The organism is Streptomyces sp. SID13666, assembly GCF_010548325.1.
In the GTDB taxonomy this organism is placed as follows: domain Bacteria; phylum Actinomycetota; class Actinomycetes; order Streptomycetales; family Streptomycetaceae; genus Actinacidiphila; species Actinacidiphila fildesensis.
Genome location: NZ_JAAGLX010000007.1, coordinates 172,521 through 228,206, shown reverse-complemented (window position 1 = coordinate 228,206; position 55,686 = coordinate 172,521). Strand labels below are relative to the sequence as shown.

Annotated in this window: 53 protein-coding genes and 1 riboswitch (2 of these 54 running past the window's edge); of the genes, 19 read left to right on the top strand and 34 right to left on the bottom strand. The window is 71.5% G+C overall.

The window, feature by feature from the left end; all coding sequences use genetic code 11:
* From G3I60_RS13765 to G3I60_RS13750, 4 genes are all read right to left on the bottom strand, one after another.
* Positions 1-923: the 5' portion of an LLM class F420-dependent oxidoreductase gene (locus tag G3I60_RS13765; protein WP_138356523.1), read on the bottom strand. Its footprint begins 1 nt before the window's first position; only the first 923 of its 924 coding nucleotides appear in the window; its start codon is at positions 921-923; its stop codon straddles the left edge of the window (only 2 of its three bases are visible, at positions 1-2).
* A gap of 153 nt (positions 924-1,076) precedes the next feature.
* The gene (locus G3I60_RS13760) at positions 1,077-1,526 is read right to left on the bottom strand and encodes a DUF6099 family protein (RefSeq protein ID WP_164293682.1); all 450 of its coding nucleotides are present in this window, start codon (positions 1,524-1,526) and stop codon (positions 1,077-1,079) included.
* 119 nt (positions 1,527-1,645) lie between these two features.
* Positions 1,646-2,005 carry a nucleotide pyrophosphohydrolase gene (locus tag G3I60_RS13755; RefSeq protein ID WP_138356521.1) on the bottom strand — a complete coding sequence of 120 codons (360 nt, stop codon included), beginning with the start codon at positions 2,003-2,005 and terminating at the stop codon, positions 1,646-1,648.
* A gap of 10 nt (positions 2,006-2,015) precedes the next feature.
* The gene (locus tag G3I60_RS13750; protein ID WP_239069790.1) at positions 2,016-3,374 is read right to left on the bottom strand and encodes an AAA family ATPase; all 1,359 of its coding nucleotides are present in this window, start codon (positions 3,372-3,374) and stop codon (positions 2,016-2,018) included.
* 89 nt (positions 3,375-3,463) lie between these two features.
* Between G3I60_RS13750 and G3I60_RS13745 the strand changes: the two genes are divergently transcribed.
* Positions 3,464-3,865, top strand: coding sequence for a hypothetical protein (locus G3I60_RS13745; RefSeq protein WP_164293681.1), 402 nt, complete (start codon positions 3,464-3,466; stop codon positions 3,863-3,865).
* 97 nt (positions 3,866-3,962) lie between these two features.
* On the top strand, positions 3,963-4,514 hold the full coding sequence (locus G3I60_RS13740; RefSeq protein WP_164293680.1) for a DUF1697 domain-containing protein: 552 nt from the start codon (positions 3,963-3,965) through the stop codon (positions 4,512-4,514).
* A gap of 40 nt (positions 4,515-4,554) precedes the next feature.
* Here the strand turns inward: G3I60_RS13740 and G3I60_RS13735 are convergent, their stop codons facing one another.
* Together G3I60_RS13735 and G3I60_RS13730 are read right to left on the bottom strand one after the other, a co-directional pair.
* Positions 4,555-5,886, bottom strand: a complete 1,332-nt coding sequence (locus tag G3I60_RS13735) for a class I SAM-dependent RNA methyltransferase (protein ID WP_138356518.1) — start codon at positions 5,884-5,886, stop codon at positions 4,555-4,557.
* Between the two features lie 104 nt (positions 5,887-5,990).
* The gene (locus G3I60_RS13730) at positions 5,991-8,042 is read right to left on the bottom strand and encodes an APC family permease (protein ID WP_138356517.1); all 2,052 of its coding nucleotides are present in this window, start codon (positions 8,040-8,042) and stop codon (positions 5,991-5,993) included.
* A 180-nt stretch (positions 8,043-8,222) separates the two neighbouring features.
* Between G3I60_RS13730 and G3I60_RS13725 the strand changes: the two genes are divergently transcribed.
* Together G3I60_RS13725 and G3I60_RS13720 are read left to right on the top strand one after the other, a co-directional pair.
* Positions 8,223-8,888: a TrkA family potassium uptake protein gene (locus tag G3I60_RS13725; RefSeq protein ID WP_164293679.1), complete on the top strand. Its 666-nt coding sequence runs from the start codon at positions 8,223-8,225 to the stop codon at positions 8,886-8,888.
* Positions 8,888-9,556 carry a TrkA family potassium uptake protein gene (locus tag G3I60_RS13720; protein ID WP_138356515.1) on the top strand — a complete coding sequence of 223 codons (669 nt, stop codon included), beginning with the start codon at positions 8,888-8,890 and terminating at the stop codon, positions 9,554-9,556. The genes G3I60_RS13725 and G3I60_RS13720 overlap by 1 nt, the downstream gene beginning before the upstream one ends.
* A 101-nt stretch (positions 9,557-9,657) precedes the next feature.
* On the opposite strand, the gene G3I60_RS13715 is transcribed toward G3I60_RS13720, so the two are convergent.
* From G3I60_RS13715 to G3I60_RS13700, 4 genes are all read right to left on the bottom strand, one after another.
* Positions 9,658-10,380, bottom strand: coding sequence for a DUF3159 domain-containing protein (locus tag G3I60_RS13715; RefSeq protein WP_138356514.1), 723 nt, complete (start codon positions 10,378-10,380; stop codon positions 9,658-9,660).
* A gap of 3 nt (positions 10,381-10,383) precedes the next feature.
* Positions 10,384-10,782 carry an OB-fold nucleic acid binding domain-containing protein gene (locus G3I60_RS13710; protein ID WP_138356513.1) on the bottom strand — a complete coding sequence of 133 codons (399 nt, stop codon included), beginning with the start codon at positions 10,780-10,782 and terminating at the stop codon, positions 10,384-10,386.
* Between the two features lie 96 nt (positions 10,783-10,878).
* Entirely contained in the window at positions 10,879-11,562 is a 684-nt protein-coding gene (locus G3I60_RS13705) for a response regulator (RefSeq protein ID WP_138356561.1), read from the bottom strand.
* Positions 11,563-11,660: 98 nt separating this feature from the next.
* Positions 11,661-14,201, bottom strand: a complete 2,541-nt coding sequence (locus G3I60_RS13700) for a sensor histidine kinase KdpD (RefSeq protein WP_164607171.1) — start codon at positions 14,199-14,201, stop codon at positions 11,661-11,663.
* A gap of 295 nt (positions 14,202-14,496) precedes the next feature.
* Here G3I60_RS13700 and G3I60_RS13695 point away from each other — a divergent pair, with 295 nt between their 5' ends.
* The 4 genes from G3I60_RS13695 (at position 14,497) to G3I60_RS13680 (ending at position 17,307) form a co-directional block, all read left to right on the top strand.
* Positions 14,497-15,729, top strand: coding sequence for an ROK family transcriptional regulator (locus tag G3I60_RS13695; RefSeq protein ID WP_164607170.1), 1,233 nt, complete (start codon positions 14,497-14,499; stop codon positions 15,727-15,729).
* 76 nt (positions 15,730-15,805) lie between these two features.
* On the top strand, positions 15,806-15,967 hold the full coding sequence (locus G3I60_RS13690; RefSeq protein WP_164293676.1) for a hypothetical protein: 162 nt from the start codon (positions 15,806-15,808) through the stop codon (positions 15,965-15,967).
* A gap of 207 nt (positions 15,968-16,174) precedes the next feature.
* Positions 16,175-17,113: a TauD/TfdA family dioxygenase gene (locus G3I60_RS13685; RefSeq protein ID WP_164293675.1), complete on the top strand. Its 939-nt coding sequence runs from the start codon at positions 16,175-16,177 to the stop codon at positions 17,111-17,113.
* Positions 17,113-17,307: a hypothetical protein gene (locus G3I60_RS13680; protein ID WP_164293674.1), complete on the top strand. Its 195-nt coding sequence runs from the start codon at positions 17,113-17,115 to the stop codon at positions 17,305-17,307. Before G3I60_RS13685 ends, G3I60_RS13680 begins: the two co-directional genes overlap by 1 nt.
* 23 nt (positions 17,308-17,330) lie before the next feature.
* On the opposite strand, the gene G3I60_RS13675 is transcribed toward G3I60_RS13680, so the two are convergent.
* From G3I60_RS13675 to G3I60_RS13660, 4 genes are all read right to left on the bottom strand, one after another.
* Positions 17,331-18,065, bottom strand: a complete 735-nt coding sequence (locus G3I60_RS13675) for an ABC transporter ATP-binding protein (RefSeq protein ID WP_138356510.1) — start codon at positions 18,063-18,065, stop codon at positions 17,331-17,333.
* A gap of 310 nt (positions 18,066-18,375) precedes the next feature.
* Positions 18,376-19,155 carry a DUF3710 domain-containing protein gene (locus G3I60_RS13670; RefSeq protein WP_138356508.1) on the bottom strand — a complete coding sequence of 260 codons (780 nt, stop codon included), beginning with the start codon at positions 19,153-19,155 and terminating at the stop codon, positions 18,376-18,378.
* A 2-nt stretch (positions 19,156-19,157) separates the two neighbouring features.
* A complete protein-coding gene (dut, locus tag G3I60_RS13665) occupies positions 19,158-19,691 on the bottom strand; it encodes a dUTP diphosphatase (RefSeq protein ID WP_138356507.1) in 534 nt (177 codons plus the stop codon).
* Complete coding sequence (locus G3I60_RS13660) at positions 19,688-20,293, bottom strand: PaaI family thioesterase (protein WP_138356506.1); 606 nt, start codon at positions 20,291-20,293, stop codon at positions 19,688-19,690. The genes dut and G3I60_RS13660 overlap by 4 nt, the downstream gene beginning before the upstream one ends.
* An 89-nt stretch (positions 20,294-20,382) precedes the next feature.
* Here G3I60_RS13660 and G3I60_RS13655 point away from each other — a divergent pair, with 89 nt between their 5' ends.
* Both G3I60_RS13655 and G3I60_RS13650 read left to right on the top strand, forming a co-directional pair.
* Positions 20,383-21,267: an SDR family oxidoreductase gene (locus tag G3I60_RS13655; RefSeq protein ID WP_164293673.1), complete on the top strand. Its 885-nt coding sequence runs from the start codon at positions 20,383-20,385 to the stop codon at positions 21,265-21,267.
* Between the two features lie 47 nt (positions 21,268-21,314).
* Positions 21,315-21,761, top strand: a complete 447-nt coding sequence (locus G3I60_RS13650) for a DUF3093 domain-containing protein (RefSeq protein ID WP_138356504.1) — start codon at positions 21,315-21,317, stop codon at positions 21,759-21,761.
* Here G3I60_RS13650 and G3I60_RS13645 read toward each other — a convergent pair.
* The 4 genes from G3I60_RS13645 to G3I60_RS13630 form a co-directional block, all read right to left on the bottom strand.
* Complete coding sequence (locus tag G3I60_RS13645; RefSeq protein WP_343240968.1) at positions 21,748-22,494, bottom strand: hypothetical protein; 747 nt, start codon at positions 22,492-22,494, stop codon at positions 21,748-21,750. The genes G3I60_RS13650 and G3I60_RS13645 overlap by 14 nt on opposite strands.
* Positions 22,495-22,508: 14 nt before the next feature.
* On the bottom strand, positions 22,509-22,811 hold the full coding sequence (locus G3I60_RS13640) for a DUF4193 domain-containing protein (RefSeq protein WP_138356502.1): 303 nt from the start codon (positions 22,809-22,811) through the stop codon (positions 22,509-22,511).
* A 473-nt stretch (positions 22,812-23,284) separates the two neighbouring features.
* Positions 23,285-24,478 (bottom strand): HAMP domain-containing sensor histidine kinase, encoded by a 1,194-nt coding sequence (locus G3I60_RS13635; RefSeq protein WP_164293704.1) that lies wholly within the window; start codon positions 24,476-24,478, stop codon positions 23,285-23,287.
* 86 nt (positions 24,479-24,564) lie between these two features.
* The gene (locus G3I60_RS13630) at positions 24,565-25,218 is read right to left on the bottom strand and encodes a response regulator transcription factor (RefSeq protein WP_138357505.1); all 654 of its coding nucleotides are present in this window, start codon (positions 25,216-25,218) and stop codon (positions 24,565-24,567) included.
* A 240-nt stretch (positions 25,219-25,458) separates the two neighbouring features.
* Between G3I60_RS13630 and G3I60_RS44565 the strand changes: the two genes are divergently transcribed.
* A complete protein-coding gene (locus G3I60_RS44565) occupies positions 25,459-25,632 on the top strand; it encodes a hypothetical protein (protein ID WP_187145045.1) in 174 nt (57 codons plus the stop codon).
* 174 nt (positions 25,633-25,806) lie between these two features.
* Here the strand turns inward: G3I60_RS44565 and G3I60_RS45395 are convergent, their stop codons facing one another.
* From G3I60_RS45395 to G3I60_RS13615, 3 genes are all read right to left on the bottom strand, one after another.
* Entirely contained in the window at positions 25,807-28,032 is a 2,226-nt protein-coding gene (locus G3I60_RS45395) for a right-handed parallel beta-helix repeat-containing protein (protein ID WP_275405902.1), read from the bottom strand.
* A gap of 242 nt (positions 28,033-28,274) precedes the next feature.
* Positions 28,275-29,063, bottom strand: coding sequence for an inositol monophosphatase family protein (locus G3I60_RS13620; RefSeq protein WP_343240966.1), 789 nt, complete (start codon positions 29,061-29,063; stop codon positions 28,275-28,277).
* An 8-nt stretch (positions 29,064-29,071) separates the two neighbouring features.
* Positions 29,072-30,199, bottom strand: coding sequence for a ferrochelatase (locus tag G3I60_RS13615; protein WP_164293672.1), 1,128 nt, complete (start codon positions 30,197-30,199; stop codon positions 29,072-29,074).
* Positions 30,200-30,314: 115 nt separating this feature from the next.
* Here G3I60_RS13615 and G3I60_RS13610 point away from each other — a divergent pair, with 115 nt between their 5' ends.
* Positions 30,315-31,565, top strand: a complete 1,251-nt coding sequence (locus G3I60_RS13610; protein ID WP_164293671.1) for an MFS transporter — start codon at positions 30,315-30,317, stop codon at positions 31,563-31,565.
* Positions 31,516-32,844: a D-arabinono-1,4-lactone oxidase gene (locus tag G3I60_RS13605; RefSeq protein ID WP_164293670.1), complete on the top strand. Its 1,329-nt coding sequence runs from the start codon at positions 31,516-31,518 to the stop codon at positions 32,842-32,844. Before G3I60_RS13610 ends, G3I60_RS13605 begins: the two co-directional genes overlap by 50 nt.
* Before the next feature lie 22 nt (positions 32,845-32,866).
* On the opposite strand, the gene G3I60_RS13600 is transcribed toward G3I60_RS13605, so the two are convergent.
* Positions 32,867-33,697 carry a hypothetical protein gene (locus tag G3I60_RS13600; RefSeq protein ID WP_239069789.1) on the bottom strand — a complete coding sequence of 277 codons (831 nt, stop codon included), beginning with the start codon at positions 33,695-33,697 and terminating at the stop codon, positions 32,867-32,869.
* A 431-nt stretch (positions 33,698-34,128) separates the two neighbouring features.
* Between G3I60_RS13600 and sepH the strand changes: the two genes are divergently transcribed.
* On the top strand, positions 34,129-35,193 hold the full coding sequence (sepH, locus tag G3I60_RS13595) for a septation protein SepH (protein WP_164293668.1): 1,065 nt from the start codon (positions 34,129-34,131) through the stop codon (positions 35,191-35,193).
* Between the two features lie 88 nt (positions 35,194-35,281).
* On the opposite strand, the gene G3I60_RS13590 is transcribed toward sepH, so the two are convergent.
* Entirely contained in the window at positions 35,282-36,109 is an 828-nt protein-coding gene (locus G3I60_RS13590) for a sulfurtransferase (protein ID WP_138357499.1), read from the bottom strand.
* 214 nt (positions 36,110-36,323) lie between these two features.
* On the opposite strand from G3I60_RS13590, the gene G3I60_RS13585 reads away from it, so the two are divergent.
* Complete coding sequence (locus G3I60_RS13585; protein WP_164293667.1) at positions 36,324-37,097, top strand: VOC family protein; 774 nt, start codon at positions 36,324-36,326, stop codon at positions 37,095-37,097.
* Here the strand turns inward: G3I60_RS13585 and G3I60_RS13580 are convergent.
* The 4 genes from G3I60_RS13580 to G3I60_RS13565 are packed head-to-tail and all read right to left on the bottom strand — an operon-like array spanning position 37,078 to position 42,410.
* On the bottom strand, positions 37,078-37,761 hold the full coding sequence (locus G3I60_RS13580; RefSeq protein ID WP_138357497.1) for a thymidine kinase: 684 nt from the start codon (positions 37,759-37,761) through the stop codon (positions 37,078-37,080). The genes G3I60_RS13585 and G3I60_RS13580 overlap by 20 nt on opposite strands.
* 54 nt (positions 37,762-37,815) lie before the next feature.
* Positions 37,816-39,015, bottom strand: a complete 1,200-nt coding sequence (locus G3I60_RS13575; RefSeq protein WP_164293666.1) for an alkaline phosphatase family protein — start codon at positions 39,013-39,015, stop codon at positions 37,816-37,818.
* Complete coding sequence (locus G3I60_RS13570) at positions 39,015-39,599, bottom strand: DUF5998 family protein (protein ID WP_138357495.1); 585 nt, start codon at positions 39,597-39,599, stop codon at positions 39,015-39,017. Before G3I60_RS13570 ends, G3I60_RS13575 begins: the two co-directional genes overlap by 1 nt.
* 27 nt (positions 39,600-39,626) lie before the next feature.
* Positions 39,627-42,410, bottom strand: coding sequence for a bifunctional GNAT family N-acetyltransferase/acetate--CoA ligase family protein (locus tag G3I60_RS13565; protein WP_164293665.1), 2,784 nt, complete (start codon positions 42,408-42,410; stop codon positions 39,627-39,629).
* A gap of 180 nt (positions 42,411-42,590) precedes the next feature.
* On the opposite strand from G3I60_RS13565, the gene G3I60_RS13560 reads away from it, so the two are divergent.
* Positions 42,591-42,872, top strand: coding sequence for an HPr family phosphocarrier protein (locus G3I60_RS13560; RefSeq protein ID WP_138357493.1), 282 nt, complete (start codon positions 42,591-42,593; stop codon positions 42,870-42,872).
* A 122-nt stretch (positions 42,873-42,994) separates the two neighbouring features.
* On the opposite strand, the gene G3I60_RS13555 is transcribed toward G3I60_RS13560, so the two are convergent.
* The 4 genes from G3I60_RS13555 to G3I60_RS13540 all read right to left on the bottom strand — a co-directional run bounded on the left by G3I60_RS13555 (position 42,995) and on the right by G3I60_RS13540 (position 47,866).
* Positions 42,995-43,696, bottom strand: a complete 702-nt coding sequence (locus G3I60_RS13555; RefSeq protein ID WP_164293664.1) for a GntR family transcriptional regulator — start codon at positions 43,694-43,696, stop codon at positions 42,995-42,997.
* Positions 43,697-43,846: 150 nt separating this feature from the next.
* The gene (locus G3I60_RS13550; RefSeq protein WP_138357491.1) at positions 43,847-44,689 is read right to left on the bottom strand and encodes a M23 family metallopeptidase; all 843 of its coding nucleotides are present in this window, start codon (positions 44,687-44,689) and stop codon (positions 43,847-43,849) included.
* Positions 44,690-44,703: 14 nt separating this feature from the next.
* A riboswitch (cyclic di-AMP (ydaO/yuaA leader) is annotated at positions 44,704-44,863 on the bottom strand.
* Positions 44,864-45,119: 256 nt separating this feature from the next.
* Positions 45,120-46,511 (bottom strand): pitrilysin family protein, encoded by a 1,392-nt coding sequence (locus G3I60_RS13545; protein WP_138357490.1) that lies wholly within the window; start codon positions 46,509-46,511, stop codon positions 45,120-45,122.
* Positions 46,508-47,866, bottom strand: a complete 1,359-nt coding sequence (locus G3I60_RS13540) for a pitrilysin family protein (protein ID WP_138357489.1) — start codon at positions 47,864-47,866, stop codon at positions 46,508-46,510. Before G3I60_RS13540 ends, G3I60_RS13545 begins: the two co-directional genes overlap by 4 nt.
* Positions 47,867-48,059: 193 nt before the next feature.
* On the opposite strand from G3I60_RS13540, the gene G3I60_RS13535 reads away from it, so the two are divergent.
* On the top strand, positions 48,060-50,510 hold the full coding sequence (locus G3I60_RS13535; protein ID WP_138357488.1) for a DNA topoisomerase (ATP-hydrolyzing) subunit A: 2,451 nt from the start codon (positions 48,060-48,062) through the stop codon (positions 50,508-50,510).
* 261 nt (positions 50,511-50,771) lie between these two features.
* Positions 50,772-51,683: a sucrase ferredoxin gene (locus G3I60_RS13530; protein WP_164607167.1), complete on the top strand. Its 912-nt coding sequence runs from the start codon at positions 50,772-50,774 to the stop codon at positions 51,681-51,683.
* A 33-nt stretch (positions 51,684-51,716) separates the two neighbouring features.
* Here G3I60_RS13530 and G3I60_RS13525 read toward each other — a convergent pair whose 3' ends face one another.
* From G3I60_RS13525 to G3I60_RS13515, 3 genes are all read right to left on the bottom strand, one after another.
* The gene (locus G3I60_RS13525; protein ID WP_164293662.1) at positions 51,717-52,745 is read right to left on the bottom strand and encodes an ABC transporter substrate-binding protein; all 1,029 of its coding nucleotides are present in this window, start codon (positions 52,743-52,745) and stop codon (positions 51,717-51,719) included.
* 122 nt (positions 52,746-52,867) lie between these two features.
* Entirely contained in the window at positions 52,868-53,752 is an 885-nt protein-coding gene (locus G3I60_RS13520; protein ID WP_164293661.1) for an ABC transporter permease, read from the bottom strand.
* Entirely contained in the window at positions 53,742-54,557 is an 816-nt protein-coding gene (locus G3I60_RS13515) for an ABC transporter ATP-binding protein (RefSeq protein ID WP_138357484.1), read from the bottom strand. Before G3I60_RS13515 ends, G3I60_RS13520 begins: the two co-directional genes overlap by 11 nt.
* Positions 54,558-54,804: 247 nt before the next feature.
* Between G3I60_RS13515 and G3I60_RS13510 the strand changes: the two genes are divergently transcribed.
* Positions 54,805-55,686, top strand: the 5' portion of a protein-coding gene (locus G3I60_RS13510; RefSeq protein WP_164293660.1) for a sensor histidine kinase. The gene runs 801 nt beyond the window's last position; 882 of the gene's 1,683 nt are visible here — the first part of the coding sequence; it begins with the start codon at positions 54,805-54,807; its stop codon lies off the right edge, out of view.

Here is a 55,686-nt window from a genome sequence, read left to right as displayed (position 1 = left end):
CAGGTGAGTTGGGACTGGACCTCGGCGGAGATCAGTTCCAGATGGTCCAGATCGCCCAGGTCGAGGATCTGCAGATAGAAGCGGGTGGAGCCGGTCGCGGCGTACTGACCGATCTTGTCGATCACCTCGGCCGGGGACCCCGCCAGCCCGTTGGCCTTCAGCTCGTCGACCTCCCGGCCGATGGCCGCGGCACGGCGCGCGACCTCGGCGTCGTTCCTGCCGACGCAGGCGACCAGGGCGTTGGAGTACACCAGCTCGTCCTTCTTGCGCCCCTCCGCCTCGGCCGCCTCACGCACCCGGCCGAACTGCCGCCGGCTGTCCTCGACGGAGGCGAACGGGATGTTGAACTCGTCCGCGTAACGGGCGGCGAGCGCCGGGGTCCGCTTGGCACCGTGCCCGCCGATCAGCACCGGGATCTTCGTCTGGACCGGCTTGGGCAGCGCGGGCGAGTCCTTGAGCTGGTAGTACGTCCCGTCGAAGTCGAAGGTCTCCCCGACCGGCGTGGCCCACAGACCGGTCACGATCGCCAGCTGCTCCTCCAGCCGGCCGAACTTCTCCTTCGGGAACGGGATGCCGTACGCGGTGTGCTCCTTCTCGTACCAGCCGGCGCCCAGTCCGAGTTCGACACGCCCGCCCGACATCTGGTCCACCTGCGCGACCTGGATGGCGAGCACGCCCGGCAGCCGGAAGGTGCCGGCCGTCATCAGGGTGCCGAGCCGGATACGGCGGGTCTCGCGGGCCAGCCCGGCCAGGGTGATCCAGGCGTCTGTCGGGCCCGGCAGCCCGTCTCCGCCACCCATGCTCACGTAGTGGTCGGAGCGGTAGAACGCATCGAATCCGAGGTCCTCGGTGGCCTTGGCAACCGTGAGGAGGGTGTCGTAGGTGGCCCCCTGCTGGGGCTCGGTGAAAATGCGAAGATCCATGCCTCCCATCCTCCACGCCGGACCGCCCCGCACGTCAACCACGCGTCAAGACGTCGTCGATCTTGTGCACCGGTGGGTGTGTCCAGGACCAACCGGACCTGTCTCCTGAGCCGCGGGCTTCACGAACCGAACGGCTTCACGAACCGAACGGCTTCATGAACCGAGCGCGCAGAGCAGCGCGCAGACCCGGTCCTTGGATTCCTCGGCGGCGTCCATGGCGTCGATGCACTGCCAGTACACCGCCTCCTCCTCCGCGGAGCAGGCCAGCCCCACGAGGGCAGCGCCCAGCTCCGAGAGCAGGTCCCGCAGTTCCGTCAGCGCACGGGCCGGTTCCCGCACGCAGGTGAGTATCGACGCCCGGACGGTCTCCGGCCGGGCGCCCGGCAGCCCCGAGAGCCAGGCCGGTCCGCAGGCCCGGCCGCCACCCGGCTCGCACACAGAGAACCCGGCGGCCCGCAGCTCCGGCGGTCCGTGCAGGGCCAGATGGCCGCCCACCGCCTCCGCGAGTGCCTGCGCCTGCCACGCCTCCGTGATCAGGTCCTGAACCTGCCACGCCTGTTCGAGGGCGTGCCGGGTGGCCAGGATGAGCCGTACCGCGTCCATGATGTACTCCCCCTGCCGCTGCGTGCTACCGACCTGTTACCCAGAGTGACGGTCGATGGCCGCGAGCGGAAGGGGGGTCCCCGCGCCTGTGGATTACTCGCCGGTTGTGGATATCCCGGTCACCCGGTCGGATGAAGCGTGCCCGGTCCCTCGTCCTCCGCCGGCATCGGGAAGCGCAGTTCATTGCGGTCGATCTTCGCCGAGAGCGCCTTCAGCACATCGATCTCCAGCACTTGGCAGAACTGCAGCAGATACGCCAGGACGTCCGCCACCTCGTCCTCCACCCGGTGCGCGGTCCCGGCGTCCTCCATCACCCGGCCCGCCTCCTCCGGGGTCATCCACTGGAAGATCTCCAGCAGTTCGGACGCCTCGACGCTCAACGCCGCGGCCAGGTTCTTGGGTACGTGATATTGCTGCCAGCGCCTGGCCGCCGCGAAGGCGGTCAGACGGCGCTGCAGCGCCTGCAGATCCTCGCTCATCCGCACAGGTCTACCGCATGGTCGGCGCCGAACGCGCGGGCACCCGCTCCCCGGCACCCTCCCCCGCTTCCGGCCCCTTCCCGGTTCCGGGCTCCGTGCGCGGCTCGGTTCCGGGATCCGCGACGGCCGCCCCCTCCGCCTCCGTCTCCGCCCCCGCCTGCTCCGGCCGCCGCGGGCGGACGAAGTCGATGACCGACACCCCGCCCAACCCCTCGGCGACGGAGGCGTCGTGCACCGCGCCCAGCAGCCGGATATGGCCGCGGCCGGCCGCCATGCCCGCCAGAGCGAGCAGCTCACGGGTCTGCCGGCGGTCCATCCCCAGATCGAAGCCGTCGCTGAGCACGGTCAGCACCTGGGCGGCCGGGAGGAGTTCGGCGCTCGTGTCGACCGCCAGCACTCCCGGCCCGGTCAGCAGGACCAACGCGATGGCCAGGAAGCGCAGTTCCCCGTCGCCCAGCCGGTCCACCGGCACCAGCCCCAGCGGCCCGCGGTCCACCGCCGCGATCACCGACCGCAGTTCGGCCCCGGAATCGGCGCCGGCCGCCCGGGACCGCAGGACGGTCAGCCCGTCGACCGGCGGGCTGCAGACCTCCCGCATCGCCCGCACCAGCGCCGCGTGCCGTGTACGGCACTCGCCTTCGGTCCTGGCCAGGACCGCCGAGAGGTTCTCGCAGCCCCGGCGGAGCATCCCGTCCCCGGCGTCCACCGGCGCCCGCATCGTCTCCGGCCGCGGCTCCACCGGGAACACCCCGCGTAACGCCAGCACCAGTTGTTCCACCGCAGCCAGCACCAGCCGCTGGCCCTCGGTGCGGCCCGCGACGCGCAGCGGCAGCAGCGCCGTCGCCAGCAGATCGTCGGGAAGCGGCGCGCGGGTGACGGGCACCAGGCCCGCCGTGTGCCACGCCGCCTGGACGGTGCGCCGTTCCGGATCGCGCAGCGCGGTGGTCAGCAGCGTCTCCCCGCCGCCGGTCAACCGCTCGCCGACAATGCGCAGTTCGGGCTCGGCCTGCACGGCCACATCCAGCCGGACCGGTCCGACGGGTCCGGTGACCGTGCAGCCGATCCGGAACCCGCGCCGCCCTTCGGCGTCCGGTTGCGCACCCTGCGGCACGCAGGCCGCGGCCCCGCCCCGCACGCTTCCCGTCCCGTTCCCGGACCCGGACCCGGATCCGTCGAACACCTCGCTCAGCGTCTCTCCGCCGGCCAGCCGCCCCAGCGCGGTCAGCGCCTCCAGGACGCTCGATTTCCCTGTCCCGCTGGCGCCGGCGAGCAGGGTGAGCGGACCCAGCGCGAAGCTCGCGCCCCGGTGCGACTTGAAGGCGGACAAACGCAGTTCGGTGACAGCGGGACGCTCACTCGTGAGGTTCATATCCGCGAACGTAGCCAGCGCGACTCCTGCCGAACCGTTACGTCAGCCCCCACGTCCTCCGAACGGGCGAAGCCCGGCAGGATGACGGTATGGAGATCAAGGATTCCGGCCCCGCAGCGGGCATCGATCTGACCTCGTTCGGCAGCCACGGCGTGCGCCACGTGAGCATCCACCGGAACGCCGGCACCGGAACACCATCCGGGCCCGCGTCACCCGTGGTCGCGGTGGCCCTCATGCACCTGGCCCCCGGCGGCCGCCTCGGCCGGCATCAGGCGACGATTCCACAGGCGCTGACCGTGGTCGCAGGCAACGGCTGGGTCAGTGGCGCGGACGGCAGAGCGGTTCCGATCACCACAGGCCAGGCCGCCTGCTGGGCGGCCGGCGAGGACCACGAGACCTGGACCGACACCGGCCTCACGGCCGTGGTCGTCGAAGCGGCCGAACCACACCCCACCGGCCTGCTCGGGCGCGCCCCGGTCACCGAAGCCTGAGGTTAGAGGTCAGACGTCAGAGGTCAGAGGTCAGAGGTCAGAGGTCAGAGGTCAGAGGTCAGAGGCATCGTCCGACCCCTGGTCTACGGTGGGCCGCGTGACGAGCTATGTGGCGCTGCTCCGCGGGATCAATGTGGGCGGCAAGAACAAGGTGCCGATGCAGACCCTGCGCGAGCTGCTGACCGGGCTGGACTGTACGGACGTCAGAACCCATCTCCAGAGCGGCAACGCCGTCTTCGGCCACCCCCGGGCCGACCCGGCCGCACTGGCCACCGGCCTGGAGGCGCGCATCACCGAGGAGTTGGGGCTCACCATCCGCTGCCTGGTGCGGGACGGCGCCGATCTCCAGCGGGTGGTCGAGCAGAATCCCTTCGACATGGAAGGCGTCGACCCGTCCCGGTTCCTGGTGACCTTCCTGTCCGGCCCGCCGGAACAGGAACGGCTGACCGCCATCGATCCCGCGGCCTACGCCCCGGAGGAGTTCCGGCTCGCCGACCCCAAGGCACCGAGCGAGATCTATCTGCACCTGCCGACCGGCATCCAGAAGTCCCGTCTCGCCCTGCTGTTCACCGACAGGAAACTGGGGGTGACCGCGACGGCCCGCAACTGGAACACGGTGCTCAAGCTCGCCGCGATGGCGGCCGAGTAACCCGGGACCGGCCGCGCCGGAACCCGGGCGGCCCGGAGCCTCAGGCCGACTTCGCCACCGGCGCCAGGATCGCGACGCACTCCACGTGGTGGGTGAGCGGGAAGAGGTCGAAGGCGCGCAGGGAGACCGGCTTGTAGCCCGCCTCCGCGAAGTACGCCAGGTCGCGCGCGAGGGCGGCCGGGTCGCAGGCCACGTAGGCGATGCGGCGGGCGCCGAGCGAGGCGAGGTGCTTGACGGTGGACTTGCCGGCGCCGACCCGCGGGGGGTCGAGGACGATCAGGTCGGCCTCGGTGATCTTGGTGCGCGGCAGTACGGTCTCGACCTTGCCGTGCTCGATCCGCACACGCTCCAGATCGGCCAGGTTGTGCCGGGCGTCCTCCACCGCGCGCTTGCCGGACTCGATGCCGAGCACCGCGCCGGTCTCGCCGACCTTCTCGGCGATCGCGCCGGCGAACAGGCCGACGCCGCAGTACAGGTCGAGGGCGGTGTCGCCGTCGCGCGGCTGGAGGCCGTCCAGGACCGCCTCGGCCAGCAGGTCGGGTGCCTGCGGGTGGACCTGCCAGAAGCCGCCGGAGCCGACCCGCCAGGTGCGGCCGACGGCGCGCTCGCGGACGAAGCCACGGCCGTGCACCTTGTGTACGCCGCCCTGCTCGTCGACGCGGGCGACCGAGACCGGCCGGTCCAGCTCGACGATCGGCAGCCGGCCGTCGGGGGTGGGCGTGACGATGACCTGGCGGTCGTTGGAGCCGGTTGCCGCGATGGCCTCGACGGACGCGGTGTCCGGCCACTCACGGGTCTCGATGCCGAGCTCGGTGACGCCGGGCGCCGCGATCAGGCACTGGTCGATCCGCTCGATCTCGTGCGAGCGGTGGCGGCGCAGTCCCGCGTAGCCCTCGGCGTCGACGGCGAACTGCACGCGGGTGCGCCACGCGGGCACCTTGCCCTCGACGCCCTTGTCACCGGGCGCGGGCTCGACGGTGCCGTCCCAGCCGGCGTCCTGCGGGCTCAGACCCGCGAGGCGGCTGAGCTGCTCGGTGATGACGTCGACCTTCAGCCGGCGCTGGGCGCCGGGGGCGACGTGCTGCCAGTCGCAGCCGCCGCAGGCGCCGGGGCCGGAGTACGGGCAGGGCGCCGGGACGCGGTCGGGGGACGCCTGGAGGATCTCCACGGCGTCGGCGCGCAGGAACTTGGAGTCCGGTCCGCCCTCGGTGATCTTGGCGACGACGCGCTCACCCGGCAGTGCGTGCCGGACGAAGAGCACCCGTCCTTCGTGACGGGCGATGCAGTGACCGCCGTGCGCGACGGGCCCGACCTCGACCTCGTAGCGCTCCCCGACCAGCTCGTCGGCCTGTTCCTTCGTACGGTTCTGCATGATGAACAGGCTCCTGCGAGAGGTGGTGCGGCGGGGTGGTGCGGGCGGGACCGTAGAACGGCAGCTCACCAGTCTACGTCCCGCCGCACCCCCCGCCTTACGGCCTACTTCTGGCCGGTGTGTTCCTTGTCCCGCTTCGGCGGGCTGACCGGGCCGCGCCGGATCGCGCCGGGGGCGTTCCAGTCGGCACGCTTGCGCGCCCGGACCTTGGCCCGCTCGGAGGAGTCCAGCTGCCACGGCACCGAGGTGACCATGACGCCCGGGGTGAACAGCAGCCGGCCCTTGAGCCGCAGGGCGCTCTGGTTGTGGAGCAGGTGCTCGTACCAGTGGCCGACGACGTACTCGGGGATGTAGACGCTGACCACGTCGCGCGGGCTGGCCCGCCGCAGGCCCTTCACATACTCGATGATCGGCCGGGTGATCTCGCGGTAGGGCGAGTCCAGGACCTTCAGCGGTACGTCGATGCCACGCCGGGTCCAGTCGGCCTGCAGGGCCTTGGTGTCGGCCGGGTCGACGTTGATGCTGAGCGCTTCGAGGGTGTCGGAGCGCATCAGCTTGGCGTAGGCCAGGGCGCGCAGCGTCGGCTTGTGGACCTTGGAGACCAGGATGATCGAGTGCACCCGGGACGGGCGCACCTCCTCGTCGGTGCGCTCGTCGCCCGCCGCGATCTCCTCGGCCACCCGGTCGTAGTGGCGCCGGATGGCGGTCATCATCCCGTAGAAGAGCACCATGCCGAGGACCGCGACCCAGGCGCCGTGCGTGAACTTCGTCAGCAGGACGATGATCAGCACCATGCCGGTGAAGAAAGCGCCGAAGGTGTTGATCGCCCTGGACCGGTGCATGTGGCGGCGCTTGGCGGTGTCGGTCTCGCTGCGCAGATGGCGGTTCCAGTGCCGGACCATGCCGATCTGGCTGAGCGTGAACGAGACGAAGACGCCGACGATGTACAGCTGGATCAGCCGGGTCGAGTCGGCGCCGTAGATGTAGACCAGGACGGCGGCGAAGCCGGCCAGCACCACGATGCCGTTGGAGAACGCGAGCCGGTCGCCACGGGTGTGCAGCTGGCGCGGCAGGTAGCGGTCCTGGGCGAGGATCGAGCCGAGGACCGGGAAGCCGTTGTACGCGGTGTTGGCCGCCAGGAACAGGACGAGCGCGGTGACGGCGGCCAGGAAGATGAACGGGATCGAGTTGTGCCCGAAGACGGCTTCCGCGACCTGCGCGATGACCGGGTCCTGGGTGTAGTCGGGGCCCACCGGCTTGCCGTCGACCAGCAGGTCGGTCGCCGGGTTCTCGGCCATCCGGACGTTGGTGTACATGGCCAGCGCGATGATGCCGCAGAACATGGTGACGGCGAGCACGCCCATGGCGGCGAGCGTGGTGGCGGCGTTCTTCGACTTGGGCTTCTGGAACGCCGGGACGCCGTTGCTGATGGCCTCGACCCCGGTGAGCGCGGCACAGCCGGAGGAGAAGGCCCGTAGCAGCAGGAAGACCAGGGCGAAGCCGCTGATGCCGCTGACCTCGGCATGGATCGTGTAGTGCGCGGTGGGCGCCTCCATGGTGGCGCCGGTGGCGATCTTGATGCAGCCCCAGACGATCATGGCGAAGACGCCGGCGACGAACGCGTAGGTCGGGATCGCGAAGATCGACCCGGACTCGCGCACCCCGCGCAGGTTCATCACCATCAGCAGGAAGATCATGCTGACCGCGCCCAGCACCTTGTGGGTGGCGAAGAACGGTACGGCCGAGCCGAGGTTCTCGATGCCCGAGGCGACGGACACGGCGACGGTCAGCACGTAGTCGACGAGCAGCGCGCTCGCGACGGTGAGACCGGCCTTCGGCCCGAGGTTGGTGGTGGCGACCTCGTAGTCACCGCCGCCGGACGGGTACGCGTGCACGTTCTGCCGGTACGACGCCACGACGGTGAACATCAGCACGACGACCGCGACCGCGATCCACGGGCTGAAGTGGTAGGCGGACGCGCCCGCGATCGACAGGACCAGCAGCACTTCGCCGGGCGCGTACGCGACCGACGAGAGGGGGTCGGAGGCGAACACCGGAAGCGCCAGCCTCTTAGGGAGGAGGGTTTCTCCCAACTTGTCGCTGCGCAGGGCGCGGCCGATCAAGATCCGTTTCGGCAGGTCAGTCAGTTTGGGCACGGAGAGGATGGTAAGCGCTGCGCCGTACGTGCATGCGACCGCCACCCTCCTAAGAGAAGGCAAAGTCCCGCTCGGGCCGTCCGCAACCTCCCACTGGGGTGCAAGCGTGTGTAGCTTGGGCCGCGGTCTGAGACGCTTATCGGGTATCGGCCAAAAATGTTGACAGCCGGAAGGACGGGCGTGCACGTCGTGATTATGGGCTGCGGAAGGGTGGGTTCCACTCTTGCGCAATCCTTCGAACAGCAAGGTCATACGGTCGCTGTGGTGGACCAGGACCCGACGGCTTTCCGCCGTCTGGGATCCGGGTTCGGCGGGCGCCGGGTGACCGGAGTCGGGTTCGACCAGGACACGCTTCGCGAGGCCGGAATCGAGGAGGCAGGCGCCTTCGCGGCGGTCAGCAGCGGCGACAACTCCAACATCATCGCGGCCCGGGTGGCCCGGGAGATGTTCGGTATCGAGAACGTGGCCGCCCGGATCTACGACCCACGGCGTGCCGAGGTCTACCAGCGGCTCGGCATCCCCACCGTGGCCACCGTGCGGTGGACCGCGGACCAGATGCTGCGCCGGCTGCTGCCTTCGGGCGCCGAGCCGCTGTGGCGGGACCCGAGCGGCGGTGTGCAGCTCGCCGAGGTGCACACCTCGCCCGGCTGGGTGGGTCACAAGATCAGCAAACTGCAGGACGAGACCGGGGTCCGTGTGGCATTCCTCACCCGGCTGGGCGAGGCGATGCTGCCTTCCTCCCAGACGGTGCTGCAGGAAGGCGATCTGGTGCACGTGATGATGGGCACCGACGGAGTCGCCGAGGTCGAGGCCGCGTGCGCCAAGGGTCCTGAGGAGGCGCACTGATGAGAGTCGCCATCGCCGGAGCCGGCGCGGTCGGCCGCTCGATCGCGGCCGAGCTGCTGGAGAACGGGCACGAGGTCCTGCTCGTCGACAAGAATCCCACCTCCATCTCGGTGGAGCGGGTACCGCAGGCCGAGTGGCTGCTCGCCGACGCCTGCGAGATCACCTCGCTGGACGAGGCGGCGCTGCAGCGCTGCAACGTGGTCATCGCCGCCACCGGTGACGACAAGGTCAACCTCGTCGTCTCGCTGCTCGCGAAGACCGAGTACGGGGTGCCGCGGGTCGTGGCCCGGGTCAACAACCCCAAGAACGAATGGCTCTTCAACGAGTCCTGGGGCGTCGACGTGGCCGTCTCGACCCCGCGGCTGATGTCCGCGCTGGTCGAGGAGGCCGTGAGCGTCGGCGATCTCGTGCGGCTGATGCGCTTCAGCCAGGGCGACGCCAACCTGGTGGAACTCACCCTGCCGCCGGAGGCCGCGCTGGTCGGCACCCGCGTCGGCGACGTGGAGTGGCCGCAGGACACCTCGCTGGTGACGATCATCCGGGGCAACCGGGTGCTCACGCCGTCCAAGGACGACGCGCTGGAGGCCGGTGACGAGCTGCTGTTCGTCGCCGCACCGCACCGCGAGGAGCAGCTGGAGGACCTGCTGTCCGTCCAGCGCGAGGACTGACAGGACCGGTCATGACGACGGGCGCCCCGGACCGGGAAGGTCCGGGGCGCCCGTCGTCATGATGAGCGGGGATGAGCGGAGTCGAGCGGAATACGCCGAGGTCAGGACGCGGCGGCGGCCTTCTTCGCCTCTTCCTCGGCTTCCATCTCGGCGATCACGTTGATCGGCGGCGGAGCCTTCGACAGGAAGATCCACGTCAGGTAGACGGACAGCAGCATCGGCGGGATGCCCAGCGCGACCTTGACCCAGCCGAGCTGAGTGGCGTCCCCCCACCAGTACAGCGGGAAGAGGATCGCCGACTTGGCCAGCAGGATCAGCCCCCAGGCCCAGCTGGCCTTGGTGTAGGCGCGCAGCCGGCCGGGGTTGCGCTTGCGCCAGGAGAGGTTCTCCTTGAAGACCGGGCCGAGGATCAGGCCCAGCAGCGGGACGCCCGCGATGGCGGTGGCGATGTACGCGACGGCCAGCCCGAGGGTGTACAGCATCCCGGGCAGGTAGAAGTTCTTGGCATCGCCGGACATCATCGCGAAGACCGCGCCGAAGGCCACCCCGAAGACACCGCTGAAGGCGTGCTTGAGGGTGTCCTTGCGGGCCAGCCGGGCGATCCCGAGCAGCACGGAAAGACTGAGCGCGGCGATGGCCGCGATGTGGATATCTCTGTTGATCGTGTAGATCAGGACGAAGACCAGGCCGGGCACGGTGGTCTCCACCATGCCCCGGATGCCGCCGAACGCCTCGAAGAGAGCGGCTTCGGTGATCGCCTTGGAATCGCCGTCCGTACCCTCCCCGGTCCGCGGGTCCTCTGTCTGCTTGTCGATCGACGCCACCGACTACTCCTGTCCGACCGGACGCAGTTCGTACTTGGGATTGAACAGGACAGGACGGCCGTGGTTCATCGAGATCCGGCCCGAAGCGATGATCTTGCGCCCCGGCTCTATCCCGCTGATACTGCGGCGTCCCAGCCACACCACGTCAAGGGCTGCGGAGCCGTCGAACAGCTCCGCCTCCAGCGCGGGCACTCCGGCCCGTGGTCGCAGTGTGACCGTGCGCAGACTACCGGTCACCGTCACTATCTGCCGGTCTCCGCAGTCGCAGATCCGCGTGCAGCCGACGGACAGGGCGTCCTTCTGCAGCTCCTCGGAGTGCAGCTCCTCCTGGGAGGACGACAGGCGGTCTATCATGCGCCGGAAGCGGCCGGTGGGTCGGTCCGAACGGGTGGCACCACTCATGTATCCAGCGTACCGGGCCCGGCCGACAAGGCGTCCGGTACGCCGGACGGCCGATCACCGCCCCGCGGATGTCCGTTCAGTGCCCGAAGCGGCTTTTCAGTGCTCGAAGCGGTAGCCCATGCCCGGCTCCGTGATGAAATGCCGCGGATGCGCGGGATCCGCCTCCAGCTTGCGGCGCAGCTGCGCCATGTAGACCCGCAGGTAGTTGGTCTCGGTGCCGTACGAGGGCCCCCACACCTCCTGCAGGAGCTGCTTCTGGCTGACCAGCCGCCCGGTGTTGCGGACCAGGACCTCCAGCAGATGCCACTCGGTCGGGGTGAGCCGGACGTCGGCGCCACCCCGGTTGACCTTCTTGGCCGCCAGGTCGACGGTGAAGGTCTCGGTCTCGACCGTCGCGGCGTCGTCCTCGGGCCCGCCGGGCGCCGCCCGGCGGACGGCGGCCCGCAGCCGGGCCAGCAGCTCGTCCATGCCGAACGGCTTGGTGACGTAGTCGTCCGCTCCGGCGTCGAGCGCCTCGACCTTCTCGTCGGACGTCTGGCGGGCCGACAGGACGATGATCGGCACCCGGGTCCAGCCGCGCAGCCCCCGGATCACCTCGACGCCGTCCATGTCCGGCAGGCCGAGGTCCAGGACGATCACATCGGGGTGGCGGGCGGCGGCCAGCTGCAGCGCGCTCGCGCCGTCGTGGGCGGCGTCGACCTCGTACTTGCGGGCCCGCAGATTGATCACGAGCGCGCGCACGATCTGCGGCTCGTCGTCCACCACGAGCACCCGGTACATGGAGTTCCTCTTCTCGGTCACATCGGTCAGGTCGATCACCGTCACGTCGGTCGTGTCAGCTGCTTCGGTCGCGTCGGTCACGGTGCTGCTGCCCGCCCTCACGACGTCGCCCCCGCCGGCAGGTCCGGGCGGGCCGGACGGCCGCCGAGGGCGGCCTGGAGGGTGAGCACCATGGTCAGGCCGCCGCCGGGGGTGTCCTCGGCGACCAGCGTGCCGCCCATGGACTCGGCGAAGCCGCGGGCGACCGCGAGGCCCAGGCCCACGCCGTTGCCGCGCGGTGCGTCGCCGTAGCGCTGGAACGGCTCGAAGATCCGGTCCTTGGCGGTCTCCGGCACCCCGGGGCCGCGGTCGACGACCCGCACCTCCACCCGGTCGCCCAGCGCGCTGGCGGCCACCACCACCTTGGACCCCGGGGAGCTGTACTTGACGGCGTTCTCGACGACGTTGGCGACGCTGCGCTCCAGCAGGCCTGGATCGACGGCGACCATCGGCAGGCTCTCCGGGATGTCGAGGACGACGCTGCTCTCCGGGACGCCGCCGAGCGCCATCGGCACCACCTCGTCGAGATCGATCTCGCGGATCAGCGGGGTGACCGTGCCGGTCTGCAGGCGGGACATGTCGAGCAAGTTGCCGACCAGGTGGTCGAGCCGGTCGGCGCCGTCCTCGATGCCGGCCAGCAGCTCGGCCTCGTCCTCGTCGGACCAGGCGACGTCGTCGGCGCGCAGCGACGACACCGACGCCTTGATGGCCGACAGCGGTGTCCGCAGGTCGTGGGAGACGGCTGCGAGCAGCGCGGTGCGGATGCGGTTGCCCTCGGCCAGCTCGCGGGCGTGCTCGGCCTCGCCCTCCAGCCGCTGCCGGTCCATGACGACGGCCGCCTGCGCGGCGAAGGCGGAGAGCACCCGGCGGTCCGAGGCGGGCAGCACCCGCCCGGTGAGGGCCAGCGAGAGCCGGTCGCTGACCGGCACCTCGACGTCGGCGTCCTCGGGGCGCAGGCAGGGGCGCTCCCCCACGCTGGCCTCCCGGGTCCAGGCACCGTGGTCGCTGTCGCGGGCCAGCAGCACCACCGAGTCCATGCCGAACGTCTCGCGGACCCGTTCCAGCAGGGCCTCGAGGGAGCTCTCGCCGCGCAGCACGCTGCCGGCCAGGTACGACAGGATCTCGGCCTCGGAGCGCAGCCGGGCGGCCTGCTGGGTGCGGCGGGCCGCGAGGTCCACCACGGAGGCCACCGCGAGGCCCACGACGACGAAGATCACGATCGCGATGATGTTCTCGGGCTCGGCGATGGTGAAGGAGTGGGTGGGCGGCGTGAAGTAGTAGTTGAGCAGCAGCGATCCGGCGAAGGCGGAGGCCAGCGCCGGGAGCAGCCCGGCGACGAGGGCCGCCGCGACCGTGAGGGTCAGGAAGAGCAGCATCTCGGTGGCCTGGCTCATCCCGGGGTGCCAGTTGGTGAGCAGCAGCGCCAGCAGGACGGGACCCACGACCCCGGTGAGCCAGCCGGCCACGACCCGGGAGCGGCCCAGGCTGGCGCCGCGCGCGGAGGGCAGTCCGCGGCCCTTGGCGGCGTGCTCGTGGGTGACGATGTGGACGTCGATGTCGCCGGACTCGCGGGCGACGGTGGATCCGACGCCGGGTCCCAGCACGTACTGCCAGGCCTTGCGGCGGCTGGTGCCGAGCACGATCTGGGTGGCGTTGACCCCACGGGCGAAGTCCAGCATGGCCTCGGGGATGTCCTCCCCGATGACGTGGTGGAACGATCCTCCGAGGTCCTCCACCAGGGTCCGCTGGGCGGCCAGCTCCTTGGCGGAGCCCGAGGCCAGCCCGTCGCTGCGGACGATGTGGACGGCGAGGATCTCGCTGCCCGAGCCCTTGGCCGCCATCCGGGCGGCCCGGCGGATCAGGGTGCGGCCCTCGGGTCCGCCGGTGAGGCCGACGACGATCCGCTCGCGGGCCTGCCAGGCGGCGGAGATCCGGTGGTCGGCGCGGTACTCCTGGAGGTACTCGTCGACCCGGTCGGCGACCCACAGCAGCGCCAGTTCGCGCAGCGCGGTGAGGTTGCCGGGCCGGAAGTAGTTGGACAGCGCCGCGTCGACCTTGTCGGAGGCGTAGATGTTGCCGTGCGCCATCCGGCGCCGCAGCGCCTGTGGCGACATGTCGACCAGCTCTATCTGGTCGGCACGGCGCACCACCTCGTCGGGCACGGTCTCGCGCTGCCGGACGCCGGTGATCGACTCGACCACGTCGCCCAGCGACTCCAGGTGCTGGATGTTGACCGTCGAGACGACGTCGATCCCCGCCTGGAGCAGTTCCTCGACGTCCTGCCAGCGCTTGACGTTGCGCGAGCCGGGCACATTGGTGTGCGCGAGTTCGTCGACGAGCGCGACCGCCGGATGCCGCGCGAGCACCGCGTCCACGTCCATCTCGGTGAACTCCGCGTCGCGGTACTCCAGCTCCCGGCGCGGGATCTGCTCCAGGCCGTGCAGCATCACCTCGGTGCGCGGGCGCCAATGGTGCTCGACGAAGGCGACGACGAGGTCGGTGCCACGCTCGGTACGCCGGTGCGCCTCGGAGAGCATGGCGTAGGTCTTGCCCACGCCGGGGGCCGCCCCGAGGTAGATGCGCAGTTTGCCGCGTGCCATGGCCCCATCGTTCTGCTCGGATGCGCCTGTCGCCCGGACGCGCGTGCGGCGCTTGTCTCGACCTTAGAACGACCGAAGGGGACATATGGGACCGGGGTGGCCGCCGGGGAGTACCTTGACGGCGCCTTAACCCCTCCGGGTGACCCTCCGGACCCTCGCCGGCCGCAGGGTTCCCCGTTCATCAGGGGGCCGCGATGGGCCGCGGCAGCGTGCGACAAACCGCGTTCGCAGGACTGCCATACGGACGTAACGCCGGACCGTTGACCCGCCGCGCGCCGCCAGCGAGCATCGGCGCATGCCCTCCACCGACCGCCCGCCATGGCTCGTCGCCCTGCCGTCCGTGCCCGCGCCGGCCGCCGGCCGCGGCGGCGAGGGCCGCGCCACCGGGGCGGTGCTGCGGGCCGTGCTGCGGGGCGGTCCGGTGGCCAGGACCGCGCTGGCGCGGGACACCGGGCTGAGCCCGGCCGCCGTCTCCCGGCACACGGCCGAGCTGATCGGGCTCGGGCTGCTGCGCGAGCTGCCGCCGCCGGACGGTCCGCCACGGGCCGGCCGCCCCCAGGTGCCGGTGGACGTCGACCCCGCCCACCACGCCGTCTGCGGGGTGCACATCGCGCTGCCGCACACCACCTTCGCCGTGGCGGACCTGCGCGGGCGGGTGACGGCCCAGGAGCGGTTGCCGCACGACGGCTCGGTGGGCGACGTCCTGGGCGGGATCCGCGGCCATCTGCCCGGGTTCCTGCACCGGCACGCCGCCGGGCGTTCCGTGCTCGGCCTGGGTGTGGTGACCGGCGGCTGGGTGGACAGCGAACAGGGCATCGTCGTGGAGCACGCCCCGCTGGGCTGGCGGGACGTCCCCGTACGGAGCGTGCTGACCGCCGCGACCCGGCTACCGGTCCATGTCGACGGGCACGCACGGGCGCTGGCGCAGGCGGAGCTGATGTTCGGCGCGGGCGTGGGACGCGAGGAGCTGGTACAGCTCTTCGTCGGCAACGTGGTCGACGCGGCGATCGCGACGGGCGGCAGCGTCCTGCGCGGCCGCAGGTCGGGCGCGGGCGACGTCGCGCACCTGCCGCTCGGCGCTCCCGGACAGCGCTGCGCGTGCGGCCGTACCGGCTGCCTCCAGGAGGCGGTGTCCGAACTCAATCTGGCCCAGCGGGCCTTCGAGGCCGGCATCGTGCCGGTACCGGACTTCCGGCTGCTGCTGTCCCGGGCCCGCGACGGCCACGCGGGCGCGGTGCCGATGCTGCGCGAGCGGCTGCGCACGGTGGGCCGGGCGGCGGCCCTGCTGCTCGACGTCATCAACCCCGAGGTGCTGGTCGTCGCGGAGGCCGCGGCGGTGCACTTCCCCGAGCTGCTGCCCGATCTCTACGAGGAGGTCGCCGCGCACTCCCATCTGTGCACGGACCCCGAACGGGCCGTGGTCCCCACGAGTTTCGGGGAGCAGGTGCTCGCGGTCGCGGCCGGGGCGGTGGTGCTCGACGCGGTCTACCGGCGGCCGATGGAACTGCGTACGGCGCGGTCCGCGTAGCCGGTCCGGCGTCAGGGTTTCTTCCACCGCGTCGTTAATCATTGCCCGGCGGCCCGGGGTTCCGGAGAATCGACACATGGACGTGACAGGTAGGGCAGCGGCGCGCGACGCCGCCGGGCGGGAGGCGGTCAACGCCTTCCGTGCCCACCATTTCGCCGGTCTCGGCTGTCGTCCCACCGGCTCCACCGGCACCGCCGGTCGCGCCCACCTCGCCGGTCCTGCCGGCCGCACGCGCTGACCGAGCGGTCCCGCCTCCTGACGCCTGATCGCCGTCCTTCTCCGGACGCCTGAATTCCGCCCCTCCCCTGGCGTCTGATTTCCGTCGCCTTTTCCGCTCCCACAGGGGCCGGTTCTCCGGTCCGCGGTTCTCCGCGCCCTGTGGTGGCCGGTTACGCCCTGCCCACCATGCCCACCATGCCCACCCATGAGTTGGAGCTGCTCCGTCATGACCGCACCCGCCCAGACCGCACTCGACGTCGCCAAGGTCGCCGGGAACATCGGCGCCGAGATCAGCGGCGTGGACCTCGCCGCCGATCTCTCCGCCGGAACGATCGCGGAGATCCGCGCCGCGCTGCTGGAACACAAGGTCGTGTTCTTCCGCGGCCAGGACCTCGACCAGGCGGCGCACGAACGGTTCGCCCGCCGCTTCGGCACGCCGACCACCGCCCACCCGACCATTCCCGCGCTGGAGGGCTCACCCGCCGTCCTCGATCTCGACTACGGGCGCACCGCTGGACGCGCCAACCACTGGCACACCGACGTCACCTTCGTCCGGCACCCCCCGCTCGGCTCCATCCTGCGGGCGGTCACCATCCCGCCGTACGGCGGTGACACCGTGTGGGCCAACACTGCGGCCGCCTATACGCATCTCCCCTCCGAGCTGCGCGAACTCGCGGACCGGCTGTGGGCGGTGCACTCCAACAGCTACGACTACGCGGCCTACAAGCCGTCCGACGACACCGACGCCGCCCGCCGGCAGCGCGAGGTCTTCACCTCCACCGCGTACGAGACCGAGCACCCGGTGGTGCGGGTGCACCCCGAGACCGGTGAACGCTCCCTGGTGCTCGGCGGGTTCGTCCGCCGGTTCACCGGCTGGAACGGCGACGACTCCCGCGATCTGCTCCGGCTGCTGCAGTCGCACGTCACGGAGCTGGAGAACACCGTCCGGTGGCGCTGGGCACCGGGTGACGTGGCGTTCTGGGACAACCGCGCCACCCAGCACTACGCGGTGGCCGACTACGGAACCCTGCCGCGGCGGGTCCAGCGGATCACCCTCGCCGGTGACGCCCCGGTCGCCGTGGACGGCTCGCACAGCCGCGCGGTCACAGGTGACGACACCGCGTACAACACCGCCCTCGCCCAGCCCGGCGACGGGAAACGCTGATGCGCCCGCCCTCGTGGTCGCGGCTGCGACCACTCGCCGTCCCGCTCCTGGTCGCCCTCGTGCTGCCGCTGGCCGCCGCCTGCGGCGGAGCGTCCAGCGCCGCCGAGACGTCCGGCAGCGGCAAGGTCACCCTGCGGAGCGGTGACCAGGGACAGAGCGTGGCCACCACGCTCAAGGCGGCGGACGGCGGCTGAGCCCCGGTGCTCAGGCCGCCGGCTCAGCTCTCGTCGACGATCCGGCCGTCGCGCAGTTCGAGCACCCGGTCGGCCAGGGCCAGCAGCTGGGCGTCGTGGGTGGCGACGAGGGCGGTGACGCCCTCGCTGCGGACGACGGCGCGCAGCAGTTCCATGACGGCGAGGCCGGTCTCGGCGTCGAGCTGACCGGTCGGCTCGTCCGCGATGATCAGGACGGGCCGGTTGGCCAGGGCGCGGGCGATGGCGACCCGCTGCTGCTGGCCACCGGACAGCTCGCCGGGGCGCTGGGCCGCGTGGTCGGAGAGCCCGACGAGCGACAGCAGCAGCTCCACGCGCTCCTCGCGCTCGCGCGGCGGCACCTTGCGCAGCCGCATGGGGACGCCGACGTTCTCGGCGGCGGTGAGGATCGGGATCAGTCCGAAGGACTGGAAGACGAAGCCGATTCGGTCGCGGCGCAGCGCCAGCAGGCCGTTGTCGCCGAGCCCGGCGAGGTCGGTGCCGTCGAGCGTGATCCGGCCGCCGTCCGGCGAGTCCAGGCCGCCCACCAGGTTGAGGATGGTGGTCTTGCCGGAGCCGGATCGGCCCTTGAGGGCCACCAGCTCACCGCGCGGCACCCGGAAGGAGACACCGCGCAGCGCGTGCACGGCCGTCTCCCCGCTGCCGTAGGTGCGGCGAAGGTCCTCGACGACGACCATCTCCCCCGTCGCCGGCCCGTCCGCGACCGCCGTCCCCGCGTGCCCCGTCGACTGCTCGCTCATGCTCTGTCCCCCTCCTGACCCGGATCACCGGGCCACACCCCGTTGTGGTCGTTCCCGGCCGTGCGCCGCACCCGTCGGCCCCGGCCGCCGTACTGCTACTGCGTGTACGCGCTTGCCAGCTGGAGCCTATCCACCTGGTCAAGGATTTCCCGGCCCGGGCTCCCCCGGACATGGCGAAGGGCCGGATCCGTGATCATGGATCCGGCCCCTGGCCGTGGTCGGTCATCCGACGCACCGGTGGAACGGGGTGCGGCGGGTTCTAGGGCGTGTTTCGAAGGTCCCGCCTGGCCCACGACGCCTGGCACGCGCCCTAGTGGATCTGGGTGATCTCCGGGCCGCGGCGCAACGGGTCGAGCCCGTCGCCGAACTTCGGCCCCTCGGTCTCCTCCTGCGCGATGCCCTCGGGCACCATCTGGGCGTCGGTCGGCAGCTTCAGCACGATCGGGTCGCGCGGCGCCATGGGCGTCTCGCCGCGCACGACGACGGTGTCGCGGAAGACCGTCTCCAGCAGGCCCGCGGCCTCCGGCTGCACCGCTCCCTGGCCGGAGATGACCCCGCGCAGGAACCAGCGCGGGCCGTCACAGCCGATGAAGCGGACCAGCTGCACACCGTTCGTACCGTCCGGCAGCTGTACGGGCACCTGCGCGCGCAGCTCCCAGCCCAGCGAACCCTCGATCTCGTCGACGATGCCGCCCTGCTTGGTGATGCCGGACGCGATCTCGTCCCGGACCTCGCCCCAGATGCCCTCGGACTTCGGGGCGGCGAACGCCTGCAGCTGGACAGCGCTGTCGTTCAGCACCACGGTCGCGGCGACGATCGACTCACCGGCCACCTCGACGCGCAGCTCCATGCCCTCGACACCGGGCACGAACAGTCCGCCGAGGTCCACCCGGCCCTCGCCGGGCTGCTTGACCTCGCTCAGGTCCCAGGGCCCGTCGGGCCTGGGGGCGGGCGGAAGGTTGTACCGACCCGATTCGCCGGAGTCGTCGGACTCCCCGGCGTCTTCGGCGTCTTCGGCCAGCTCGTCCGGGCTCGCGCCCTCGAGCTCGTCGAGGGCGTCTTCGCGCTCCTTGCGACGACGACGGAACACGGTCACTGTCCTTCCCGGTCTGCAACGACCGAAGCGAATCCATTACTGGTCTGGCCGTCGGGGGCATCACCTACCGAGGCATGCCCCCCGGTGGAGCCGAAGCCCCCAGCGGCCCTGGCAGAACCGGGAAGTTCCGCGACCTCGTGGAAGCGGACCCGTTCGACCTGCTGGACGACCAGTTGGGCGATCCGGTCTCCCCGTTCGAACCGCACGCTCTCGCGTGGGTCCAGGTTGACCACGATCACCTTGATCTCCCCACGGTACCCGGCATCGACCGTTCCCGGGGCATTCACGAGGGTCACTCCGCACCTGGCCGCGAGGCCCGAGCGGGGGTGCACGAAGGCCGCATACCCGTCCGGCAGCGCGATGGACACGCCGGTGGGGAGCACCGTTCGTTCGCCGGGGGCGAGTTCCGCGGCCTGGGTGGTCACCAGGTCGGCTCCCGCGTCGCCGGGGTGCTCGTACGCCGGAATGGGCACCGAGTCGTCGAGACGGCGGATGAGAACGTCCACGGGACGCCGTGCCGCTTCACTCACGGGTTCACCTCGAAGGCGCGGGCGACCTTGACCTGGTCGGGGTCGGACATCGCGGCCTGGATCTCCTCGGGACGTCCGTTGTCCGTGAAGTGGTTGAGCTTCACTTCCAGGAACAGGGCCTCGGCGCGGACCGCGACCGGGCCGTCGGGGGCGCCGATCCGGCCCTCGGCGGTGCTGTAGATCTTCCGTCCGGCGACCGCGCGGCAGTGCGCCCGCAGATACAGGGTGGTGCCGACGGGCACCGGGCGGACGAAGTCCGTCTCCAGCCGGCCGGTCACCGCGATGACCTGCAGCAGCCAGTTCAGCGAGCCGAGCGTCTCGTCCAGCGCCGAGGCCAGCACGCCGCCGTGCGCGAGGCCCGGCGCGCCCTGGTGGGCGGTCTGTACGGTGAATTCCGCGGTGACGCTCACGCCATCACCCGCACGGGATTCCAGGTGCAGTCCGTGCGGCTGACCCTCGCCGCAGCCGAAACACTGGTCGTAGTGCGCCCCGAGCAGTTCGCCGGGCGCGGGCGCACCGGGATGCCGTACGGGCAGGCCTGCGTCTGGCGGCGGCTTCAGGCCCGGCCGGCCAGGGCTCTCGGATGCGGTAGCTCCACTCACGCCCGAGACCCTACCCTCCTGCGGGATCCTTTCCCGTCGGCCGTCCGTTGACCCGTACCGGCTTCCACCCCACCTTGACCGGAGCGCACATGAGTCCCAAGTCCGTCGTCGTCACCGGAGCCGGCCGAGGCATCGGCCTCGCCGTCACCCTCGAGCTCGCGCACGCCGGATTCGACGTGATCGGCACGGTGCGGACGCCGGAGAAGGCCGAGACGCTGCGGGCGGTGGTGGAACGTACGGGGGCGGCGGTGCGGACGGTACTGCTGGACGTGGCCGACGCGACGTCGTGCGTCCAGGCGTTCACGGAGATCGCGATGATGACGGACGGCGGCCCCTGGGCGGTGGTCAACAACGCGGGTTTCGCCCAGCCGGGTGCCGTCGAGGACGTGGGCGACGAGCAGGTGCGGCGCCAGCTGGAGACGAACCTGATCGCCCCGGCCCGTATCGCCCGGCTGGTGCTGCCGGCGATGCGGGAGCGCCGGGACGGCCGGATCGTCAACATCTCGTCGGTCGCCGGCCGGGTCTCGCTGCCGATGCTGGGCTGGTACTGCGCCAGCAAGCAGGGCCTGGAGTCGGTGACGGACGCGCTGCGCATGGAGACCGAGTCCTTCGGTGTGAAGGTCGTGCTGATCGAGCCGGGCTCGCACCGCACCGGGATCTGGGAGCAGGGCGCGGAGCTGCTGCCGGCCGAGCGGACCTCGGCCTACCGCGACCAGTACTCCGGCGCCGACCAGCTGGTGCGCGACGCCCGGACGCTGCCCGGTCCGCGTCCGGTGGCCCTGGCGGTCCTCAAGGCGCTGAACGCCCGGCGCCCGCTGCCGCGGTACCTGGTGGGCGGCGGCGCCCGCTCCGCGGCGGCCCTGGACGTGCTGGCGCCGACCGTCGCGACGGACTGGGCCAAGCAGCTCGCGAGCGGTCTGCGGGCCGCCCCGCCGCGGGTGGCGCGGGCGGTGGACCGGCTGCGCGGGAAGTGACCGGCCGGGCGGTGGACGGCCGGAAAGCGTCTGCCAAGCTGGGTGCCATGCAGCCCTACGACGAACGCCTCACCGTCCCGCGCTCCTGGTGGCTCCTGGCTCTGGGGGCGGGAGTCTCCGCCGCGCTGATCCTTTTCCCCTTCGGGGTGCTGCCGATGCTGGCGGGTCTGGCCGGCGGGACCGCGCTGGCGGCGATGGGCCTGAGTTCGTACGGTTCGGCGCGGATCCGGGTGGTGGCCGGCTCGCTGGTCGCCGGCGAGGCGAAGATCCCGGTCGCGGCGCTGGGCGAGGCGACGGTGCTGGACCCGGCGGAGACGATCGCCTGGCGCGGGCGGAAGGCCAACCCGCGCGCCTTCATGCTGCTGCGCAGCTACGTGCCGACCGCGCTCAAGGTGGAGATCACGGACCCGGCGGACCCGACGCCGTATGTCTATCTGTCGACGCGCTCCCCGGAGCGCCTGGCACAGGCCCTGGAGGCCGTCAGAGCTCGATAGCGGGAGGCGGGGGAGCCTGGGGCAGCTCGGGGCCGGGCAGCGCGTCCCAGGGGATCTGAGCGGCACGCAGGTCCTTTCGGACTTTCTCCGCGAGCCTCTTGGTGTCGCGCCGGTTCATCGTGGCGCCGACGGCCGCGCCGATCATGAACGGGGTCAGCGTCGGCAGGTTCCGCACCGTGCGCTTGATGAGCTGCTGGCGCAGCTCCCGCTTCATCTTGCCGCCGAGTGCGACGTTGAGCGAGGACAGCCTGAGCACGTCGATGCCGCGCTGCTCGGTCCACGACCACAGGTAGGCGGTCGCGCGCTCCCGTACGGTGCCGGCCGCACGGAGCCCGTAGACCTCGTGCAGCTCGGCGATGAGCTTGTACTCGACCGCCGCGACGCCGAGCGTCTCCGCGGCCAGCTCCGCCGGCATGGCGGGCGGGGTCGGCAGCATCGCCGCCGCTCCCACGCCTGCTCCGACGGTCATGGTGCCCTTGACGGCACCGGCGATGAGTTTGTCCGCGATGTCCTCGGGACCCAGACCCGGGAACTGCTTGCGCAGTGTGTCCAGGTCGCGCACGGGGATGCGCGGGGCCGCGTCGACGAGCCGCTCGGCGAGCGAGCCCATACCGACCCGCGCGCCCCTGCCGCCCTTCCTGGCCCCGCTCTTCACCCCGCGCCCTATGGCGGCCGCGAGCGAGGCCGCACGGCCCCGCTCGTCGTCCTCCCGGCCCTCAGGCGAGCCCTTCACGGCTACCCGCTGCCTCAGGCCGCGCAGTCGCGGCAGATCGGGTCGCCGTTCTTCGCCTCGCCGGCCAGCTGGCTGCGGTGGTGCACCAGGAAGCAGGTCATGCAGGTGAACTCGTCCGCCTGCCGGGGAAGCACCCGGACCGAAAGCTCCTCGTTGGAGAGGTCGGCGCCGGGCAGCTCCAGGGACTCGGCCTGGTCGAACTCGTCGACGTCCACAGCGGACGTGGACTTCTCGTTCCGGCGAGCCTTCAGTTCCTCGATGCTGTCCTCATTGACGTCATCGTCAGTCTTGCGTGGTGTGTCGTAATCCGTTGCCATGTGTCGCTCTCCCCCTCTGGGTATCTGCTGGTGTCTGCGCACGTAACGCGCGGGAGGCCGGACTTGTGCCCGACCTGAGGCGGAGATTTTGCCTCACATCAAGGCCTGTTACTCAATCGACACCCAACGTCACCCCGGATGAGGTGATCGTGGCAGTGGCCGATCAGGACCTGTTCCGGTCTGAAAGTCGCACATCACTCGTGCCAACACGTGTACTTCCCGTGATCATGACCAGCGGAAACATGGATTTTCCGGTCTTTTTTCGGTCGTAGTGATCACGCAGGGTAGGCAGGACCGGAAATCCAGGTGTGATCAATCACACCAGCTCCCCTCGATTCACAGACCGCGAAATTACTCGCAAAGCGAACATGATCCGACCCTCACGAGGGGTTCTGCGGCCCTCGGAAGACTCTTCGGAAGACTTCGGCCGACCATGGCGGACCCTGCCGCCGGGTCCGCCGCCGGGTTCGCGGTCAGAGCGGGATCACCACCCGCATGACCAGGCCACCGCCCTCCCTCGGCTCCGCCGAGATGAAGCCGCCGTGAGCGCGCGCCACGGAGCGCGCGATGGACAGCCCCAGGCCCACGCCCTTGTCGCTGCCCGTTCGCTCCGTACGGAGCCGGCGGAAGGGCTCGAAGAGGTTGTCCACCTCGTAGGCGGGCACCACCGGGCCGGTGTTCGTCACTATCAGCAGGGCCTGGCCCGCCTCGGTGCCGGTCGTCACCTCGACCCAGCCGTCGGCCGTGTTGTACCGGACGGCGTTCTGCACCAGGTTCAGCGCGATCCGCTCCAGCAGCACGCCGTTGCCCTGCACCACCGCCGGCCCGAGCTCGCTGCGCAGCTCCACGCCCTTGGCCTGCGCCTCGGCGCGGGTCTGGTCGAGGGCCTGGGAGGCCGCCTCCGCGACGTCCACCGGCTTGCGGTGCACGATCTCGTTGTCGCTGCGGGCGAGCAGCAGCAGGCCCTCCACGAGCTGCTCACTGCGCTCGTTGGTGGCGAGCAGAGTCTTGCCGAGCTGCTGGAGGTCGGCCGACGCCTCCGGGTCGGCCAGCTGCACCTCCAGGAGCGTGCGGTTGATCGCCAGTGGCGTCCGCAGTTCGTGCGACGCGTTGGCCACGAAGCGGCGCTGCGCGTCGAAGGACCGCTCCAGCCGGTCGAGCATGTCGTCGAAGGTGTCGGCGAGCTCCTTGAGCTCGTCGTCCGGTCCGTCGAGCTCGATCCGGCGCTTGAGGTCGGAGCTGACCACGCCGCGCGCGGTGCGGGTGATCCTGCCCAGCGGCGAGAGCACCCGCCCGGCCATCACGTAGCCGAAGGCGAAGGCGACCACGGTCAGCCCTATGAGGGCCATCAGCGAGCGCCTGAGCAGCGTGTTGAGCGCCAGCTCGCGCTGGTGCTGCATGCAGATGTTCAGCGCGGCGTTGAACTGGTCGATGGTGCTGCTGCCGCTGCTGCTCTGCAGATTGGGACACGCGTCCGTCGGCTGCACATTGGCGCCCAGCAGCCGGAAGGGCAGCTCCATGCCCTGGTGCAGCGCCTGTGCGGCCAGCAGGTAGTTGATCCACAGCAGCAGGACGCCCGCGATCAGGAACATGCCGCCGTACAGGACCGTCAGCCGTATCCGGATCGTCGGCCGCAGCCACGGGGGCGGCGCCTCGGCCGGCAGCAGGTCCCAGCCGGGGCGGCGGGGAGCGGCCCGGTCGGCGGGTGGCCGGGGGGGGGGCGGGGGCGGGGCGGAGGAAGTGGTCACGCCGGTCAGATCCGGTATCCGGAGCCCGGCACGGTGACGATCACCGGGGGCTCGCCGAGCTTGCGGCGCAGCGTCATGACCGTCACCCGCACCACGTTCGTGAACGGGTCGGTGTTCTCGTCCCACGCCTTCTCCAGGAGCTGCTCGGCGGAGACCACCGAGCCCTCGCTGCGCATCAGCACCTCCAGCACCGCGAACTCCTTCGGCGCCAGATGCACCTCGGCGCCGTCCCGGAAGACCTCCCGGCGGTTGGGGTCGAGCTTGATGCCGGACCGCTCCAGGACCGGCGGCAGGGCCGTGGTCGTCCGGCGGCCCAGCGCGCGGACCCGTGCGGTCAGCTCGCTGAACGCGAAGGGCTTGGGGAGATAGTCGTCGGCGCCCAGTTCCAGCCCCTCCACCCGGTCGCTCACATCGCCGGCGGCGGTGAGCATCAGCACCCGGGTCGGCATCCCCAGCCCGACGATCTGCCGGCAGACGTCGTCACCGTGGACGACCGGAAGGTCACGGTCGAGGACCACGACGTCGTAGTCGTTCACCCCGATCCGCTCCAGGGCGGCGCCACCGTCGTACACGACGTCGACGGCCATGGCCTCGCGGCGAAGTCCGGTGGCAACCGCATCGGCGAGCAGTTGCTCGTCCTCGACGACCAGTACGCGCAAGGCGCTGTTCCTTCCGTGAGCAGTACGAATGTGCTCCCATCCTGCACCGGACGGCCGTAAACCGGCGGTAAGTGGCGACCGGACCGGAATTCGTCGTCTGCTCGAGGTTTCCTCGTCGCCGGGCCCGGGGAAGACCCGTCGTACACCCACCAACCAAGCCCCGACGCGCTTCCCGCCGCGCCGTTATGGGCTTTGACACACCCCGTGTCAACGACGACGACGACGAGGGGGCGCCAGCTGATGGACGCATTCACCACCGGAATCCTGCAGCGGATACACAGCACTGAATCCGACCTCCACCACGCCCGTGAGGCCGGCGACGAGTTCCTTGCCGAGGTCGAACAGGGCGAGCTCGACGATCTGCGGCGCCTGGCCGCGGAACACGGCGTGCACATCCAGTCCAAGGTCGCCTGACCAGTACGCCTGACCAGTACGCCCGGCCGGGCCGCCAGGCCACGGCCCCCGAACCGGAACGGCAGAGCAGCAGCCGTCGGCACGCCCCGGACACCTCCCTGGTGCCGGGGCGCTTCCGTGCCCGCTGCCGCACCCGGACGGGCGTGCGGCAGTGGGCGGTCGTCAGCCGAGCGGTCAGACGGAGTGGTAGCCGAGGACGTCGACCACCAGGTCGATGTTCCCGCCGCTGCCGTTGAAGAACGAGATCTTGCCGTCCCCGATCGGGACGACGACCTGGTTCGGGACCGTCTGGCCGGCGATCCAGTTGATGTTGGAGGCCACCGGCTTCTGCTGCCCGTGCGGGTACACCGTCAGAAAGCCCGGGGCGCCCGTGCCGGTCACCGTCACGTTGAGCGTGAGCGACGTGGCATCGGAGGTCTGGTAGCAGTTGAGGGCGACATCGAGCGTCCCGCCGGGCGGGATGACGGCGGCCGGGCGGCTCTGGTCGGTGCAGTCGCTCGGGTCGGCCTTACGGGTGTCCAGCACCCGGAAGGGCGTCTCGGCGTGGAAGGTGTTGTGTCCCTGGTCGCTGTAGTAGCCGGCCACGTCCGCGATGACCTGCACCGTGCCAGAGCCGGTGCCCCCGCTGTAGAAGGACACCTTGCCGTCCACCACGGGGACCGTCACCAGGTTGGCGACGGTCCTGCCCGGCGCCCAGTTGAGGTTCGAGGCGACCGGACGGGTCGCGCCGTGCGGGTACACCGTCAGGAAGCCGTAGGCGGTCGGCGCGGTCGTCGTCACGTTCAGCGTCACCGCGGTGACGCCGGTCGCCGGGACGCCGTTGGTACCCGCGATCTGGAGCTCGACGGAGCCGCCGGAGCGGACCGCGCCCTGCGGCGCGCCCGTGCCGTTCCTGGTGTCCATCGCCCGGGTGGGGCCGGCGGTGGTGAAGACGCTTCCCTTGGCGCTGTAGTAGCCCGCCAGGTCGGCGATCACATCGGTGGTGCCCTGACCACCGCGCTGGATGGTGATCCGGCCGTTGTCGTCCACCGGAACGGTCACCAGGTTGGCGACGGTGTCGCCCGCCGCCCAGTTGAGGTTCGAGGCGATCGGCTTCGAATAGGTCGGGTAGACGGCCAGAAAGCCCGCGCCGGTGGTACCGGTGGCGGTGACGTTCAGGGTCACCGCGGTGACGCCGGTGGCCGGCACCCCGTTCCGGCCGGTCACCTGAAGCTGCATGGAGACGGCCGTCGGCAGCTGCGTGGCGTCACCGTGCGACGAGCGGGTGTCCAGCAGACGCGTCGGCCCCTGCGGGGTGTAGAGGCTGCCGACGTCCAGCCACTCCCGGGCACCCCGGTCCCGGTGGCCGCCGCCGCTGTTCGGCGTCAGCGGGTCGTCCACCGCCTTGTTGCCCTGGGAGTCGACGTCGAGCATCCCGGGGGCGGTGATGTCCGCCGAGTCGATGGCCGGCAGCGGCTTGGCGTGCTTGTCGCCCTTCCAGGGGACGAGCGGATCGGCGAAGAAGTCGTGCGTGCCCTGGCCGGTCGCGGACCTGAAGGCCGGCTGGTACCCGTACGCGGTGCCCGCCCAGTTGTACGCCGACCGGCCGTCGATCGTGCTGAGGACGTTGTAGTCCGTCTTCGTTCCGGTGACGGAGCCCGGGGCCACGGTCAGGCGGGTGGGGTGCTCCGAGAAGCACTCGAAGGAGTCCCAGCCGGGCACGTCGGTCGGCGCGATGACGTTGTTCGCGATCGTCGCACCGGAGGAGGCCCCGGCCAGCACGATGCCGTCGTGGCAACGGCTGAAGACGGAGTTGCCCACCACGACCGCGCCGGGTGAGTCCGTGACGGAGATCCCGTCGCCGTCATACGCGTTCACGTGGTTCGTGGTCAGCACGGCGCCCTTGACACCGGGGTCCACCACGATGCCGGGACCGCTGATGACGTCGAGGTTCAGGCGCCCGACGGTGACCTTCTCGGAGGTGCCGAGCACGTGGACGGCGGCCGTGGCGGCCCCGGTCACCCATCCGCTGACGTACGACACGTCCGAGGAGTTCTCGATCCGCACCCCCTCGTCGACGGCGGCGAAGTTGAGGCTCTTGATCCGGATGTGCTGGGCGCCGCTGATCGTCAGCCCGCGGGCCGTACCGCCGGCGTCGCGCTTGCCGATGGTGGCCGAGTAGTAGGCGCTGGACCACACCCCGGATGAGGACACGGGGTCCCCGACGAGAGTGATCGGGGCGGCCTCCGTGCCCGACTTGGTGAGATTGACCTGCTCGGGATAGGTCCCCTGCGGCGCGATGTGCACCGTCTGGCCGGGCTGCACCGCGGCGACCGCGGCGGAGACGGTGCAGAACGGCTTGGCCTCCAGGCCGGAGCCGGTGTCCGTGCAGTGCGCGGACGCCGCGTTGTTGACGTACAGGTTGGCCGGAGCGGCGGCCGCGGCCGGCTGCAGGACGACCGGAAGGGCGACCGCCCCCAGCAGTGCGGCGGCGCCCCACGCGCCTATGCGAATGTTGATGATTCCCCCATGAACGATGCTGAACGGCCCCCCTTGAGCCGCTCGGCGATCATTTCACAGGGCCCTGACACAGCACCCGGAGCGCCCTTCCCGCGAGCGCTGCCCGACCCGCTGCCGCCCGCGGACGGCCGTGCCGGTCCAGGTCAGTCGAGCCAGGCTCCCAGGTCCTCCAGCAGGCTCTGGAGCGCCTCGAAGAGGCCGGGTCCCGCGGCGACGGTCAGCTCGTTCGAGGGAGCCTGCCCGGGGCGCCCGCCGGTGCGGACGCCCGCCTCCCGGGCGAAGAGGGCGCCGGCCGCGAAGTCCCAGGGATTCAGGCCGCGCTCGTAGTACGCGTCCAGCCGTCCGCAGCCCACGTCGCAGAGGTCGATCGCGGCGGATCCGCCGCGCCGGATGTCGCGCACCTTCGGCAGCAGGGTGCGCAGCACCTCCGCCTGCGTCACCCGGCGGTCGGTGAGGTAGCTGAAGCCGGTGCCGACCAGCGCGTGCGCGAACTCGGGCACCGGGCGCGGCCGGGCCGGGGTGTCGTTGACGAAGGCGCCCTGCCCGAGCACCGCCCGGTAGGTCTCGCCGCGCATCGGGGCCGCGACGACCCCCACCACCGTCTCGCCGTCCACCTCGGCCGCGATGCTCACGGACCAGGAGGGCAACCCGTACAGGTAGTTGACGGTGCCGTCGAGCGGATCGACGACCCATCGCACCCCGCTGGTGCCCGGGCTCTCGGTGCCCTCCTCGCCGAGGAAGCCGTCCTGGGGACGGTGCTTCGCGATCAGTTCGGTGATCAGCTTCTCGGCGGCGATGTCCATCTCGGTGACGACGTCGATCGGGCTCGACTTGGTGGCCGCCACCCCGAGGTCGGCCGGCCGGCCGGTGCGCAGCAGTTCGCCCGCCTTGTGGGCGGCTTCCAGCGCGATCTCCAGCAGTTCGGTGCTCACGGCTCTCCTCAGTCGGTGCCCGCGACAGCGGGCTGGGGGCTCCGGGACGGGCAGCAGCCCGCCGGGCAGACGTCGTGGCTCGGACCGAGCGAGCCCAGCGCGCAGGGCCGCGGTGCCAGGCCGCGCTCGCTCGCCGCGCGCTCCAGGACCAGGTCGCGTACGGCGGCGGCGAACCGGGGGTCGGCGCCCACGGTCGCGGCCCGCGCGACCGGCAGCCCCAGTTCGGCGGCCTTGGCGGCCGCCTCGGTGTCGAGGTCGTACTTGACCTCCATGTGGTCGGAGACGAAGCCGATCGGCACCATGACGACGGCGGGCACGCCGCCCTCGTGCAGCTCCGCGAGGTGGTCGCAGATGTCCGGCTCCAGCCACGGGATGTGCGGGGCGCCGCTGCGCGACTGGTAGACGAGCTGCCAGGGGTGCTCGGTGCCGGTCGCCTCCCGTACCGCGTCGGCGATCACCCGGGCGGTGTCCAGGTGCTGCGCCACGTAGGCGCCGCCGTTCCCGTGGCCCTCCACCGGGCCCGAGGTGTCGGCGGCGGCGGTCGGGATGGAGTGCGTGGTGAACGCCAGACGGGCGCCGGCCCTGACCTCGACGGGCAGTTCGCCGAGCGCGGTGAGGACCGCGTCGGTCATGGGTTCCACGAAGCCGGGGTGGTTGAAGTAGTGCCGCAGCTTGTCCACGCTCGGCACCGGCCGGCCCTCGGCCGCGAGCTCGGCGAGGGCGCCGGCCAGGTTCTCCCGGTACTGGCGGCAGCCGGAGTAGGAGGCGTAGGCGCTGGTGGCGAGCACCAGGATGCGGCGGTGCCCGTCGTCGGTCATCTCGCGCAGCGTGTCGACCAGGTAGGGCGCCCAGTTGCGGTTGCCCCAGTAGACCGGCAGGGCGAGGCCGTGCTCGCCGAAGTCCTTGCGCAGAGCGTCGAGCAGCTCGCGGTTCTGCGCGTTGATCGGGCTGACCCCGCCGAACAGGAAGTAGTGCTGCCCGACCTCCTTGAGCCGCTCCCGCGGGATGCCCCGGCCGCGGGTGACGTTCTCCAGGAACGGGACGACGTCGTCGGGTCCCTCGGGGCCGCCGAAGGACAGCAGGAGCAGCGCGTCATAGGGCACGGCCGCGGGACCGGCCTCGTTGTGATCGGACATGGGTCCGATCCTGCCACTGGTGCCCGGCGTCCAGAAAAGCGATTGCCCTGCCACGTAACCTGTGGAGGACAGTCACAAGCCTTACCGACGCCGGCGAAGACGCCGTGGAGTGCCCGTGTCCAGCCCGTATCGCGCGATCTTCGCAGCACCTGGAACCAAGGGTTTCTCGGCCGCCGGTTTCATCGGCCGGCTGCCGCTGTCGATGCTGGGCATCGGCATCGTGACGATGATCTCCCAGGTCACCGGCCGCTACGGGCTGGCGGGCGCGCTCTCCGCGACGCTCGCGATGTCCGGCGCCGTGATGGGCCCGCAGGTGTCCCGGCTCGTCGACCGCTACGGGCAGCGCCGCGTGCTGCGCCCGGCGGCCGGGGTCACCGTGATGGCGGTGGCGGGGCTGCTGCTGTGCGTCGTGTGGGACGCGCCGGACTGGACGCTCTTCGTCTTCGCCGTCATGGCGGGCGCCACTCCGAGTCTGGGCGCGATGGTCCGGGCCCGCTGGGCGGTGATCCACCACGGCACCCCCGCGATGCACACCGCGTACTCCTTCGAGTCGGTGGTCGACGAGGTCTGCTTCATCGTCGGCCCGATCCTGTCGATCGGGCTGTGCACCGTCTGGTTCCCCGAGGCCGGCCCGCTGCTCGCGGCGGTCTTCCTCGCGATCGGCACGTTCCTGCTGACCGCTCAGCGCTCGACGGAACCGGTCCCGCACCCCACGGCCTCCCACGCGGGCGGCTCGGCGCTGCGCTCCCCCGGCCTCCAGGTGCTGGTGACCACCTTCGCCTGCACCGGCGCGATCTTCGGCTCGGTCGAGGTCACGACGGTGGCCTTCGCCGACGAGCTGGGCCACAAGGCCGCGGCCAGCCTGGTCCTCGCGGTGTACGCGTTCGGCTCCTGCGTCGCGGGGCTGGCCTTCGGGCTGCTCCGGCTGAAGGGGCCCGCCTTCCGGGGCTTCCTGGTGGGTGTGTGCGTGATGGCTGTGAGTATGATCCCGCTCCTACTGGTCGGAAACTTGTGGTTCCTGGCCGTAGCGCTGTTCGCCGCGGGCCTGTCCATCGCACCGACGATGGTCATCACCATGGCCCTGGTCGAACAGCTGGTACCGCGTGCGAAGCTGACCGAAGGCATGACCTGGGTGAGCACAGGCATCACGGTCGGCGTGGCTCTCGGAGCCTCGGTGTCCGGGTGGGTGATCGACTCGTCGGGGGCGGAGGCGGCGTTCGCGGTACCGGCCGCCGCCGGGGCACTCGCCGTGGTGGTGGCGGTCCTGGGGTTCCGCCGGCTGCGGCCGGCGCCGGAGCAGGAGGGGGCGCGTACGTATGAGCACGACGAGCACGATGAACGGAACCGCCGAGAAGGCGTGGCGTAACTGGGCGGGGAACGTCACCTCCCAGCCGCGGCGCAGTGTGTCGCCGGCCTCGGTGGACGAGCTGTCCGCCGCCGTTCGCCAGGCCGCCCAGGACGGGCTGACGGCGAAGGCCGTGGGCACCGGGCACTCGTTCACCGCCGCGGCCGCCACCGGTGGGGTCCTCATCCGGCCGGACCGGCTGGCGGCGATCCGGGAGATCGACCGCGAGCGCGGCACGATCACCGTGGAGGCGGGGGTTCCGCTCCACCAGCTGAACGCGGCGCTGGCCGCCGAGGGCCTGTCGTTGACCAATATGGGCGACATCATGGAGCAGACGGTGGCGGGCGCCACCAGTACCGGCACCCATGGCACCGGCCGTGACTCGGGGTCGATATCCGCCCAGATCAAGGGCCTGGAACTGGTGCTGGCCGACGGCTCGGTGCTGACCTGCTCGGCGGACGAGAACGCCGATGTCTTCGCGGCGGCCCGGCTCGGGCTCGGCGCCCTCGGGGTGATCAGCGCGATCACGTTCGCGGTCGAACCGCTGTTCCTGCTCACCGCCCGCGAGGAGCCGATGGGCTTCGACCGGGTCATGGCGGAGTTCGACCAGCTGACGACGGAGAACGAGCACTTCGAGTTCTACTGGTTCCCGCACACCGACAGCTGCAACACCAAGCGCAACAACCGCAGTCAGGGCCCGGCCGCCCCGCTCTCCCCCGTCAAGGGCTGGATCGACGACGAGCTGCTCTCCAACGGTCTGTTCCAGGCCGCCTGTTCGCTCGGAAAGGCCGCTCCCGGCACCATCCCCGGCATCGCGAAGGTCTCCAGCCGCGCGCTGTCGGCCCGTACGTACACCGATATCGCGTACAAGGTCTTCACCAGTCCGCGCCGGGTGCGGTTCGTGGAGATGGAGTACGCCGTGCCGCGCGAGGCCGCGGTCGGGGCGATCCGCGAGCTCAAGGCGATGGTCGAGTCGTCGGGGCTGCGGATCAGCTTCCCGGTGGAGGTGCGGATCGCGCCCGCCGACGACATCACCCTGTCCACCGCCTCCGGCCGCGACAGCGCGTACATCGCCGTCCACATGTACCGGGGCAGCCGCTACCAGGAGTACTTCACCGCGGCCGAAAAGATCATGACCGCGCACGAGGGCCGGCCGCACTGGGGCAAGGTCCACACCCGTGACGCGGAGTACTTCTCCGGGGTATATCCGCTCTTCGGCGAGTTCACCGCCCTGCGCGACCGGCTGGATCCGCAGCGGCTCTTCGGCAACGACTACCTGCGGCGGGTGCTCGGCGCGTAGGACCGCTCAAGGTCCCCGGCGCTCAGTTCTGCGTCCCGGCGCCCGCGGCGGCCCCCTGGGCGCCGCCCTGGGCGCCGGGAGGCGGTCTGCCGCCCGCCCCGCCCTTGCCGTCGTCCGAGGACTGGCCGGGGTCCGGGGTCGGCGAGGTGCTGGTGCTCGGGCTGCCGCCCGAGGACGGGGAACCGCTGGGATCTGGCGTCGGCGAGCCGCTGCCGCTCCCCGAGGGGGTCGGTGACGGCGACGAGGACTCCGAAGGAGTCGTCGACGATCCGGGCGAGGGGGTGTCCCCGGGGGTGCCGGCCGGATCGGAGGCCGGGGCACTCGGCCGGTCGGCCGGCGGCCGGTGGTGCGATCCGCCGCCGTCGAAGACCGCCGTGACCGACGGCTCCGATCCGGTGGCCAGCTCGATCGAGGTGACGGTGCCCATCGCCAGCACGAAGACGACCACGGCGCCGATCGCCGACTTGCGCCAGCCGCGCTTGGTCGTGCCGTGCACGGTCGCCTCGCCGTACTCCCCGTCGGGGATCCCGTCCTCGCCCGGTGGCGGCAGCTCCTCCAGCAGCCGGGTGGAGCCCGCCTCCGGGTCCGTCCCCGGGACGGAGACCGGCAGGTGCCGGGTGGACACCGTGCGGATCTGCTCGCCGGTGCGCCGGAAGAAGTGCTGGAAGACCGTGCCGCCCGCGGTGGCCACGATGCTGACCACGCCGGCGCCGATGATCGTCCCGTACACACCGAGCTGCGACGCCAGCAGTGCCGCGGTCACGGCCGCCAGCGCACTGCCCGCCACTTGGGGGACGCTCAGGTCCAGCCGTCCCCGCTGGGACGTTTCCTCGCGCTCGTCCTTTTCGTCCATATCCATACCTGGGTAGCCGATCTCATCCTCCTTGCACAGAGAAGAGACATATGGGCGAAGGCAGTAGTTCCACTTGCAGGCATTCTGTGAGCCTCGCCACTCAACTCCCTTGTCGCGGGAGAACTTCGGCAGCGCCGCAACCCACCCCAGTGGCCCGAATGGAGTACTGTGGCGAATCCTGGCTCCGGCTTCCCGTCCGGTTGCCCGGACCAACGGGAGGGGAGCCCGGAGGCGGTGCTCATCCCGGGGTGCCGCGTTTGGTCACTCTGAGTGGTCAACTGGTCACCGTCCCATAACGGCGAGTCACGGCACCTGCCCGACACGCCGGGTAACCCTGCAAGGTTGTGGCGTGCCGCACCTGGGCAGGCCACACTCGTCCAACGGGAGCAGCGACGCACGTGACGTCGGCAGGCACCACCCGGGAGGTTCCCATGCCCGAACTGCGTGTCGTGGCCGTCAGCAACGACGGCACACGACTGGTGCTCAAGGCTGCAGACAGCACGGAATACTCGCTCCCCATCGACGAGCGACTCCGGGCAGCGGTACGCAATGACCGTGCCCGCCTCGGCCAGATCGAGGTCGAGAGCCACCTGCGGCCAAGGGACATCCAGGCACGGATACGAGCCGGAGCCTCAGCGGAAGAGGTCGCCCAGACCGCCGGTATTCCGGTGGAACGGGTCCGCCGCTTCGAGGGTCCGGTGCTCGCCGAGCGCGCCTTCATGGCCGAGCGGGCCAGGAAGACCCCGGTGCGGCGGCACGGCGAGAGCGCCGGACCGCAGCTCGGTGAAGCGGTCGCGGAGCGGCTGCTGCTGCGCGGCGCCGAGAAGGAGACCGTTCTCTGGGACTCCTGGCGGCGCGACGACGGCACGTGGGAAGTCCTGCTGGTCTACCGGGTGGCCGGTGAACCGCACTCCGCGAGCTGGACGTACGACCCGCCCCGGCGGCTCGTCCAGGCCGTGGACGACGAGGCACGGGCGCTGATCGGCGAGACCACCCAGCAGGAGACCCTGGAGACCCAGGACTCCAAGGAGCCGCCGAGCTTCCCCTTCGTGCCGCGGATCGCCCGGCTGCCCAGGGACCGCCCGCTGGACCGGGCGCTCGACCGGCAGCTGGAACGGCCCGACCGGCCGCAGGAGCGCAGTGCCGAACGTGCCGAGGAGGACCGGGACTCGCTGACCAGCCTGCTGGAGGCGGTGCCGAGCTTCCGCGGCGACATGGTCGTACCGTCACCGCCGTCCGCGCCCCCGGAGACCGCTCCGGCGGAGCAGCCGGAGGAGCCGGCGGCCGAGGAGGCCGCTCCGCCCGCGGCGAGCACGGGTGCGGGCTCCGCTTACGCGGACGTCCTGATGCCGCGGGCCGTCGCGGGCCACCGCGACCGGCTGGTCGGCACCACGGACCGGCAGGCCGAGGCGGACGGTGTCCGGCCGGGACGCCGGGCGACGGTGCCCAGCTGGGACGAGATCGTCTTCGGCAGCCGCCGCAAGAAGCAGGAGTAACCGCAGAAATCGACGGTAAGGGGCGGCGCACCTGGTGCGCCGCCCCTTACCTGTTCGCCCTACCCCTGTCCGGGGCCCTGTTCCGGGGTCAGCCCGGCTGCGCGCCGGTGGCGACCGGGCGGTCCGGGTCGGCCGTCCATTCGCTCCACGAACCCACGTACAGCGCGGCGGGGATGCCCGCGACCGCCAGCGCCAGCACCTCCTGCGCCGCCGAGACGCCGGAGCCGCAGTAGACGCCGACCTCGGCGGAGTCCTTGGCGCCCAGCTCCGCGAACCGGGCCGCCAGCACCTCGGCCGGCAGGAAACGGCCGTCCGCCGCGAGGTTCTCCGTGGTCGGAGCGCTCACCGCGCCCGGAATGTGGCCGGCGACGGGGTCGATCGGCTCGACCTCGCCCCGGTAGCGCTCGCCCGCCCTGGCGTCGAGCAGCAGACCGCGCCGGGCCAGCGCCGCCGCGTCCTCGGCGGTCAGCAGCGGGGTAGATCCGACGGCGGGGGTGAAGTCACCGTGGGCGGGATCCGCCGTTCCGGTCTCCAGCTGCAGCCCGGCGGCGGTCCAGGCGGCCAGCCCGCCGTCCAGGACCCGGACCCGGGTGTGGCCGGTCCAGCGCAGCATCCACCAGGCGCGAGCGGCGCCCCAGCCCTGCGCGGCATCGTAGACGACCACGTCACGGTCGGCGCTGACACCGGCCGCACGCATCGCGGCGCCGAAGACCTCCGGGTCGGGCAGCGGGTGCCGGCCGGCCGCGCCGGGTTCGCCGGCCAGCTCGGATTCGAGGTCGACGTAGACCGCTCCGGGAATGTGGCCCGCCTCGTACTCCGGACGGCCCGGAGGGGCCCCGAGCTGGTAGCGGACGTCGAGGACGGTGGTCCGGCTCAGCTCGCTCGCGAGTTCGGCTGCAGCGATAATGGGTTCCATACGTCCATTGTGGGCCTCACACGTTGGACGTTCGACTGATCGCCATCGCGCGGCCACCGTCTCGAAACGGAAGTCAAATACCAAAACGGGCACTATTCAGCACTTAGGGGTTGGATGCGGCGCGGCCGGGGCGCGCCGCGGGCCCGGTGGTGGAACCATCGACTTCGGCACCTCCCCCGAATGCCCCGCGCGCCGGCCCCGAGGAGAGAATTCAATGACCGAGGTACCGAGCCGGCGTCCCCCCGGCACGCCCTGCTGGGTCAGCTTGATGGCACACAATCTGGATGCGGCCCAGGAGTTCTACGGTGCCCTGTTCGGATGGGAGTTCCACGAGGGACCGCAGCACCTCGGCCCCTATGTCCGGGCCGAGCTGGGCGGGCGGCAGATCGCCGGGATCGGAGACGGCCCGAAGGACCGGCATCTGCCGGTCTCCTGGACCACGCTGCTGGCCTGCGACGACGCGGACGTCACCGCGGAGCTGATCCGTGAGTGCGGCGGCACGGTGGGCGTCGGCCCGCTGGACGCGGACCACGAGGGGCGGATGGCGGTGGCCGTCGACCCGTCGGGCGCGGTCTTCGGCATCTGGCAGGCCCAGCGTCACCCCGGCGCCGACGTGATCGGCGAGCCGGGCACGCTGGCCTGGAACGAGCTGGTGACGCGCGAGTCGTCGACCGTCGCGAAGTTCTACACCGATGTCTTCGGGTACGAGACGGAGCCCGAGGTGGCGGCGGACTTCGACTACCTCACCCTGCGGCTGAAGGGCCGCCCGGTGGCCGGGATCCACGGCGTCGGCCAGTCGCTGCCCCGCGACCGGGGCGCGCACTGGATGACGTACTTCGCCGTGGCGGACACCGACGCAGCGACCCGCCGGGTGGTCGAGCTGGGCGGCCGGGTGCTGCAGCCGGCCCGTGACTCGGGCTACGGGCGGCTGGCGACGGTGGCCGACCCCGAGGGTGCCGTCTTCACCGTCATCGACGCGGCCCGCTGACCCCGTTCCGGTCGACGGCCTGGTCCACCGGCAGGACGTCCGGGGACAGGGTCGCGGCCTGAGCGCTCGCCGCCGTCATCCGCCGGGTGTGGTGACGGCGGCACAGCACCTCGTAACCCACCTCGCTGGCCGGGCGGTTGACGTCGCCGACGACGACCTGCGCGCCTTCGACGACCATCTGGCCGTCTATGGTGCGGGCGTTGTGGGTGGCGCGGGCCCCGCACCAGCACAACGCCTCGACCTGCAGGACCTCGATACGGTCGGCCATCTCGACGAGCCGCTGCGATCCGGGGAAGAGCTTGGTCCTGAAGTCGGTGGTGATGCCGAAGGCGAAGACGTCCAGGCCCAGGTCGTCGACGATCCGGGCGAGCTGGTCGATCTGGGCGGGCGCGAAGAACTGCGCCTCGTCGACCAGGACGTAGTCGGCACGGCCGCCGCCCGACAGGTGCGAGACCACATAGCCGTAGAAGTCGACGTCGTCGGCGGCCTCGATCGCCTTGGTGGACAGGCCCAGCCGGGAGGAGAGCACGCCCTCGCCCGCCCGGTCGTCGCGGGTGAAGATCATGCCCTGCAGCCCCCGCGTCGAGCGGTTGTGCTCGATCTGAAGAGCGAGGGTGCTCTTTCCGCAGTCCATCGTTCCGGAGAAGAACACAAGCTCGGGCATGAGGAGGACGTCGGCCTTTCGGGAAGCAGGACGGAGGAGGGGCTGCGCTGCGGGTCAGAAACGTACTTCGAGCAGCGGTACCTGCTGCTCGACGGGGGTCATCGAGCCGTGCAGGCCGACCATCTGGGACTCCCCCGCCTCGGTGCGGCTCGCGATGACCGCGATGTCGTCGCGGGCCACGGCGATCACATCGCCGATCCTGCCGAGCACCCGTTCGTCGACGGGGTCGCCGGGGCGGCCGAACCAGCCTGCCGCGACGGCCTCTTCGCGGGTGGCCACCCACATCTGCTCGCCGAGCACCTCGCTCCACACCGTGTACACGTCGGCGGCGGCGCCCGGCACGGCGTAGACATGGCGGGCGCGGGCCTCGCCGCCGAGGACGGCGACGCCGGCACTCAGCTCCCAGTCCTCGTCGAAGTCGATCCTGGACTCGTCGTCGAACGGGATGTCGATCATGCCGTGGTCGGCGGTGATGTACAGCGCGGAGCGCGGCGGGAGTTGCTCGGCCAGCCGCTGGGCGAGCCGGTCGACCATCATCAACTGGCCGCGCCAGGCGTCGGAGTCGACGCCGTGCCGGTGGCCCATGGAGTCCAGCTCGCTGTAGTACGTGTAGACGAGCGTCCGGTCGGCGGCGCCGAGCCGGTCGGCCGCCAGGTCCATCCGCTCGTCACCGGTGAGCCGGCCGTGGAAGGTGCCGCCGCTGAGCGCGATCTTCGTCAGCGGGGTGTGCTGGAAGTTCGGCGAGGACACCTGGCACGTCTCGACCCCGGCGGCGTCGGCGAGCTGGAAGACGGTGGGGTACGGCTGCCACACGTGCGGATCGGTCCAGGGCTGCCAGCGCAGCTGGTTCATCAGCCGGCCGGAGGACGGATCCAGGACGGTGTAGCCGGCGAGCCCGTGGCGGGCCGGCGCCAGGCCGGTGCCGACCGAGGCGAGCGAGGTCGCGGTGGTGGACGGGAAGCCCGCGGTGAGCGGCTGCCCGGTGCCGCCGGTCGAGGTGTGCATCAGGGAGGCGAGAAAGGGCGCCTCCTCGGGGTGCGCGCGCAGCAGTTCCCAGCCCATGCCGTCGACCAGGAAGACGCAGACGCGGTCGGCGGGGGCCAGTTCGAGGCCGGTGGCGGGCATCCCGGGGACGGCGAGCCCGGCGGTGGCCGCGGGGAAGAGGTCGCAGAGCGAAGCGGTGCCGTAGAGCGGTGCCGGTGCGGTACGCGGATCCAGTGGCGCGGGGTCGTAAGCGGGTACGGCGTGCACCATCAGCGGTCTGCCGCCGTCGCCTCGGAGAGCGCCTGCGCGAAGGCCAGGGCCTGGCGTACCGCGTCGGGCCCGTCGCCGGCCTCGCTGACGCGGAGTGACAGGTCGTCGGCGGTCGAGGAGCCGGTGTAGCCGTGGTCGGCGTCGCAGTTGGGGTCGCCGCAGGCGGCGGGCTCCAGGTCCAGCCGGCTGACGGCGCCCCAGCCGATGGTCAGCACGACCTCGCGCGGCAGCGTGCCGGGTACGTACGCCTCGGGGTTGGCCACCACGCGGCTGACCACCACGGACGAGATCCGGCCGATCTTCACGGACTCGGTGGAGGTGGTCGCGTACGGGGTCGGGGACGTGTCGTCGGCGGCCTGCTCGTCGGTGTGGCTCACGATGAAGCGGTGGTCGGTGATGACCAGCACCGTCACATGCCGGCGCACCTCGTTCGCGTCGAACGTCGTCTCCTGATGGACCAGGTACGACGCCACCGGTTCGCCGCCCACCGCCGCCTCGACGGCCTCGGCCACCAGGGCCGGGTAGTAGCCGCTGCGCTCGATGGCCGTGCGCAGGCCCTGGGTCGTCATACCGGTCTTCGCCATGGGGTCCATCTTAAGGGCGGGTACCGCTCAGAAGGACGACAGTGCGCGTGGTCCGAGATCGGTTCTGGCGGGCGGCCGGTCGAGCCGGACGGATGCTCCCAGCACCGTGAGGCCGTGGGCTGCGACGACCACCGGCTCCAGGTCGACGGCGACCACTTCCGGGAGGTCGTCGACCAGCAGCGAGACCCGCAGCAGCAGCTCCTCCAGGGCCGCCGTGTCCACCGGTTCGCTGCCGCGCCAGCCGAAGAGCAGCGGGGCGGCCTTGATGGAGCGCACCAGTTCCGCGGCGTCCCGGTCGGTGGCCGGCACCAGCCGGTGCGAGGTGTCCCCCAGCAGCTCCGAGGGGGCTCCGGCCAGGCCGAACGAGAGCACGGCGCCGACCGCCGGGTCGACCGTGGCGCGGACGACGGTGTCCACCCCGCGCGGTGCCATCGCCTGCACCACCAGCAGCAGCTCCTCCGGTTTGCCGAGCCGCGCGGTCAGCTCCTCGTGGGCCCGCCGCAGATCGCCCTCGTCGGCGAGGTCGAGCCGGACCCCGCCGAGGTCGGCCCGGTGCCGCAGGTGCGGCGCCGTCGTCTTGAGCGCCACCGGGTAGCCGAGCCGCCCCGCGGCGGCCAGCGCCGCGGCGATCCCGAGCGCGGGCAGCGCGGACCGCACGGTGATCCCGTAACGCCCCAGAAGCGCGGCGGCGGCCGCCTCGTCGAGGACGACGCCGTGCTCGCCCTCGGTCTCCCCCGCGTCCAGCAACCGTGCCACGTCGGCGGCCGCCGCGCTCTCCTCGATGTCCGTGAACTGCGGCACCCGGCCGGGCGTCTCGGCCCCCTGCCGCCACCGCGCGTACTCCACCGCCTCCGCCAGCGCCCGCACCGCACGGTCGGCGGCGGGATACGCGGGAACCCGCGCCTGGGCGGTCCCGTCCGCAGCGGCTTCGGCCCCGTCGGACACGGCCTCCGGGACCGGGGCGCCCAGCCGGTCGGCCATGGTCTCCAGGGCGAGATGGGCGACGACGACGGGTTTGCCGGAGCCGGCCGCGGCAGCGCGCAGCGCGCGGGCGAGGGCGGGGTCGTCGCCGGACTCGGGGTCGGGGGCGTCCTCGCAGCCGACCCGGGGGATGGCGGTGACGACCACCGCGTCGCTGCTGTCGTCGGCCAGTGCCGCGGTGAGCGCGGTCCTGAAGTCGTCGGGCCCGGCCGAGGTGGTGAGGTCGATCGGCGCGATCGGCCGCAGCCCGGCGGTCAGCGCCGCGTCGTAGGTGAGCAGGCCGAGGGAGTCGGAGTTGCCGAGGATCGCGACCCGGCCGCCGCGCGGGATGGGCTGGAAGGAGAGCAGCAGGCCCACGTCCAGGAGTTCGGTGACCGTGTCGACGCGGATCACCCCGGCCTGCCGGAAGAGCGCGGACACCGTGCTGTCCGGGATCCGGGTCGGGGACACGGCGTGCCCGGCCGGGGTGGTGCCGGAGTGCAGGGCGCCCTTGACGACCACGACGGGCTTGCTCGCGGCGGTCCGCTTGGCGAGCCGGGTGAACTTGCGCGGGTTGCCGAAGGATTCGAGGTACATCAGGACCGCGTCGGTGTCCGGGTCGTCCTGCCAGAACTGCAGCAGGTCGTTGCCGGAGACATCGGCCCGGTTGCCCGCCGACACGAACGAGGAGAGGCCGGCGCCGCGCCGGTGCAGTCCGGAGAGCAGCGCGATGCCGATCGCGCCGGACTGGGTGAACAGCCCGAGCCGTCCGGTGGCCGGGACCTCGGGCGAGAGCGAGGCGTTGAGGCGTACGCCCGCCGCGGTGTTGACGATGCCGAAGGCGTTGGGGCCGATGACCCGCATGCCGTACGAGCGGGCCTGGCGCACCAGTTCGCGCTGCCGCTCCCGGCCCTCGGGGCCGGATTCGGCGTAGCCGGCGGTGACCACGACCAGCCCCTGGACGCCGTGTTCGCCGCAGGCCGCGACGGCGGCGGGCACGTTCTCGGCGGGCACCGCGATGATCGCCAGGTCGACGGGTTCGGGGATCCCGGCGACGGTGCGGTGCGCGCGGACGCCGTCGAGGGTGCTCTCGCCTTCGGGGAACGAGCGGTTGACCGCGTGCACCCGGCCGGTGAAGCCGCCCCCGACCAGGTTGCGCAGCAGGGTGCGGCCGACGCCACCGGGCCGCCGGCCCGCGCCGATCACCGCCACCGACCGGGGGGTGAGCAGCCGCTGCACCGACCGGGCTTCGGCGCGGTGCTCGCGGGCCCGCATCACCTGGACCGACGCCTCGGTGGGCTCCAGGTCGAGTTCGAGGTGGACGACGCCGTCGGTGAAACTGCGCTGCTGGGTGTAGCCCGCGTCGGTGAAGACCTTGACCATCTTGCGGTTGGCGGGCAGCACTTCGGCGATGAAGCGCAGGATGCCGCGCTCGCGGGCGACCGCCCCGATGTGCTCCAGCAGCGCGGAGGCCACCCCGCGGCCCTGGTGGGAGTCCTGGACGAGGAACGCCACCTCGGCCCGGTAGGCGTCCCCGCTGGCCGGCCGGCCCTCCGCGTCGATGCGGTCGTAGCGGACGGTGGCGATGAACTCGTCGCCGATGGTGGCGGCCAGGCCCACCCGGTCGTCGTAGTCGTGGTGGGTGAAGCGGTGCACGTCGCGGTCGGAGAGCCGGGGGTACGGCGCGAAGAAGCGGTAGTACTTCGACTCGTCGGAGACCTGCTCGTAGAAGTCCACCAGCCGCTGGGCGTCGCCGGGCCCGATGGGCCGGATGTGGGCGATGCCGCCGTCGCGCAGGACGACGTCCGCTTCCCAGTGCACCGGATACGGGCGGGGGGCCGGAGTCGTCATGGGGCCAGGGTATGCGGACAGGTGTCCGGGCGCGCCTTGCTGACCGGGCTGCTGTCCGGGTGTGCCCGGATAGCGTGGGGTCATCGCAGCGGGCAGGCTGAACTGCGTCGAGGTGCCTGAGCAGTCTTCCGCCCGTGCGAGACTGGTCTAGACAACAGGAACGACCTGAAGGGCTACACCATGGTTGAGCGCCGTGTCACCGTCGGCTGGGCCGAGGGCCTGCACGCCCGCCCCGCTTCACTCTTCGTCCGCGCGGTGACCGCCGCCGGCGTCCCGGTGACCATCGCGAAGGCGGACGGCAACGCCGTCAACGCCGCCTCGATGCTGGCCGTGCTCGGCCTGGGCGCGCAGGGCGGCGAGCCGATCGTGCTCGCGTCGGAGGCCGATGGCGCCGACGCCGCGCTCGACCGGCTGGCCAAGCTGGTCTCCGAGGGCCTCGAGGAACTCCCCGAAGCCGTCTGAGCCCATGGGCGTAGGCCCGTGCAGGAATTCGGCGGGGCCGCGTTGTCCGAATGGATAACGCGGCCCCGCCTTTCTTTATTCAGGGCCACGATAATTCTGCCCACTTGTATACGGCGCCATTGTTAATTCCGCCGCCGCGCCGCGTATACAGGGTGTTTCGGAGTCCTCACCGCGACCGCGCGCTCCACATGCCCGGCCGAGATCTTCCGGGCCCGTTCCGCGTCGCCGCGGGCCACGGCGTCGACTATCGCGCCGTGCTCCTCCCAGGACTCCACCGCCCGGCCGGGGTCACCCTCCCCGTACACCCAGGCGATCTTGTGCCGCAGCTGGGTGAGCAGCGCGGCCAGGGTGGGGCTCCCGGAGGCCTGGGCGAGCGTCTCGTGGAACCAGCCGCTCAGGGACGGCAGATCCGACAGCTGGCCCTGCTGGGAACGTTCCTGGCCCAGCCGCACCAGCCCGCGCAACACCTTGAGGTGGGCGTCCGTGCGCCGCTGTGCGGCCCTGGCGGCCCCCAGCGGCTCCAGGAGGCCGCGGATCTCCAGCAGGTCGGCCGCCTCCTGCTCCGTCGGCTCCGCGACGGAGGCGCCCGCGTGCCGGCGGGTACGGACGAACCCCTCCGACTCCAGGGTGCGCAGCGCCTCACGCACCGGGACCCTGGAGACGCCGTACCGCCTCGCCAGCAGCTCCTCGGTCAGCCGGCTGCCCGGCGGATAGAAACCGCCGACGATGTCGTCACGGATCGCGGTGCACACGACCTGTGCGGAGATACGACGCCCCGCGCCGTCCGTCCCGTTCACATCCGATTCCGCATCGCCGGTCTCCATTCTTTTCCCCGTATTCTTCGGCGACTCTATTCCAGCACAACCAGGATTCCGACCGCAGTCCAGAATTCATGGATTATTTTTGGACAGCACGAAGGCCCCGGCGGGGAGCCGGGGCCTTCGAGGGGGACGGGGGTGCTGGTCTCGGGTGGATCAGATGGAGACGCCGTGCGAGCGGAGGTACGCCACGGGGTCGATGTCCGAGCCGTAGTCGGCCGTGGTGCGGGCCTCGAAGTGCACGTGCGGTCCGGTGACGTTGCCGGTCGCGCCGGACAGGCCGATCTGCTGGCCGGTGGTGACGGTCTCGCCGACCGACACGCTGAGCGAGGACATGTGGGCGCACAGCGTGTAGATGCCGTCGCTGTGCCGGATCACGACGTTGTTGCCGTAGGCCGAATCGAAGCCCGCGGTGACGACGGTGCCGGCGCCCACGGCGTGGACCGGGGTGCCGGTGGACGCGGTGAAGTCGACGCCGGTGTGGTAGCCGGAGGACCACATGGAGCCGGGGACCTTGTAGCCGGTGCCGATGCCGCTGTTGACGGGCAGGACGAAGGAGTTGAGCTTCCTCCGCTCCTCCGCGGCACGGGCGGCGCGGGCCTCGGCGGCGCGCTCTGCCTTGATCTTCGCCTCGGCGGCGGCCTTCTTCTTGGCGGCCTCGGCGGCCTGGGCCACGCGCTTGGCCTCATCGGCCTTCCGCTTGGCCTCGGCGGCCTTGCGCTTCGTCTCGTCGGCCGCCTTGTGCTGGGCGGCGGCCTGGGCGGCGAGGGAGTTGGTGAGGCCCTCCGAGGCGTCGAGGGCGCGAGCGAACGACGTGTCCTCGATGGTGTTGGGAACGACGGCGCGTTCCGGGGTGGAGAGCGCGGTGGCCGCGGTGGCGCCGAAGGTGCCGGCTGCGGTCAGAACGGCTACGCCGGCCAGGGTGGTCCCGGTGCGGAGTGCGGCACGACGGGGACGGCGGTGCTTCCCGCTGGGCGCGGGCAGAACAGTGAACGCCATGGGTACGGCGAGATCCTTTCCTTCCTTCTCGCCTACCGGGTTAGCTGACGGGTTCGGAGCAGGAAGGTCTCCTACGGGCTGCCTCGTGTGCTGAGGACGGCCCGATTCACCCCAGGGACGTGGGTCCCCGGCTCCCCAGGCTCGCGCCTGACGGGGACTCGGCGATCACTGCCCGGTTGCCGCTGGTCGCGGCGGATGGTGACGGACAGCAGAGCAGGACGCTAATCGGACCGCGTCGGTTACGGCAAACAGATCAGGTGATTTGTTGCGTTCGCCACAAGGGAGGTTTGCGGGCCGATAGAGATCCAAAACGCCCGGAACCCCGGCGCCCCAAGGGGTGCGCCAGGGTTCCGCCGCGCATCGGGACGGCGCCCGCGAGGAGGGCCGTCCAACCGTCCCCGGGTAGGGGACGGCCGCCGCCGGAGGCCGGTCAGCCGGCCGCGATGACCTTCACCGGGCCGAGTCCCAGCTCCGTGACGGGTCCCTCGATCGCCGAGGCGTCGCCCACGAGGACGACGACCATGCGTTCCAGCGGGAAGGCGCTGACCACCGCGGCGGTCGCCTCCACGGTGCCGGTCCGCGCCAGCCGCGCGTACATCTGGGCCTGGAAGTCGTCCGGCAGGAACTGCTCGACCTGGTCGGCGAGCGTGCCGGCGACGGCCGCCGCCGTCTCGTAGCGCAGCGGAGCCACCCCGACGAGGTTCTGCACGGCGACATCGCGCTCGTCGTCGGTGAGCCCCTCGGCCGCCAGGGTGCGGATGACCTGCCAGGCGTCGGCGAGCGCGGGTCCGGTGACCTCGGTGGCCACCGAGCCGCTGATGGCGAGCAGCGAGGCGCCCGTCCCCTCCTGTGTGGACAGCAGCACCTGGCCGAAGGCCCGCACGCCGTACGTGTAGCCCTTCTCCTCGCGCAGCACCCGGTCCAGCCGGGAGGTCAGGGTGCCGCCCAGGCAGTACGTGCCGAGCACCTGGGCCGCCCAGACCGGGTCATGGCGGTCGGAGCCGGTACGGCCGATCAGCAGCTGGGTCTGCACCGCGCCCGGCCGGTCCACGATCACCACGCGCGCGGTGTCGTCGGCGGTGATCTGCGGCAGCGGGCGGGGCTCCGCGGTCGAGCCGGTCCACTCGCCGAGCGTCTCGTCCAGCAGCGCGACCAGGTCGATACCGGTCAGATCACCGACGACGACGGCCGTGGTGGTGGCGGGACGCACGTACGCCTCGTAGAACGCCCTGACGGCCGCGGCGTCGATCCTCGCCACCGTCTGCTCGGTGCCCTGGCGCGGGCGGGAGCAGCGCAGATCGGCGGGGAACAGCTCCGCGGAGAGCGCCATGGAGGCGCGGCGGGCCGGGTTGGCCAGCTCGTGCGGGATCTCGTCGAGCCGATTGTTGACCAGCCGCTCGACCTCGCTGTCGGGGAACGCGGGGGCGCGCAGGGCGTCCGCGAGCAGCCCGAGGGCCTTGTCCAGCCGGGAGGCCGGGACCTCCAGCGAGACCCGCACGCCCGGGTGGTCGGCGTGCGCGTCGAGCGTGGCGCCGCAGCGCTCCAACTCGGCGGCGAACTCCTCCGCGGTGAGCTTGTCGGTGCCCTCGGAGAACGCGCGGGCCATGATCGTGGCCACCCCGTCCAGGCCCTCGGGTTCAGCGTCCAGCGGCGCCGAGAGCAGCACCTCCACCGCGACGACCTTCTGGCCGGGACGGTGGCTGGTGAGCACGGTCAGCCCGTTGCCGAGCGTCGACCGGTCGGGGGCCGGGAAGGCCCACGGCTTGGGGGCGCCCGGCTGCGGCTGGGGGTGGAACGTCATGGTCGCGGCGACGTCGGTCACTGGTCCGCGCCTTCCTGCTCGGTCTCGTCGGCCGCCTCGTCGGGCGAGCCGGTGGGCTCGTAGACCAGGACGGCTCGGTTGTCGGGGCGCAGCCGGGCCGCGGCGACGGCCTGCACTTCCTCGGCAGTGATCTCCAACACCCGCTGGACGGCGCTGAGCGCCAGCTGCGGGTCGCCGTAGAGCACCGCGAAACGGCACAGCTCGTCGGCGCGGCCGGCGACCGTCGCGAGCCGGTCCAGCCACTCGCGCTCCAGCTGGGCCTGGGCCCGTTCCATCTCCTGCGGGGTGGGCCCCTCGGCGGCGAAACGGGCCAGCTCCTCGTCGACCGCGGCCTCGATGTCGGCCAGTTCGACGCCGCTGGACGCCTTGATGTCCAGCCAGCCGAGCGACGGCGCGCCGGCCAGCCGCAGCAGGCCGAACCCGGCCGCCACGGCGCTGCGGTCGTGCCGCACCAGCCGGTTGTGCAGCCGGGACGACTCACCGCCGCCGAGCACGGTCAGCGCCAGGTCGGCGGCGTCGGACTCCCGGGTGCCGTCGTGCGGCAGCCGGTACGCGGCCATCAGGGCGCGCGAGGGCACGTCCTCCTCGACGATCTCGCGGAGCTGTCCGCCCATCACGTCGGGCAGTGATCCGTCGCGGGGGGCGGGCTTGCCGTCGTGGCCGGGGATGGTGCCGAAGTACTTCTCGACCCAGGCCAGCGTCTGCTCGGGGTCGATGTCGCCGACCACGGCCAGCACCGCGTTGTTGGGCGCGTAGTACGTGCGGAAGAACGCCCGCGCGTCCTCCAGGGAGGCCGCGTCCAGATCGGCCATCGAGCCGATCGGGGTGTGGTGGTACGGGTGGCCGTCGGGGTAGGCCAGCGCGGTCAGCCGCTCGAAGGCCGTGCCGTACGGCACGTTGTCGTACCGCTGGCGGCGCTCGTTCTTGACGACGTCGCGCTGGTTCTCCAGGCTCTCCTCGTCGAGCGCGGTGAGCAGGCTGCCCATCCGGTCGGCCTCGAGCCACAGCGCCAGCTCCACCTGGTGGGCCGGCATCGTCTCGAAGTAGTTGGTGCGTTCGAAGCTGGTGGTGCCGTTGAGCGAACCGCCGGCGCCCTGGACCAGCTCGAAGTGACCGTTGCCCTTCACACTGGACGAGCCCTGGAACATCAAGTGCTCGAACAGGTGGGCCAGTCCGGTCCGGCCTTTCACCTCATGACGGGAACCGACGTCGTACCAGAGGCACACCGAGGCGACCGGGGTGAGGTGGTCCTGGGAAAGCACCACACGCAGGCCGTTCGCCAAGCGGTGTTCGGTTGCTGTCAGGCCGTCGGAGTCCTGCGGCTGTGTGCCGTCCGACGTGGCCGTGAGACCCATGGGCAAGCTGTCCTTCCGGTCGCGTGCACTTGTCTTGGTCGAGTGCTGACACTCTAGGCAAGCGTGCCGACACCACGCGAAGTTCCCGCTAACGGCACGCTTGTGCCGGGCGGTGGTCACCACTGTCAGTGAGCCGGTCCACAATGGTCCGCGTCAGTCCCGCTCAGGTCCAGGAAAAGGAGCAGCAGCCGCGATGGCCCGCCGCACCACGAAGACCCCTCCTCCCGACGACTTCGAGGAGCGCATCCTCGACATCGACGTCGTCGATGAGATGCAGGGCTCCTTCCTCGAGTACGCCTACTCGGTCATCTACTCGCGCGCCCTGCCCGATGCCCGCGACGGGCTCAAGCCCGTGCACCGGCGCATCGTCTACCAGATGAACGAGATGGGGCTGCGCCCCGACCGCGGTTATGTGAAGTGCGCCCGCGTCGTCGGCGAGGTGATGGGCAAGCTGCATCCGCACGGCGACGCCTCCATCTACGACGCCCTGGTGCGGATGGCGCAGCCGTTCTCCATGCGGCTGCCGCTGGTCGACGGGCACGGGAACTTCGGCTCCCTGGGCAACGACGACCCGCCCGCCGCGATGCGTTACACCGAGTCGAAGATGGCCGGGGCCGCCACGCTGATGGTGGAGTCCATCGACGAGGACACCGTCGACTTCTCGCCCAACTACGACGGTCAGGAGATGGAGCCGGTCACGCTCCCGGCCGCCTACCCGAACCTGCTGGTCAACGGCTCGTCGGGGATCGCGGTCGGCATGGCGACGAACATGCCGCCGCACAACCTCGGCGAGGTCATCGCCGCCGCCCGGCACCTGATCAAGCATCCGGGCGCGGACCTCGAGACCCTGATGCGCTTCGTGCCGGGTCCCGACCTGCCCACCGGCGGCCGGATCGTCGGCCTGGCCGGGGTGCGGGACGCGTACGAGACCGGCCGTGGCACGTTCAAGATCCGTGCCACCGTGGCCGTCGAGGACACCTCGCCGCGCCGCAAGGGCCTGGTCGTCACCGAGCTGCCGTTCACGGTCGGCCCGGAGAAGGTCATCGCGAAGATCAAGGACCTGGTCGGCGCGAAGAAGCTCCAGGGCATCGCCGATGTGAAGGACCTCACCGACCGGTCGCACGGCCTGCGCCTGGTGATCGAGGTCAAGAACGGCTTCCACCCCGAGGCCGTGCTGGAGCAGCTCTACAAGCTGACGCCGATGGAGGAGTCCTTCGGCATCAACAACGTGGCGCTGGTCGACGGGCAGCCGCTCACGCTGGGCCTCAAGGAGCTGCTGGAGGTCTATGTCGACCACCGCTTCGAGGTGGTCAGGCGGCGCAGCGAGTTCCGCCGCACCAAGCGCCGGGACCGGCTGCACCTGGTCGACGGCCTGCTCGTCGCCCTCATCGACATCGACGAGGTCATCTCGATCATCCGGTCGAGTGACAATTCGGCGCAGGCCAAGGAACGGCTGATCGCCCACTTCTCGCTGTCCGAGATCCAGACCCAGTACATCCTGGACACCCCGCTGCGCCGGCTCACGCGGTTCGACCGCATCGAGCTGGAGTCCGAGCGCGACCGGCTCAACGCCGAGATCGAGGCGCTCACGGTGATCCTGGATTCGGACGCCGAGCTGCGCAAGCTGGTCTCCAACGAGCTCGCGGCGGTGGCCAAGCAGTACGGCACCGACCGCCGCACCGTCCTCCTGGAGTCGGCGGGCGCGCCGGTCTCGGCCGTCCCGCTGGAGGTCGCCGACGACCCGTGCCGGGTGCTGCTGTCCTCGACGGGGCTGCTGGCGCGGACCGCCAACGGCGAGGAGTTCGACGACGGCGAGGGCAAGCGGGCCAAGCACGATGTGATCGTCTCCGCGGTGCCGACCACCGCGCGCGCCGACGTCGGCGCGGTCACCTCCGCCGGCCGGCTGCTGCGGCTCACGGTGATCGACCTGCCGATGATGCCGGACACGGCGGGGGCGCCGAACCTGGCGGGCGGCGCGCCCGTCTCGGAGTTCCTGTCCCTGGAGACCGGCGAGCGGGTGCTCTGCCTGACGACGCTCGACGAGTCCTCCCCCGGTCTCGCGCTCGGCACCGAACAGGGCATCGTCAAGCGGGTGGTCCCGGACTATCCCGCGAACAAGGACGATCTCGAGGTCATCGGCCTCAAGGACGGCGACCGGGTCGTGGGCGCCGTGGAGCTGCGCACCGGCGAGGAGGACCTGGTCTTCATCACCGACGACGCCCAGCTGCTGCGGTACCCGGCCTCGCAGGTGCGCCCCCAGGGGCGCCCGGCGGGCGGCATGACCGGCATCAAGCTGACCGACGGGGCGAAGGCGATCTCCTTCACGGCCGTCGACCCGGCCGTGGACGCGGTGGTGTTCACCGTGGCCCGTGCCGAGGGAACGCTCGACGGTTCGGTCCAGGGCACCGCCAAGCTCACCCCGTTCGAGCAGTATCCGCGCAAGGGCCGCGCGACCGGCGGGGTGCGCTGCCAGCGCTTCCTGCGCGGTGAGGACGGTCTGGTGCTCGCCTGGGCGGGCGCGGTCCCGGCCCGCGCCGCGACGGCGACGGGCCTGCCCGCCGACCTTCCCCCGAAGGACCCCCGCAGGGACGGTTCAGGGGTGGCGCTGGCCAAGCCGATCACGGTGGTGGCCGGACCGGTCTAGGGCGTGTTTCGAAAGTAGCGCCGTTCGCCCGGAGGGCGTGGCCCACGGCGTCCGGTGCGTGCGCTCGCAAGGCGGAGGGTCGTCCTCGTACCGGACGTACGTGGACGAGCCCGACAACGCAGCGAGGGCGCGTGCCAGGCGTCGTGGGCCAGGCGGGACGTTCGCAACACGCACTAGGCACCGGGTTCACCCGGGAGCGAGCGAACAGGGCGCGGCACCATCGGTGCCGCGCCCTGTCGCGCTCCGGTTAGGCTGCCCTGTGTGAGTACGTGCACGAACGCTTCGGCGGAGCTGGCCGAACCGCTCGCCGCCACCGCCGCCACTGCCAGAACATGGCTCCTGCTCGAACAGCCCGGTCCCTGGGGCGCGAAGGCCTTCACCGCGAGCCATCTGGATCCGGTGGTGGGCCGGGCCCTGGAGAAGGCCGCGGACGGCACCGGCGTCAGGGTCGCGCTGATCCGGCGTCCGGGACGCCACGCGGACTGCCACGTCCCGTCCCGGCACCACGTGCTCGTCGCCCATGTGGTTCCCGGGCGGTCCTGGGTCCGGCAGGACGTGATCGACGATCCCGCCGCCCTGCTGGAGCTGGATTTCCCGGCGCTGGGCGCCGGGGCGCATCAGGAATTCGGCGAGCCGCACCACGAGCCGGTCGCGCTCGTCTGCACCAACGGCAAACGTGACCGCTGCTGCGCCCTGTACGGCCGCCCGCTCGCCGGCCGGCTGGCGGCCGAGGGCGTCAGCGACGTCTGGGAGATCACCCATATCGGCGGCCACCGGTTCGCCCCCACCATGCTCGTCCTGCCGTCCGGCTACGCCTACGGGCGGGTCGACGCGGACCTGGCGCATGAGGTACTCAAGGCGGCCCGTGACCACCGGATCGCGCTCGACGGCTGCCGGGGCGCCTCCGCCTGGGACCGGCCGGGCCAGGCCGCCGACCTCGCGGTGCGTTCCCTGACCGGCGAGGTCCGGGCGGGAGCGCTCGTGGTGACGCGCACGGACGGCTCGGCGCCGTCCTGGACGGTGCGGGTGACGCACGCCGACGGCCGGGCCTGGGACGTCGGCGTCACCGGGTCCGCGGCGCTGCCGCCGCGCCCGGAGAGCTGCGGAGCGGCCCTCGGCTCGCCCGCCCGGATGGATGTCACGGGGATCAGGGCGGTGGCCGGGGGCCGCTGACAGCGGCGGCGCGGGGGCCGGACGGGGTGCGGATCAGCCGGCCTTCTTCACGAACTCCGAGGTGTAGGTCTTCTCCAGGTCCACCGTGGCGTGCTGCAGGGTCGGGTTGAAGGCCTTGAGGACCTTCTCGACGGTCTGCGGCCCGTCGGCCGGCATGACGCCGTCCTTGGTGAACATCGGCAGCGTGGCCTTGATCGCCTGGGCGTACAGCTCCTTGCCGCCCTGCGCGTAGTCGGCCGGCATCTTCGCGGCGATCTCCTCCGGGGTGTGCGTGGACATCCAGCCGAGCGTCTTGACGAAGGCGTTGGCCATCTTCTGCACCGTCGCCTTGTGGCTGTTCACCCAGTCGGTGCTCATGTAGAGGCTGGACGACGGGTAGAGGCCGCCGAGCGCCGCCTTCGAGCCCTCGGGGGTGCGCATGTCGTACAGCACCTTGCCGATGCCCTTGTCCAGGATCTGCGCGACGGTCGGGTCGGTCGTCATACCGCCCTGGATCGAGCCCTGCTGCAGGGCGGCGATGAACGTCTGGCCCGCGCCGACGGCGACGGGTGTGAAGTCGCTGACGTCGACGCCGTTCTTGACGGCGAGGTACTTGGTGAGGAAGTCGGTGGAGGAGCCGAGGCCCGTCACTCCGAGCTTCTTGCCCTTGAAGTCCTTGGCCGAGGAGATGTCGCCGGCCGCCTTGGTGGAGACCACCTCGACCTCGCCGGGGGCCTGCGCCAGCTGCACCACGGACTCGATGATCTTGCCCTTGACCTGCAGGTCGAGGGTGTGGTCGTAGAACCCGACGACGCCCTGCACATCGCCGGAGACCAGCGAGGTGGTGGCCTGCACGCCGGCCGGCTCGGTGAGCAGCTGGACGTCGAGGCCCTCGGCCTTGAAGAAGCCGAGCTGCTGGGTGAGCATCGCGGGCAGGTAGATGACCTTGTCCAGGCCGCCCACCATGATCTTGACCTTGCCGTTGTCGCCCGCCGCCGAGGAGTCGCCGCCGCAGGCGGTGAGGGTGGTGAGGGCGAGCGCTCCGGCGACCGCGGCCACGGAGATTCTGGCCATGCTGCGCATGTTCACGTCCTTGTGAGGGGGTGGAGAAAGTGGAGGGGGTACGGGGATCCGGGTGTTCGGGTCTCGCGGGACCGGGCTCTCGTCCGCGGGGTCCCCGCGTCCGGATCCCGGGCGATCGGGTGTCAGCGTTCGGTGCCTGGCTCCGCCGGCTTCCAGCGGAACAGCCGTTTCTCGCCGAACGTCAGCAGCCCTTCGGCCAGCAGTGCCACCACGGCGAGGATCACCATGGCCGCGTACACCCCGGCCGCGTTGAAGGTGCCCTGCGAGGCGGAGACCAGCAGGCCGAGGCCCTTGGTCGCCCCGATGTACTCGCCGACGATGGCGCCGATCAGCGCGAAGCCGAACGAGACGTGCAGGCTGGTGAAGATCCATGACGTGGCGGACGGGATGACCACCTGCAGCGTCACCCGGCGGTTGCTCGCGCCGAGGATCCGGGCGTTGGAGACCAGGTTGCGGTCCACCTCCCTCGCCCCCTGGAAGGCGTTGAAGAAGACCGGGAAGAAGACCAGGACGACCGCGGAGGCGACCTTCGAGGCCGGGCCGAGGCCGAACCAGATGAGGAAGATCGGCGCCAGCACGATGCGCGGCAGCGCGTTGAGGACCTTGATGTACGGGCCGAGGACGTCCGCCAGGAAGCGAACCCGGCCGAGCGCGATGCCCAGCAGCACACCGGCGATGACGCCGATGATCCAGCCGAAGAGCGCCTCGTAGAGCGTGTACCAGATCTGCTCCCACAAGGAGCCCTGCGCGGTGCCGTGCAGCGCCCACTCACGGATCTGGTCCCAGATCTTCGACGGCATCGAGAAGTTGAACGGATCGATGATCCCGGCGCGGGCGAACCACTCCCACAGGCCGATCACGGCGACGAGCAGCAGCAGACGGGTCCCGTAGACCAGGACCCGGCGGTTGCGGGCGGCCCGCGCCCTGGCCTGGGTGCGCTCGGTGGACGCCTTGGCGGGCCGGTCCTTGGTGGTGACGGTGTCGGCGACGGCGGTTTCAGGCTGCATTGCCGGCTCCCCTCTCGCGGGTGATGCGGACCTCTTCGCCCAGCGAGGACCAGATCTCCCGGTAGATCTCCAGGAACCGCGGTTCCATCCGGACCTCCTCGACCTTGCGCGGCCGTGGCAGGTCGATCGTGAAGACCTCCTTGACGGTCGCGGGTCCTGCCGTCATGACCACGACCTTGTCGGCGAGGGCGATGGACTCCTCCAGGTCGTGTGTGACGAACACGACGGAGGATCCGGTGCCGGCCCACAGGTCCAGCAGTTCGTCCGACATCAGCGCCCGGGTCTGCACGTCGAGCGCCGAGAAGGGCTCGTCCATCAGCAGGATCTCGGGATCGTTGACGAAGGTCGCGGCGAGCGCGACGCGCTTGCGCTGGCCGCCCGACAGCTGGTGCGGATAGCGGTCCTCGAAGGACGTCAGGCCCACCCGGGCCAGCCACTCACGGGCCCGTTCCTTCGCCTCGGCCTTGGGTGTGCCGCGGAAGCGCGGACCGGCCATCACGTTGGACAGCACGGTGCGCCAGGGGAAGACGGCGTCCTGCTGGAAGACGAACCCGACCTTGTCGCCGATGCCGCGGACCGGCTCGCCGGCCACCAGCACCTCGCCCTCGGTCGGCTCCTCCAGGCCGCTGACCAGGGTCAGCGTCGTGGACTTGCCGCATCCGGTCGGTCCGACGATCGCGACGAACTCGCCGCGCTCCACGGTCAGGTCCAGATCACGTACGGCGGTGTGCAGCGCCCCGGACGGGGTCCGGAACGCCTTGCTCGCTCCCCGCAACTCGATGGCGGGACTCGTTTGACTGCTCATGGGGCGGGACGCTAGGCGCGGCCCGGGTCGTGGCGGCAGCCTTGTGAGCACAGGGCGCCTTCTGCTCACAACCGCTGTTCTGCTCGTTTTGCTCGCTCCCGCACAACGAAAGCGAAACGGAGGGTGGGCATCCGCCTCTATGGCGTTTACGTTGCGTTCACAGCCGGGACACGGCGGCACGCCGTGGCAGCGAACCGTTGTGAATCATCCGTTGTCACCGCACATCACCACAGCAGAAGGAGACCGCATGCGCATCCGGTGGCCGCGTCGCGTCTCCGCACAGGTTCTGCTGACCCAGGTCGCGATCACCACGGGCGTCACCGTGCTGGCCACCGGGCTCTTCCTGGCGCCGCTGAGCCACCAGCTCGACGACCAGGCGATGCGTCGCGCCCTGTCCATCGCGCAGACCGCCGCGGCCGAACCGCAGATCGCGGATTCGCTGCTCACCTCGGAGCCCACCCCCGACGGGCCGGTCCAGGCCGAGGCCGAGCGCATCCGCCACGCCACCCGGGCCGAGTACGTCGTGGTGATGGACCTCAACGGAACGCGCTGGTCGCACACGACGGAGGACCGGATCGGTGAGCATGTCTCCACCGATCCCGGCGAGGCGCTGGCCGGTCAGGAGGTCATGCAGATCGACAACGGCACCCTGGGCCGCAGCGCCCGGGGGAAGGTGCCGCTGCGCGACAGCAGCGGCCGGATCGTCGGCGCGGTCTCCGTCGGCATCGCCTACGACAGCGTCCGCGACCGGCTGCTGGGCGCGGTCCCGGGGCTGCTGCTGTACGCGGCCGCCGCGCTCGCGGTGGGTGTGCTGGCCGCGATCGGCGGCTCCCGAAGGCTGCAGCGCCGCACCCACGGGCTCGCGTTCGCCGACATCTCCTCGCTGCTCGACGAGCGCGAGGCGATGCTGCACGGCATCAGGGAGGGCGTCGTGGCGCTCGACCGGCAGGGCCGGATCCGGCTGGTCAACGACGAGGCCGGGCGGCTGCTCGGGCTCGGCCCCGACGCCACCGGACACGTCCTGGACGACGTCCTGCCGCCGGGCCGCACCACGGACGTCCTGACCGGCCGGGTCGAGGGCACCGACCTGCTGACGGTGAGCGGCGGCCGGGTGCTGGTCACCAACCGG

Coding starts and splice junctions, on each gene's coding strand:
- G3I60_RS13760 (WP_164293682.1), bottom strand. CDS start 1,526: ATGGACGCGGTACGGCTCATCCTGGCCACCCGGCACGCCCTCGAACAG.
- G3I60_RS13755 (WP_138356521.1), bottom strand. CDS start 2,005: ATGAGCGAGGATCTGCAGGCGCTGCAGCGCCGTCTGACCGCCTTCGCG.
- G3I60_RS13750 (WP_239069790.1), bottom strand. CDS start 3,374: ATGAACCTCACGAGTGAGCGTCCCGCTGTCACCGAACTGCGTTTGTCC.
- G3I60_RS13745 (WP_164293681.1), top strand. CDS start 3,464: ATGGAGATCAAGGATTCCGGCCCCGCAGCGGGCATCGATCTGACCTCG.
- G3I60_RS13735 (WP_138356518.1), bottom strand. CDS start 5,886: ATGCAGAACCGTACGAAGGAACAGGCCGACGAGCTGGTCGGGGAGCGC.
- G3I60_RS13720 (WP_138356515.1), top strand. CDS start 8,888: ATGAGAGTCGCCATCGCCGGAGCCGGCGCGGTCGGCCGCTCGATCGCG.
- G3I60_RS13710 (WP_138356513.1), bottom strand. CDS start 10,782: ATGAGTGGTGCCACCCGTTCGGACCGACCCACCGGCCGCTTCCGGCGC.
- G3I60_RS13705 (WP_138356561.1), bottom strand. CDS start 11,562: ATGTACCGGGTGCTCGTGGTGGACGACGAGCCGCAGATCGTGCGCGCG.
- G3I60_RS13700 (WP_164607171.1), bottom strand. CDS start 14,201: ATGGCACGCGGCAAACTGCGCATCTACCTCGGGGCGGCCCCCGGCGTG.
- G3I60_RS13695 (WP_164607170.1), top strand. CDS start 14,497: ATGCCCTCCACCGACCGCCCGCCATGGCTCGTCGCCCTGCCGTCCGTG.
- G3I60_RS13690 (WP_164293676.1), top strand. CDS start 15,806: ATGGACGTGACAGGTAGGGCAGCGGCGCGCGACGCCGCCGGGCGGGAG.
- G3I60_RS13685 (WP_164293675.1), top strand. CDS start 16,175: ATGACCGCACCCGCCCAGACCGCACTCGACGTCGCCAAGGTCGCCGGG.
- G3I60_RS13680 (WP_164293674.1), top strand. CDS start 17,113: ATGCGCCCGCCCTCGTGGTCGCGGCTGCGACCACTCGCCGTCCCGCTC.
- G3I60_RS13675 (WP_138356510.1), bottom strand. CDS start 18,065: ATGAGCGAGCAGTCGACGGGGCACGCGGGGACGGCGGTCGCGGACGGG.
- G3I60_RS13655 (WP_164293673.1), top strand. CDS start 20,383: ATGAGTCCCAAGTCCGTCGTCGTCACCGGAGCCGGCCGAGGCATCGGC.
- G3I60_RS13650 (WP_138356504.1), top strand. CDS start 21,315: ATGCAGCCCTACGACGAACGCCTCACCGTCCCGCGCTCCTGGTGGCTC.
- G3I60_RS13640 (WP_138356502.1), bottom strand. CDS start 22,811: ATGGCAACGGATTACGACACACCACGCAAGACTGACGATGACGTCAAT.
- G3I60_RS44565 (WP_187145045.1), top strand. CDS start 25,459: ATGGACGCATTCACCACCGGAATCCTGCAGCGGATACACAGCACTGAA.
- G3I60_RS13615 (WP_164293672.1), bottom strand. CDS start 30,199: ATGTCCGATCACAACGAGGCCGGTCCCGCGGCCGTGCCCTATGACGCG.
- G3I60_RS13605 (WP_164293670.1), top strand. CDS start 31,516: ATGAGCACGACGAGCACGATGAACGGAACCGCCGAGAAGGCGTGGCGT.
- G3I60_RS13600 (WP_239069789.1), bottom strand. CDS start 33,697: ATGGACGAAAAGGACGAGCGCGAGGAAACGTCCCAGCGGGGACGGCTG.
- sepH (WP_164293668.1), top strand. CDS start 34,129: ATGCCCGAACTGCGTGTCGTGGCCGTCAGCAACGACGGCACACGACTG.
- G3I60_RS13590 (WP_138357499.1), bottom strand. CDS start 36,109: ATGGAACCCATTATCGCTGCAGCCGAACTCGCGAGCGAGCTGAGCCGG.
- G3I60_RS13585 (WP_164293667.1), top strand. CDS start 36,324: ATGACCGAGGTACCGAGCCGGCGTCCCCCCGGCACGCCCTGCTGGGTC.
- G3I60_RS13580 (WP_138357497.1), bottom strand. CDS start 37,761: ATGCCCGAGCTTGTGTTCTTCTCCGGAACGATGGACTGCGGAAAGAGC.
- G3I60_RS13575 (WP_164293666.1), bottom strand. CDS start 39,015: ATGGTGCACGCCGTACCCGCTTACGACCCCGCGCCACTGGATCCGCGT.
- G3I60_RS13570 (WP_138357495.1), bottom strand. CDS start 39,599: ATGGCGAAGACCGGTATGACGACCCAGGGCCTGCGCACGGCCATCGAG.
- G3I60_RS13565 (WP_164293665.1), bottom strand. CDS start 42,410: ATGACGACTCCGGCCCCCCGCCCGTATCCGGTGCACTGGGAAGCGGAC.
- G3I60_RS13560 (WP_138357493.1), top strand. CDS start 42,591: ATGGTTGAGCGCCGTGTCACCGTCGGCTGGGCCGAGGGCCTGCACGCC.
- G3I60_RS13555 (WP_164293664.1), bottom strand. CDS start 43,696: ATGGAGACCGGCGATGCGGAATCGGATGTGAACGGGACGGACGGCGCG.
- G3I60_RS13550 (WP_138357491.1), bottom strand. CDS start 44,689: ATGGCGTTCACTGTTCTGCCCGCGCCCAGCGGGAAGCACCGCCGTCCC.
- G3I60_RS13540 (WP_138357489.1), bottom strand. CDS start 47,866: ATGGGTCTCACGGCCACGTCGGACGGCACACAGCCGCAGGACTCCGAC.
- G3I60_RS13535 (WP_138357488.1), top strand. CDS start 48,060: ATGGCCCGCCGCACCACGAAGACCCCTCCTCCCGACGACTTCGAGGAG.
- G3I60_RS13525 (WP_164293662.1), bottom strand. CDS start 52,745: ATGCGCAGCATGGCCAGAATCTCCGTGGCCGCGGTCGCCGGAGCGCTC.
- G3I60_RS13520 (WP_164293661.1), bottom strand. CDS start 53,752: ATGCAGCCTGAAACCGCCGTCGCCGACACCGTCACCACCAAGGACCGG.
- G3I60_RS13515 (WP_138357484.1), bottom strand. CDS start 54,557: ATGAGCAGTCAAACGAGTCCCGCCATCGAGTTGCGGGGAGCGAGCAAG.